General features: G+C 46.1%; 40 protein-coding genes (2 of these 40 only partly in view). 29 read left to right on the plus strand and 11 right to left on the minus strand.

Annotation, left to right across the window (positions count from 1 at the left end; genetic code table 11):
• Both J2Z66_RS10175 and J2Z66_RS10180 read right to left on the minus strand, forming a co-directional pair.
• Positions 1–79 carry the 5' portion of an ABC transporter substrate-binding protein gene (locus tag J2Z66_RS10175; protein ID WP_209971280.1) on the minus strand. Its footprint begins 1,580 nt before the window's first position, so the window shows 79 of its 1,659 coding nt (coding positions 1–79); the start codon lies at positions 77–79; the stop codon falls past the left edge of the window.
• A gap of 169 nt (positions 80–248) precedes the next feature.
• Positions 249–1,256 (minus strand): ABC transporter substrate-binding protein, encoded by a 1,008-nt coding sequence (locus J2Z66_RS10180; protein WP_209971281.1) that lies wholly within the window; start codon positions 1,254–1,256, stop codon positions 249–251.
• A 243-nt stretch (positions 1,257–1,499) separates the two neighbouring features.
• Here J2Z66_RS10180 and J2Z66_RS10185 point away from each other — a divergent pair, with 243 nt between their 5' ends.
• From J2Z66_RS10185 to J2Z66_RS10265, 17 genes are all read left to right on the plus strand, one after another.
• Entirely contained in the window at positions 1,500–2,330 is an 831-nt protein-coding gene (locus tag J2Z66_RS10185) for a polysaccharide deacetylase family protein (protein ID WP_209971282.1), read from the plus strand.
• Positions 2,331–2,350: 20 nt separating this feature from the next.
• Positions 2,351–3,184, plus strand: coding sequence for a class I SAM-dependent methyltransferase (locus tag J2Z66_RS10190; protein WP_209971283.1), 834 nt, complete (start codon positions 2,351–2,353; stop codon positions 3,182–3,184).
• 191 nt (positions 3,185–3,375) lie between these two features.
• Positions 3,376–5,610, plus strand: a complete 2,235-nt coding sequence (locus tag J2Z66_RS10195; protein ID WP_209971284.1) for an AraC family transcriptional regulator — start codon at positions 3,376–3,378, stop codon at positions 5,608–5,610.
• Between the two features lie 803 nt (positions 5,611–6,413).
• On the plus strand, positions 6,414–7,268 hold the full coding sequence (locus J2Z66_RS10200; RefSeq protein WP_209971427.1) for an ABC transporter permease: 855 nt from the start codon (positions 6,414–6,416) through the stop codon (positions 7,266–7,268).
• Positions 7,269–7,312: 44 nt separating this feature from the next.
• On the plus strand, positions 7,313–8,188 hold the full coding sequence (locus J2Z66_RS10205; RefSeq protein ID WP_209971285.1) for a carbohydrate ABC transporter permease: 876 nt from the start codon (positions 7,313–7,315) through the stop codon (positions 8,186–8,188).
• A gap of 86 nt (positions 8,189–8,274) precedes the next feature.
• The gene (locus J2Z66_RS10210; protein WP_209971286.1) at positions 8,275–9,960 is read left to right on the plus strand and encodes an extracellular solute-binding protein; all 1,686 of its coding nucleotides are present in this window, start codon (positions 8,275–8,277) and stop codon (positions 9,958–9,960) included.
• 97 nt (positions 9,961–10,057) lie between these two features.
• Complete coding sequence (locus J2Z66_RS44285) at positions 10,058–14,719, plus strand: S-layer homology domain-containing protein (RefSeq protein ID WP_209971287.1); 4,662 nt, start codon at positions 10,058–10,060, stop codon at positions 14,717–14,719.
• Positions 14,716–15,570, plus strand: a complete 855-nt coding sequence (locus J2Z66_RS10220; protein WP_209971288.1) for an amidohydrolase family protein — start codon at positions 14,716–14,718, stop codon at positions 15,568–15,570. Before J2Z66_RS44285 ends, J2Z66_RS10220 begins: the two co-directional genes overlap by 4 nt.
• A 44-nt stretch (positions 15,571–15,614) precedes the next feature.
• Entirely contained in the window at positions 15,615–16,547 is a 933-nt protein-coding gene (locus J2Z66_RS10225) for an alpha-L-fucosidase (RefSeq protein WP_209971289.1), read from the plus strand.
• Between the two features lie 59 nt (positions 16,548–16,606).
• Complete coding sequence (locus J2Z66_RS10230) at positions 16,607–17,941, plus strand: DegT/DnrJ/EryC1/StrS family aminotransferase (RefSeq protein ID WP_209971290.1); 1,335 nt, start codon at positions 16,607–16,609, stop codon at positions 17,939–17,941.
• 82 nt (positions 17,942–18,023) lie between these two features.
• Positions 18,024–19,052 carry a Gfo/Idh/MocA family protein gene (locus tag J2Z66_RS10235; protein WP_245375429.1) on the plus strand — a complete coding sequence of 343 codons (1,029 nt, stop codon included), beginning with the start codon at positions 18,024–18,026 and terminating at the stop codon, positions 19,050–19,052.
• 42 nt (positions 19,053–19,094) lie between these two features.
• Positions 19,095–19,289, plus strand: coding sequence for a hypothetical protein (locus J2Z66_RS10240; protein WP_209971291.1), 195 nt, complete (start codon positions 19,095–19,097; stop codon positions 19,287–19,289).
• A gap of 232 nt (positions 19,290–19,521) precedes the next feature.
• Positions 19,522–20,619, plus strand: a complete 1,098-nt coding sequence (locus J2Z66_RS10245; RefSeq protein ID WP_209971292.1) for an AbrB family protein — start codon at positions 19,522–19,524, stop codon at positions 20,617–20,619.
• A 478-nt stretch (positions 20,620–21,097) separates the two neighbouring features.
• Positions 21,098–24,643 carry an S-layer homology domain-containing protein gene (locus tag J2Z66_RS10250; RefSeq protein WP_209971293.1) on the plus strand — a complete coding sequence of 1,182 codons (3,546 nt, stop codon included), beginning with the start codon at positions 21,098–21,100 and terminating at the stop codon, positions 24,641–24,643.
• Positions 24,644–24,788: 145 nt separating this feature from the next.
• The gene (locus J2Z66_RS10255) at positions 24,789–25,622 is read left to right on the plus strand and encodes a DUF72 domain-containing protein (protein ID WP_209971429.1); all 834 of its coding nucleotides are present in this window, start codon (positions 24,789–24,791) and stop codon (positions 25,620–25,622) included.
• Positions 25,623–25,655: 33 nt separating this feature from the next.
• The gene (locus tag J2Z66_RS10260; RefSeq protein ID WP_209971294.1) at positions 25,656–26,171 is read left to right on the plus strand and encodes a hypothetical protein; all 516 of its coding nucleotides are present in this window, start codon (positions 25,656–25,658) and stop codon (positions 26,169–26,171) included.
• 229 nt (positions 26,172–26,400) lie between these two features.
• The gene (locus tag J2Z66_RS10265; RefSeq protein ID WP_209971295.1) at positions 26,401–26,928 is read left to right on the plus strand and encodes a hypothetical protein; all 528 of its coding nucleotides are present in this window, start codon (positions 26,401–26,403) and stop codon (positions 26,926–26,928) included.
• A 90-nt stretch (positions 26,929–27,018) separates the two neighbouring features.
• Here the strand turns inward: J2Z66_RS10265 and murC are convergent, their stop codons facing one another.
• Complete coding sequence (gene murC, locus J2Z66_RS10270; protein WP_209971296.1) at positions 27,019–28,311, minus strand: UDP-N-acetylmuramate--L-alanine ligase; 1,293 nt, start codon at positions 28,309–28,311, stop codon at positions 27,019–27,021.
• 92 nt (positions 28,312–28,403) lie between these two features.
• Positions 28,404–29,045, minus strand: a complete 642-nt coding sequence (locus J2Z66_RS10275; protein WP_209971297.1) for a TetR/AcrR family transcriptional regulator — start codon at positions 29,043–29,045, stop codon at positions 28,404–28,406.
• 209 nt (positions 29,046–29,254) lie between these two features.
• Between J2Z66_RS10275 and J2Z66_RS10280 the strand changes: the two genes are divergently transcribed.
• Both J2Z66_RS10280 and J2Z66_RS10285 read left to right on the plus strand, forming a co-directional pair.
• Entirely contained in the window at positions 29,255–30,007 is a 753-nt protein-coding gene (locus J2Z66_RS10280; protein ID WP_209971298.1) for an SDR family NAD(P)-dependent oxidoreductase, read from the plus strand.
• A gap of 253 nt (positions 30,008–30,260) precedes the next feature.
• On the plus strand, positions 30,261–31,823 hold the full coding sequence (locus J2Z66_RS10285; protein ID WP_209971299.1) for a response regulator transcription factor: 1,563 nt from the start codon (positions 30,261–30,263) through the stop codon (positions 31,821–31,823).
• A gap of 2 nt (positions 31,824–31,825) precedes the next feature.
• Here J2Z66_RS10285 and J2Z66_RS10290 read toward each other — a convergent pair whose 3' ends face one another.
• The 5 genes from J2Z66_RS10290 to J2Z66_RS10310 form a co-directional block, all read right to left on the minus strand.
• On the minus strand, positions 31,826–33,667 hold the full coding sequence (locus J2Z66_RS10290) for a sensor histidine kinase (protein WP_209971300.1): 1,842 nt from the start codon (positions 33,665–33,667) through the stop codon (positions 31,826–31,828).
• Between the two features lie 126 nt (positions 33,668–33,793).
• On the minus strand, positions 33,794–35,527 hold the full coding sequence (locus J2Z66_RS10295; protein WP_209971301.1) for an extracellular solute-binding protein: 1,734 nt from the start codon (positions 35,525–35,527) through the stop codon (positions 33,794–33,796).
• Positions 35,528–35,629: 102 nt separating this feature from the next.
• Complete coding sequence (locus tag J2Z66_RS10300; protein WP_209971302.1) at positions 35,630–36,523, minus strand: carbohydrate ABC transporter permease; 894 nt, start codon at positions 36,521–36,523, stop codon at positions 35,630–35,632.
• A gap of 24 nt (positions 36,524–36,547) precedes the next feature.
• Positions 36,548–37,243 (minus strand): ABC transporter permease subunit, encoded by a 696-nt coding sequence (locus J2Z66_RS10305; RefSeq protein ID WP_312894480.1) that lies wholly within the window; start codon positions 37,241–37,243, stop codon positions 36,548–36,550.
• Positions 37,244–37,730: 487 nt separating this feature from the next.
• Positions 37,731–39,095 (minus strand): extracellular solute-binding protein, encoded by a 1,365-nt coding sequence (locus J2Z66_RS10310; protein WP_209971304.1) that lies wholly within the window; start codon positions 39,093–39,095, stop codon positions 37,731–37,733.
• 526 nt (positions 39,096–39,621) lie between these two features.
• Between J2Z66_RS10310 and J2Z66_RS10315 the strand changes: the two genes are divergently transcribed.
• From J2Z66_RS10315 to J2Z66_RS10345, 7 genes are all read left to right on the plus strand, one after another.
• Entirely contained in the window at positions 39,622–45,378 is a 5,757-nt protein-coding gene (locus J2Z66_RS10315) for an S-layer homology domain-containing protein (RefSeq protein ID WP_209971305.1), read from the plus strand.
• Between the two features lie 138 nt (positions 45,379–45,516).
• Positions 45,517–46,755 carry a DegT/DnrJ/EryC1/StrS family aminotransferase gene (locus J2Z66_RS10320; RefSeq protein WP_209971306.1) on the plus strand — a complete coding sequence of 413 codons (1,239 nt, stop codon included), beginning with the start codon at positions 45,517–45,519 and terminating at the stop codon, positions 46,753–46,755.
• Positions 46,756–46,791: 36 nt separating this feature from the next.
• Entirely contained in the window at positions 46,792–48,483 is a 1,692-nt protein-coding gene (locus tag J2Z66_RS10325) for a polysaccharide deacetylase family protein (protein WP_209971307.1), read from the plus strand.
• 349 nt (positions 48,484–48,832) lie between these two features.
• Positions 48,833–50,302, plus strand: a complete 1,470-nt coding sequence (locus J2Z66_RS10330) for a sensor histidine kinase (protein ID WP_209971308.1) — start codon at positions 48,833–48,835, stop codon at positions 50,300–50,302.
• Entirely contained in the window at positions 50,299–50,991 is a 693-nt protein-coding gene (locus tag J2Z66_RS10335) for a response regulator transcription factor (RefSeq protein ID WP_209971309.1), read from the plus strand. Before J2Z66_RS10330 ends, J2Z66_RS10335 begins: the two co-directional genes overlap by 4 nt.
• Positions 50,992–51,071: 80 nt before the next feature.
• Positions 51,072–51,605 (plus strand): hypothetical protein, encoded by a 534-nt coding sequence (locus tag J2Z66_RS10340; RefSeq protein WP_312894481.1) that lies wholly within the window; start codon positions 51,072–51,074, stop codon positions 51,603–51,605.
• A 29-nt stretch (positions 51,606–51,634) separates the two neighbouring features.
• Positions 51,635–52,186 (plus strand): DUF6220 domain-containing protein, encoded by a 552-nt coding sequence (locus J2Z66_RS10345; RefSeq protein ID WP_209971310.1) that lies wholly within the window; start codon positions 51,635–51,637, stop codon positions 52,184–52,186.
• A gap of 54 nt (positions 52,187–52,240) precedes the next feature.
• Here the strand turns inward: J2Z66_RS10345 and J2Z66_RS10350 are convergent, their stop codons facing one another.
• Together J2Z66_RS10350 and J2Z66_RS10355 are read right to left on the minus strand one after the other, a co-directional pair.
• Entirely contained in the window at positions 52,241–53,035 is a 795-nt protein-coding gene (locus J2Z66_RS10350) for an AraC family transcriptional regulator (RefSeq protein WP_209971311.1), read from the minus strand.
• A gap of 201 nt (positions 53,036–53,236) precedes the next feature.
• Entirely contained in the window at positions 53,237–54,142 is a 906-nt protein-coding gene (locus J2Z66_RS10355) for a phytanoyl-CoA dioxygenase family protein (protein WP_209971312.1), read from the minus strand.
• 263 nt (positions 54,143–54,405) lie between these two features.
• Between J2Z66_RS10355 and J2Z66_RS10360 the strand changes: the two genes are divergently transcribed.
• From J2Z66_RS10360 to fdhD, 3 genes are all read left to right on the plus strand, one after another.
• Positions 54,406–54,768, plus strand: coding sequence for a Na-translocating system protein MpsC family protein (locus J2Z66_RS10360; protein ID WP_209971313.1), 363 nt, complete (start codon positions 54,406–54,408; stop codon positions 54,766–54,768).
• Positions 54,769–54,980: 212 nt separating this feature from the next.
• Positions 54,981–57,332, plus strand: coding sequence for an FdhF/YdeP family oxidoreductase (locus tag J2Z66_RS10365; protein ID WP_209971431.1), 2,352 nt, complete (start codon positions 54,981–54,983; stop codon positions 57,330–57,332).
• A 91-nt stretch (positions 57,333–57,423) separates the two neighbouring features.
• A protein-coding gene (gene fdhD, locus J2Z66_RS10370; RefSeq protein WP_209971314.1) for a formate dehydrogenase accessory sulfurtransferase FdhD crosses the window boundary here: on the plus strand, positions 57,424–57,671 show its start. 583 nt of this gene lie beyond the right edge of the window; the window shows 248 of its 831 coding nt (coding positions 1–248); it begins with the start codon at positions 57,424–57,426; its stop codon lies beyond the right edge, outside the window.

Here is a 57,671-nt window from a genome sequence, read left to right on the forward strand (position 1 = left end):
GACGGGCATGCAGTTCAACGTCCGATAAATGAAAAAGCAAAGAGCGAAGCGGGACTGAAGAAGGTGTGTCTTGAAGCATGCAGGCCAGCACCCTTTCATACATGAGAGTTTTGAGAATGATTATCACTGTCTTCTTATTATAATGAAAACAAAAAAGCTTTTCAACAATTAGTTGAAAAGCTTTATTTTCATAAGCATTAGTTGAAAAGCAATTTGTTGAGCAGCTTCTCGCGGCACCTGTTCATTGCTTATTTGTTGAGCACTTTCGGCAGCTCTTCCAACAGCCATTCTCTTGAGGTTGCATCACTGCCAGCTTTTAAAATCTCAAAGGTATACACTTTTCCTTCCTTGACTGCAGGGAGGTTAAGCCAAAGCTGACTTTTGACAAGCTCTGATTGCGATTGCTTAGCTTCTGGAGGTACTGGTTCCAGCAGGAAAATCCGGTCTCCGGCATATTCGGAAAGCACCTCTGTTGATATTTCCACAAATCCTTTTTTGTCCTTAATCATTTCCTCAATTTTTGGAGTTGGCTTGAAGCCATCAGCGGTATACAAAAATTGTGGCAGACCGGCTCCCGCCATTACAAATAAGCGATTGCCAGGATACATAGTGAATACAGAAGCAGTTTCACCTGGTTTCATTCCAGCTTCTTTAAGCTTCTTCCACATTTCTTGTGTTTTGAGTGTATGTGCTGCGATCCAGTCTTCGGCCTCTTTCTTTTTGTCAAAAAGGTCGCCAAGAATCCGCATCCGATCTTCTAATGGATCGAAGGTATTAAATGTAACTGTCGGTGCAACCTTGGAAATTTGCTCGTATTGCTTCTCATCCGAATTTCCAAAAATAATCAAATCCGGTTCAAGAGCCAAAGATTTCTCTGCACTAATTGGAAACCCAACGTCCTGCACTTCTTTCACTTTATCCTCATAGATGGTTCCTTGAATAGACTCCATGAATCCGCCGATAGGCATTACACCAAGCGCCAGCAGATCTCCCATTGTCTCCCCATGGTAGATGACACGCTGTGGATGAGTCGGCACTTCAACCTCATGCTTCGTCCAATCTGTAAACTTGCGGGTTGTGTTCTCTGTTGTCCCAGTGGCTGCTTCTGTTTGCTGTGGTGCAGGTGTCTCACTAGGTTTAACGGAACTGGTTGTTTCCTTGGGGCTGTCAGAGCCCTTCGAATTACACGCTATTACAAAAGCCCCCATCAATACGATCATGCATAAAACGGTCGTCATTTTTCTTGCTTGCTTCATCTTGTTCCTTCCTCCAATAAAATCTCTTTTGTAGATAATGATTCTCATTATCGATATTTGTAATGATAAAGCTTTTCATTTTCTTACTCAATGGACAAATAAAAAACTGCGCTTTTTTTTGTACAAAGAAGTAAAAGCATTTAATCCTGTTATCTTTAGCTCTATTGTTTATAATATACTAGACAGGCATAAACTGGAAGTCGATGAGGGCCTGGGAAAGTATATAAAAAAGGGGACAGTGTTTTGGGGCAATCCATCATTTTTACAGTAGATCTGGAAGACTGGTTTACTGACGGCAGACAAAATAGAATAAGCAGCTGGAACAATTATGAATTGAGGATAGAGGCAAATGTGCGTACCATTTTGACTTTGCTAGCCAAGTATAATGCTAAGGGTACCTTCTTCGTTTTAGGTTGGATTGCACTCAAGAAACCAGATCTGATCAGGGAAATCCATGCATTGGGGCATGAAATTGCTTCACATGGATTTGCTCATGAGCTAGTATATACATTGACCTTTGACCAGTTTAGAAATGATGTGAGGAAGTCTAAGGATATTTTGGAGGATATTGTGGGGACACGAGTGATTGGTTACCGGGCTCCTTGCTTTTCCATGATAAAATGGGGATTAGAGATCTTGAAGCAGGAAGGCTTTAAGTATGATTCGAGTATCATTCCTAACACCTTTCACGACCTGTACGCCAAGCTCTACTCAAGGCTGGATAAAGCATGTTTTGAAATCCAGGAGAACTTCTGGGAAGTATCGCTTCCAGTCCTGCAAATGGGGCCCGTTAACATCCCTTGGGGAGGTGGAGGGTATCTTCGTTTTTATCCGTACTCCTTATTCAAACAGGGAATCAACAAAATAGTAGAGTCTAAGGGGCTATATAATTTCTACATTCACCCTTACGACTTGGATAATAGTCAACCGAGACTTGCTGACCTTTCCTTACTAAATAAGCTGCGGCGGTATTATGGTTTGAAATTTACTGAAGGAAAGCTTGATAAACTGCTAAATGACTTCGAATGTAAATCAATTACAGCGTACTACCCGTTTTTAAGTACATTAAAATAATAGCAATGGGTGAAAAATAGATGGATATTTATTTAAAAATACTTTTCGATGAAGAGCTGTTAGCCTGCGTAACCTTCTTTTTTTGCCGGGATGCCGGCTTAAATAAAAGATATACCATGAACCAGCCTCAGACCGGTACAATGAATTACCTTGTTTCTGAAGGAGTCTTGCATATTCACACAAATCAGGTTATAGATCAGGAGTTCGGATATATATGTTTTGAATATTATAGACAAGGCAAATGCCTGGATATTTTCGATACCCTCTTATTAGAAGAAGCCCAGGGTCGGGAAAAGGTGCTGGATCTTTGCTGCGGGGCAGGTGCAACCGTGCATGCCTTGGCTACAAGCAACCCTGACATCATATATGCTATCGATAATAATCCTTCCTCATTGTCTTTTCTGCGAAATACGCTCGCTTCCATTCATGATGGGTTTAGCGGGGAGGTTGTAGTTAAGGCTGGAGATGCTCATGAAATTGATTTAGAAGATCATTTGCTGGATTTTGTCGTATGCAGAGCCGCGCTGCAATATCTGGATGTACCTGCTGTCTTAAAGGAAATGTTTCGAGTACTAAACGCAAACGGTAAACTATTTCTGTTAGTTCATGGATCCGGGTACATATTTGATTATATAGGTTCGAGGAAAAGGTTTTATCATAAAAAAACAATGTCCTTTTTGGCAAAGGGTATGAAGCGCGGCGGCTCTTTGTCAAAAGTGAAGTTCCTGAAGATAAGTGCTTTAGAGCGAAAATTAAGGAAGGCAGGGTTTAAAAATGTTCGGTGCATCAGAAGCGCTGGGTGGGATATATTTGGGAGGTTTCCTGTGTATTTTGGGGTTGTTGCAGAGAAATAATCAGCTGGTTAATAATTTACATATTATGTATTATTTGTAAAACAAAGCACATGAACAACATTTGTAAATCAAAATATCTGATCTTATATCTTTTCTGTTTATTCATGATAAACTATACGAAGAGAGCTGTCAAAATGGCACTTCCTTCCTGATCGAAGACGGGAAAGTGTTATCAAGTTGGGGGATCAGATATGAAAGCAATGAATAGACAGGGTTACTATCGATGGTTGTTATCCTATTTACCTGTATTTTTTGTCATTATTTCCGTGTTGATTTTGATTTTTTTCCTCTCTGTCAGCGGCTATTCGCGGAATCAGGCGTTGCGTGCCAATGAGGTGTTTGCTGGCCATGTCATGAAGACCATGGACTCTACGTTGAAGTTTACGGAAAAAATGATTATTAAGGAAATTGTCAGCAATGATAAGCTCCAGCACTTTTTTGATAAAAGTAAAGATTTATCCGCTTATGACACCTACGAAATTGCCCGGCGGATCAAAGATCTGGTGACAGCGTTTCAGCCAATCGATTCCATTTATCTGTACCGGGTATCCGACCAAATGGTGCTTACGCCCAATACGATGGTTTCGTTGCAGCAGTTCGGGGATCAGGACTTTGTGAATGCTGTACTTAAACAGCCTGTACCGCAGTATGCATGGACAGGTAAAAGAGACTTTAGGGAGTTTCCCGGGAATGATTATAATAAAAGCGTAGTTTCCCTTGTGCAGAAGGTGCCTCTTAACTCCGGAAATCAGGGTGTGGTTGTTGTAAATGTACGGACTGATGCCATTAGCGATATGTTTCGGGAGCTGGTGGAGTCGGACATTGGCACGATTCACCTGCAGGATGCCCATGGACGGCCTTTTTTTGAGAACCAACTTGCAGCCGACCAGCAAATGTCCGAGATTATATCTCCTTATACGGGCTGGATCGTGCAGACAAGCATGAAAAATAAGCAATTATTTAATTTTTTCTCCGCGCTTTCCAGAGTGTGGGTGGCTGCCGGGTTGGCAACCGTTGCAGCTGGTATAGGATGGCTGATCTTTCTGGTTCGCCGTAATTATAGACCCATTGAGGAGATTAAATTACGTATCGAGCAGTATGCTTCGCAAAAAAGTGCAGAGCTTGGATATAATCATGCAAACCTGGACGAATATGCTTTTATTAATGAAGCCATTGAGAATCTTGTAGAAAGCTCGAACAGCTATGAGAAGCAATATAGAGAAAATCTCGTTTTCAGAAAGAGATGGCTCTTTAACGAGTTAATGGAGGGGGAGCGGTATTTCACAGCGGAACAGTGGCAGGTGGAAGCGGACAATATGGGATTGATGCCGCATTTCAAAACGCTGACAGTGGCTGTTCTGGAGATGGATTATTATGCCGATTTCTGCCAAGCATACACGCAGGGGGATCAGCATCTGTTGAAATTCGCCATTACAAGTGTAGTAAAGGAGATGGCACAGAATCAATTGATACAAGCCTGGAGCGAGTGGATTGGTCATGACCGTGTCGGTATTTTATTCTTTCAGCAGGATGATGACGATAAGTTCCGCTTGTCTGTAAGCCATTATTGTGAGCATGTCCGCTCCTGGATTGCTGATCATCTTAAACTAACAGTGGCCTTTGGGATCGGCGGAGAGGTTATGCAGTTGAGTGACATCCCCCAAACCTTAGGGGAGGCTTTGGAGGCACTGGACTACAAGTCAGCCTTCGGCGGCAACAAGGTTATTGGCCATTGGGAAATTGAAGCGCTGCCGCAAAGCCAAATGACGCAATATGTACCGGGAATCCGCGCTCTGGCCCAGAGCTACCGGTTAGGAGAGGAGCAGTGGCAGGAGCATTATCACGGGTTGTTTACCAGCATTCAATCGGCAGTTATCCGCAGAGACGACCGGATCAGTCTGCTCCAAACGCTCGTTTCGACCATGCAGAAAGAAATGAGCTATTTACCTGTGGAAATGTCCAAGGTGTGGGAAGCAGACGTAATGGAGCCTCTCAACCGTTGGCTGCTGGATGTCGATCACCTTCACGATATTAACACTCGGCTGTATGCGGTCTTGGATGAGGCGGCAGGGAAAATCAGCCTGCTGCGTGATAACCGTGACAATTACAAGCTCGTTCGCCAGGTGAAAGCGTATATGGAAGAGCATTTCGCTAATCCTGATTTGTCGCTTACCCATTTAAGCGAGGAGTTTGGTTTGAACACCAAAACATTAAGCCGCATTTTTAAAGAGGAGTTTGGAGAAAAATTTGTGGATTACCTGACCAAAATCAGATTGGATCATGCCAAGCATCTGCTTCAGGAAAATCCTTCTGAACCAGTCCAGGATATCGCCCAGAAGGTCGGTTACCTTCATTCGATTACCTTTATCCGTGTTTTTAAGAAGTTAGTCGGGATGACGCCGAGTGATTTCCGCAAGGAACCTTAACATGAATTCTTTGACACCGCATATGCGGTGTTTTTTGTGTGGTTTTATTTGAAAGTAAAAGTTTGGGGTGATGCTTGCAGTGAAAAATTCTCGTTTACACAGTGCAGCTTTATAGTAAAAAGGTGGGAGGAAGAACGAGAGTTGTGGCCTAGTAGCGTCCTAGTAGCTGTCCGGCCTCCGCCGAAAAGATCGTGTGCTCCACTTAACGATGTTTTTCATCGTTAAAGTAAGTGTTCCAGGTCAATCCGGGTAGTTAATGATGATTTTCATCGTTAAGAGAGGACGAATGGCCTCTTCAAGGGGTTAAAAGGAATTTTAACGATGATTTTCATCGTTAAATCATCAGCTCCTCTCAGTTGAGCGGGCCTTCATCCCCAGTGCCTGCGTCCCACTAGGAAGTCTCCTCTAACAAAGAGAAAAGCACTTGCTGGCTGTCCGTTTGAGCTTGGTGTTCGTGCGATTGTAGCTAGAGAGAGGGAAGGGGTGCGGGCGGAAAAGCGGAAGCGCCCGCCTTTAAAGATTTGTTCCACCCCCCTCATCCATTCAAGGGAACAAATCTTTAACAGCGGCTGGAGCCCACATCCCTTCCCTCCGCAACGCTCCCACGTCACGAACATGCTCATCAAAAGACGCCGCAAGGCGTTTTTTTGTGCTTTCATGCGCTTGTCAGGGTGACAGGAATCCTATTTTCAGTGACAAGAATCTTGTATATTGCAGCCAAGTGCTCAGCGACCGTATAGTTTGACTTGAGGTGAAGGATATTGAACCAACGAAGACTTAGACAAAATGTTCCGTTGTTTATCATGTTTGTGCCTGTGCTGCTGTTTTACTTGATATTTAAGTATGTGCCGATGCTCGGGGCTGTGATCGCTTTTAAAGATTACAACTTTGTAGATGGCATCTTGAAGAGCCCGTGGGCGGGGATGAAGTATTTCGAATTGTTATTTAGCAATGCTCAAACCTTGAATATTATCCGTAATACACTGGTTCTGGGTCTGCTTACAGTGCTTGTCGGCTTTCCATTTCCGATTATCATTGCGATTCTTTTGAATGAAGTGCGTAAAATGTGGTTCAAGAAAACGGTGCAAACGCTCATTTATTTACCTCATTTCTTCTCCTGGGTCATTGTGGGCGGGATTGTGGTTACCTTGTTTGCCCAAGAATCCGGGGTCATCAATCATTGGCTGCAGCAGCTTACAGGAGATGTGTATCCGTTTCTTTACAAGCCCTTTTCATGGATAACCATTTTCCTTGGCTCAGGTGTGTGGAAGGAAGCCGGATTCGGCGCTATCATTTATCTCGCAGCCTTGGCGAATATCGATCCAAGCTTATATGAAGCTGCCAGTATAGATGGAGCCAACAAATGGAGGCAGATTCGCCACATCACATTGCCAGGACTAAGTGCCACGATTGTGCTGATGCTGATTCTCTCGACTGGAAGTGTGCTGGAGGTCGGGTTCGAGCAGGTATATGTATTAAAGAATGCCACGGTAAATGAAATCGCCGATGTGATCAGCACATTTATTTACCGCGTAGGCTTGCAAGGAGCACAATTCAGTTTGACTACGGCGTTAGGGCTGTTCGAATCCATTGTTGCCTTGATTCTAATCTTGGTCGCTAATGGAATCGCCAGAAGATATGGACAAGGGCTCTGGTAATGGCAGCTTTGTTTTGTAATTCTATCATGACGGAAGGTGAACAAGTGAAACATTCAATGGGAGAAAAGCTTTTTATACGGATTAATGCGGGCCTGCTTATTTTGATAGCTTTAAGCTGCTTGCTCCCGCTTCTGCATATAGCAGCTTTAAGCTTAAGCGATCAACAGTCTATTATGTCAGGGATTGTAACCCTATGGCCACTCGGCTGGTCCTTTGAATCTTATCGTTTGTTATTGGTAGGGACCAATGTCGTGCAGGCATTTCAGAATAGTATGGTGATTACAGTAGTTGGTGTCGCTCTAAGCTTGGTATTTACGGTTATGGCAGCGTATCCGTTATCCCGAAAGGGGATGTATGGAAGAAGGTTCTTTACGTTGGGTATTGTGTTTACGATGCTGTTCAGCGGAGGACTTATCCCCTCATATTTAGTTGTGAAGAGCTTGGGACTGATGAATCATTATGGGGCGCTTTGGCTGCCTGTGCTGGTTAATACCTTCAATATGCTCGTTATGCGCACTTTTTTTGAGAACATACCAGATGAACTGGAGGAGGCTGCACGCATGGATGGGAGCGGGGAATGGCGGTTTCTGCTGCGCATTGTTCTGCCGCTTTCGATGCCGGTTATGGCGACTATCGGTTTGTTCTATGCTGTGTCTTATTGGAATTCGTTTTTCAGTCTGCTTTTGTTTATTCAGAATACAGACAAATACAATTTGGCCGTCCTGGTGCAGCAGATGATTCAAAGTCAGAGTATTCTTCAGGAAATTAACAATATGCGGCCAGGCGATCAAATTCAGGCAACGCCTGAGGGCATCAAGTCTGCAGGCATCATGGTGATGATTATCCCTATGCTCGTTGTGTATCCATTTTTACAAAAATACTTTATTCAGGGCGTTATGATTGGAGCTATCAAAGGCTAGGTGACTAAGGAATGAAAGGGGTGATAAAACAAGGTTTTTCCGTTACTATCAGGATAGATGAATTGGTGAACTGGAGGAGAAAAGGAATGAACATGCAAATGGGGTTTGGCCGAAAAAGATGGTCCGTGCTTGTAATTCTTGTCTTGTCGCTGATGCTGCTGCTAGCAGCCTGCTCGAAGTCTGACGGCACAAAGGAGTCAGGGCAAGATCCTGCACAAACGGATGGTAAAAAGCCGGAAAGCACGAAGTCAGCAAAAAAAAGTGAAATCACAATATCTATTTATGATCGCGGCAATATCCCGCCGGAGGAGGGCAATGCAACCAAAAACCGCTGGGTAGACTGGATCAACGAGAACAGCCCGGTCAAGGTCAAGCTGGTGCCAGTGCCACGCTGGGAATCCAGGGAGAAGTTTAATGCCTTATTTGCTTCAGGAGAAGCGCCGGATCTTATTTTTGAATGGAGCACTATTTATCACGATCAGCTGTATGAGCAGAAGCAATTGCTGCCCCTTGATGATTGGATCGAGAAATACAGCACTGAATACAAAGCACTGTTGAATGAATACCCGCTGCTTCGGCAAATGGGGACCAAATCTGATGGAAAGCTCTACGGCATAGGAAAGATGTACGCCACACCGCTTGACACAAATCAGGCTTTGTATGTTCGTGCAGACTGGCTGGAGAAGCTGAAGCTGGATGTCCCGAAAACGACGGATGAGCTTTACGCGGTTATTAAGGCATTTGCAGAACAGGATCCGGATGGCAACAACAAGAAGGATACGTTCGGTGTTAATCTTAGCTTTGTAGGCGGATACATTTTGGATAATGTATTCGGTGCAGGTCCTCCGGGATGGATCATACAGGACGGACAATATGTGAAGAATTGGGAGCGGGAAACTGCCGCCGCCTCCTTTAAAAAGCGTCTCTACGATGATAGATTCGTGGATAAGGATTTCCTGACCGATCAAAACGGTGAAAAGGCGCAGCAGGATTTCGTTAACGGCAAGCTGGGCATATTCGGCGTCAATTTCGGCTCGGGTGAACTGGGCTTCACTGTCTTCGAGGCTCTAAAGAAAAATAATCCGGATGCAAGGGTCATTGCAATTCCTCTGCCGAAGAGCGAGTTCGGACAGTTCAGTCCTTCGATTACAGGGCCGATGTCTATTACAGCTGTTGTGAATGCAAAAGCGAAGGATCCGGAAGCAGTGGTTCACTTTATCGATTTTATGGCTAAGGAATCGACAAGCAAGACGCTGAAATACGGACTTGAAGGGGTTCATTATCAGGATGGCCCTAACGGGTGCACACAAGCTATCGACCCTGAAAAATACCAGAAGGAGGTTTCCTATGCCTTGGATTTGCGCATGATTTCATCTGAAATCTTTGAGGGTACATGCGGCCAATACATCTCCCAGCTGAATCCGGAGAAGCCACTGGAGAAGGAATTTACCGAAGTTCTTAAGCAAGCGCAGCAAGCCTATCTGACTCCGGAACGTCCGGTTTTCTTCGATATTACTAACGAATCGATGCCTGTTCTGGATCAAAGCTTGCAGTTGTCCTTTACTAATGGATTGGAAACGATCGGCGGAATCTGGTCGAAGGCGATTGTGGGCGGAACGGGTTACCCGATTGACAAGGCAGCTGAAGATGCCAAAGCAGCTTGGCAGAAGGCGGGAGGCAAGGCTCTCGACGATTTCTACGGGAAATGGTTTGCGGAAAACAAAGATAAAATTGTCTACAGCAAGGATTGGTATAAAGTGGGCAGTAAATAGGGCAGCAAATAGGAAACTGGAATTTTTCGGGGCAGCACATTCTTTATGCAGAGCATAAAGAATGTGCCTTCTTACACAAATATGTGGAGGTGTACCAATGAGAAAGCTGTTTACTTTCTTTATTCTATTCCTGATTGCTTTTGGATCTGTGATTCCGGCAAAAGCCGAGGTTTTTGCAGAAGAGACTCCTGCTTTACCGATCCTGATTGAAGATCAATTCGAGGTGAATGGAACGACACGCACTGCTGGTGATCCACTGGTAGGGACTCTAACGGAAAGTGGCCAGCTCTTATGGGATGGCAGCACGACGCTTGTGTTCGCAGGCAGCGGAGAAGCCGGATATGTGACCGCAGCGAACAATGCCAATCAGCTTGCGGCTGTGCCCTTTTCACCTGAACCAGGCGGGGTTGCTGTTATTGAAGCAGATGTGAAGCCTGCCGGTTCAGACTGGGTGGCGATTGGATTTAGTAAAGGGACGGATGGGTATTGGACCGATGGCCAATTCTGGATTCGGATCTTACCAAGCGGGCATTACTCTGTTATGGCGAAAACAAATGTTGAGCTGCTTTCCGGGGAAGCTCCATCTTTTGATCCAAATGGTTATACGAGGTTGAAATTGCAATACAATGCAGCAGAGCAAACGGTATCTGCCTGGATCAATGGGATAAATGTTGCAGATGAACATGACTGGAGTGAAATTACAGGCTTTACGCCGGACATCCGCTTCGCAGGCTTTATGATTTCATCCGCTACAGCCAATCAACAGGCAATTGGTCATCTAATTGTTAGAGGCACAGCTGCGGTTGAACCGGAATTGCCGGTAACGATATCGGACAGCTTGTCCACTCAAGATGGCGCGCGAGCCGTTGGCAGCCGGTTGGTTGGGCAGCAAACAGAAATCGGTGGACGTGAATGGGAAGGAAGCACAACGCTGGTTTTCGGAGAGAATGGCGGAGACAGCTTCGTTACGACCTCGAATAATGCTAACCAGCTTGCAGGAGTACCCTATATCCCTGCTGGAGAAAAGACTATCATCGAAGCAGATGTAAGGCCTGCCGGGTCAGACTGGACCGCTGTCGGTTTTAGTAAAGGAACAGACGGTTATTGGGCCGATGGCCAGTTATGGATATTGCTGCAGCCTAATGGTCATTATGCAATTAAAGTAAAAACAAGTCATCAATTGGCTGCCGGTGAAGCGCCCTTGTATGATTCTGACGGGTTTACGAAGTTGAAAATACAATATAACACTGTGGCCAAGGAAGTGTCTGTCTGGGTCAACGGTGTGGAAGTTCTTCATCAATACGATGCAAGCGGAATTGAAGGGTTTGTGCCCAAGATTGAATATGCCGGTTTTATGATGGCTTCTGCAACAGCGAATACCCAAGCCGTCAAAAACTTCAGAGTACTCGGTATAGCGGGTACTGAGCCACCTGAATACCCCGATGAGGTCATCACCTATCCAGACGATCTCGTTAAGCCAGAGGAAAGTGACTTTCCTGTGGGCGTGTTTGAAGAAGCTAATCTATACAACGGGAATAGACAATTATTTAAAGAGACTATCTCTGAGTTATATTCGCTAGGCTTTGATTCTGTCATGCTTTCGAATGGCAATGCTGTTCGCGATCGTAAGATGTTTGATGTAACGGACAGATACGGGTTCAATGTGTACTATAATGCCGGGCATAACATTTCGGAATGGATGAATATCCCGGATGAGCCGGCAACGCCTGAAATTGCTGGTAATATTGCTCGTGCCATTATCGATCAAGTGAAGGATCATCCAAGTGTTAAATCGATTAATTTGTCCGATGAGCCTACATTAAGAACGCTGGAGAAGCACGTACTGCTCACTGAAGCGTTTCACCAACAAGCTCCGAATTTAAAAATTACAACTCCACTTATCGGTCTTGATAACGTAGGTTCCATGTTTACATCTGCTAATCTGGATGCTTTGCTAGTTGATATTTATCCTATGGCTTGGTCGAATTCGATTGGAAACTTCTCCAATCTGAATTCAATCGGTTATTCCACATGGGATTTTGTTGGTTACTTGCGCGAGATATCGAAGCAAAAACCTGATGACAAGCCCTTGTGGGTAATATTGCAAGCCTTTCAATACGAAGCGGCAGGAAAATCCCGTTTCTCACTACGTGTTCCTACACCCGCAGAAGTGCGGGCTCAAAACTGGTTGTCGATCGGCGAAGGAGCAACGGGTATCTTCTGGTTTCTTTACAACTCGCTGGAATCATTGCTTGGATTGAAGGACATTCCTGCCGTGCGGGATGAAGCTGTTGATCTTGCGAGCAGGGTTAAACCGCTTAGACCCGTATTACTTGCGGCAAAAAAAGATAAGGACAGATTTACAGCGACAACTCCGGCAACACCAGCAACAGCGGCAAATTCGAAGCCTTATGTAAGCACGCTCGTGAGCAAGGATGGAACGAAAACCTTTGTAGTCGCCGTTAATATGGACTGTGTCGAGTCGCAAAATCTGACTATTCATTCTGCCTATGCGGAAGGTCATCTTAAGGATTTGGAAACCGGATTGCTTTATGATATCGGTACCTCTCCGATCCCGTTTGAAGCTGGAGACGGCAGGCTGTTTGAGGTGATCCCCACACAAGTAAATGAGGGTCCGGCTGTTGAAATGATATCACCGATCCATGCTAGTGTGCTGGATGCTGCCAATCTTGGATCAGGAATCACCTTGGAAGCTAGCGCAACAAGTGCTGCAAGCATCGGACAGGTTGAGTTTTACGCAAATGGTAAAAAAATCGGTACAGCAGCCAGTGCGCCATATCGTTTTCAGTGGCTCGGTGCGAAGGCCGGGAGCTACTCGATTACGGCGGTTGCCAAAGATGTATTAGGCGCGGAAACGACTTCTCAGCCAGTTGATCTAATGGTGAAAGGAACGGACAACGTGCTGGCTAACCCTTCCTTTGAAACTGCAGACGGGAACGGCAAGGCTGCTCATTGGAGTTATCCCGCAGGAGTCGAGCTTGACTCAAATGTTTCCCACACCGGAGCAAGCTCCCTACGCATTAGCGGACCCTTGGTGGAAGGAGTAATCTCTCAAGATGTGAGCGGGTTAGAACCGAATACGGAATACGAATTGAGTGGTTGGGTGAAGACGAGTGGAATTCAGGGTGCGGGTATTTATATCCGGTATCAGCAGAAGCTTCCATTTACTATTTATAATGAAGCGGAGCATGCATACGGTACGAGCGACTGGACACGTATTGCCATAAAATTCACAACACCTGCATTTGCCCAAAGCGGCAGCGTAGATATTCATGCCTATATTTCCTTTGCCGGGGGATCAGCCTGGCTGGATGACTTCAGTCTTGTCCCTACCGGGAAAAAGGAGCTGAGCGAAGGTCTACAGATGCATTTAACCTTCGACGAGGCGAATGGTTTGAAAGCCAAGGATTTTTCCGGAAATGGGCGTGATGGTGATTTTGTAAAAATTGTGGGCGGTGAGCCTTCTGCGAACATGATGCGGACTCCGGTTTACTTGGCAGGTAAGATTGGCAGTAATACGCTATACATGGAAGGTGGAAATGAGTACCTCAAGGTCGGTCCCGGGTTTGAACTTGACGGGGGGAACGGATTCACAGTCAGCACCTGGATTAAACCTTATGATGCGCTGGAAAGACACACCCTATATGCAGATGACGGCGGGCTTAGCATTGAAATTGAAAACAGTAAGCTTAAAGTCAGCATGCCATCGAAAACTTCAGGACAGGAGATTGTCACTGGCGGAACCCTCTCGTCTGACAGGTGGTATCACACAGCAGTGACTTTCGATGAAACCGGCGGAATGAAAATGTTCATCGACGGGGTTCAAGTGGGCAGCTTAGCCAATATGAAGTACGTTGCTGGCACGGTAGGCAATCATTATATCGGACAATCGCCGAATAGTCCTGAGACCACGTTTTGGGGATACATCGACGATGTCAGGATCTACAGCCGTGTGCTGCCGGCAAGTGAATTGATGAGGCTTGTCCAGCAGTTGGGAGCGGCTGAGCCGAATCAAGAAGAAGAGCACCCTTCGGGAGGTGGTCATAATGGCGAGTCTCCGGTGACTAGCCCAGGCGGGAGCACAACAGCATTAGTGCCAGATGATTCCGGACAGAAGGGAAATGGCGGCGAGCCGCCAACGAAGCCGGATCAGGCAGCGGTTATTTCTTTTAAAGATATTCAAGGTCATTGGGCCTCGGAACTTATTAAAGAAGCTGTTGTACAAGGTTTGGCCGATGGGTTCCCTGACGGGACATTCGGACCTGAGCTCCAAGTGACGCGGGCGCAATTTATGGTCCTTATGGCCCGGGCGATGAAATCATGGGTGCCTGAGGCTTCCGCATCCCGGAGTGTCGTATTTGCAGATTTGGAACAAATCCCGGAATGGGCGAGGGAAGAGGTCGCCTTGGCCGTCAACACGGGCTTGGTCGAAGGATATGATGACGCTACCTTCCGCCCCTATCAACCGATCAGCCGCGCGGAGATGGCTATTATAGTCGCAAGGGCGCTTCAGCTGAATCTGGATTCACAGGTTCCGTCCTCTTTTAAAGACGCTGTCAACTTCCCGCAATGGGCTAAAGGCGGAATTACAGAGGTCGAACGTGTAGGCATTATGCAGGGAAAGAACGGCAATCGATTTGCTCCGTTTGATCCGGCTACTAGAGCGGAAGCGGTTGTTGTTATGCTGCGGATGATGAAGACGATGAAAGCACAAGTGAGTGGGAGTGGAGCGAATTGATTATTGATGCACATAATCATCCCTATTTTCTGGGCTACAATGCTGAGAAAACGCTGATGAATATGGAACAGAACGGAATCGGACAGATGTGGCTGCTATCCCTGGAAACTCCGGCTATCGAATTTCCACATGATTACTATCGGTCAGCGAAGCCGGATGCTTTCGGGGCTATCCCCTTCTCCAGCTGCCTTGAATATGCTAATCAGCACCCTGATAAGTTTATTCTGGGGTATGCGCCTGATCCCAGGCTTCCAGATTCGATCTATCGGCTGGAGGCTGCAATTGAGCTGCATAACGTAAAAGTTTGCGGCGAAATTATGCTGCGGATGATGATCGATAACCCTGACGCTTTGCGGATGTTCAGGTTTTGCGGGGAGAAAGGACTTCCTGTCATTATTGAGCTGAACTATGGAGTGGAGAAGGGAGATCAGTATCCGTGGCCTGGATACTGGTATGGCGGAGGCATCGACGCGTTGGAACGTGCGGTTCGTGCGTGTCCCGACACGAAATTTCTGGGTCACGGCCCAGGCTTCTGGGCTCATATTTCAGGGGATCAGCTGTATGAGCAGGTTAGCTATCCACAGGGAAAGCTGACGCCAGGCGGCAAGCTGACGGAAATGATACGAAACTACCCGAATTTGTACTGCGATTTGTCAGCAAGCTCAGGGCTGACTGCACTGCGGCGTGATCTGGGTTTCACAGTAGAGTTCCTGCTGGAGTTTCAGGATCGTGCTTTGTTCGGCCGGGATATTTTCCACAATGAGCTGCAACAATTTCTGGAAGGCCTCGGGTTACCCGAGGCTGTGCTGCAAAACATATATGCAGGGAATGCATTAAGCCTGGTTGGCTGATGAGGCGTGAACTGAACTAGATAAAGGACAAGAGGTGTCTGGCAATGAACGATCGGACGGATTGGTTTGCTGAAGCGAAATACGGATTATTCATCCACTATTTATATGATATGCAGAATGATGCCAGCTGGAAGACAAGTTACGGGAAGTCGACGTCCTGGGATGAGGCTGTGCTTGAGTTTGATGCCGGAAGGTTCGCACGGGACGCGGCACAAACAGGCGCAAAGTATGTGATTTTTACGATGATGCAGGTATTGAAGTACATGATTGCCCCGAATGAAACCTATGAACGTTATACCGGCTATCAGCCAGGTGAATCTACCTCCTCACGGGATTTGGTAGAGGATCTCTACACGGAATTGCATAAGTATGGCATAGAGCTGATGCTGTATTGGACCGGAGATGGACCTAGACAAGATGAACAGGCGAGTGTAGGACTTGGGCTGGATAAGGCCATGAGCGGCGAAGAGATGAAAATCAATCCGCTATTCATGCAGCGTTGGACGGAGGTCGCAAGGGAGTACGGATGGAGGTATGGAGACCGGGTAGCGGGCTGGTGGGTTGACGGGTGCTACGATTGGAGCGGATATGACCAGGAAAGCTTGGGATTGCTGGCTGAAGCGCTTCGTGAGGGCAATGCAAACCGGATCATTGCCTTCAATCCTGGAATTTATAGTCCCGTTATCGGGTATTCGTCTCATGAGGATTATACGGCGGGAGAAGTCAATCATTTCGAAGATGTTCCGTCTTCCAGATGGATCGGAGGGGAGCAATGGCATATTGCCTCTCATCTGGGCAACCATTGGGGCGGATTGGGTACGAAGTATCCAACCGAAGATTTGCTTGAATATGTGCGCAGCGTCAACGCGAAATCCGGGGTTGTTTCTCTTGATGTGGCTGTATATCGGGACGGGAAGATTGCAGAGGAGCAGGTAGAGCAATTAGGTCATTTAAAGAGGATGACGTGGGGGGAGTAGGGTAGACAAAATAGGGATTTATTCCTAATCAACCAGTAAATCAGAAGGAGTCTATAATCATGATCAGTACGGAAAAGTTGGCTTTGTTTGGTGGAGCAAAAGCGGTAGAGCAGGTGGAAGCGGACTTATTTGCATGGCCGGTTATTACCGAGGAGGACGAATCCGCCGCATTGGAGGTGCTTCGTCACGGAGCAATGTCGGGTACGGATATAACGCAGCAGTTTGAGCTGGAATTCGCGCAATGGCTTAACATCGAGTATGCACTCGGCTTCAATAATGGAACGGCGGCCATTCATACCGCGATGTTCGGCTGCGGGGTTGGCGTCGGGGATGAGATCATTTGCCCAAGTGTAACGTACTGGGCATCCGCGCTGCAGGCTTTTTCCCTCGGGGCTACGGTCGTATTTGCAGATATTCACCCCACAACGCTTTGCCTGGATCCGGCAGATATCGAGCATCGCATAACGGAAAAGACAAAAGCGATTGTTGTCGTGCATTATTTGAGTCATCCCGCAGATATGGATCCTATCATCGAAATCGCAAGGAGATACAATCTCAAAGTTATAGAGGACGTGTCCCACGCGCAGGGAGGGTTGTATAAAGGTAGGCAATTGGGCACGATTGGCCATGTGGGAGCGATGTCCCTGATGACCGGTAAATCATTTGCAATCGGCGAAGCCGGGATGCTGGTTACGAAGGATAGGGACATCTACGATCGTGCAATCGCATTCGGTCATTATGAGAGATTCAACGATTCGATTGAAAATGAGGAATTGAAGTCATTCATAGGGCTCCCGCTCGGAGGATATAAGTATCGTATGCACCAGGTGAGCTCCGCTGTTGGGAGGGTTCAACTGAAATATTATGAACAAAGAATAGCAGAGATCGACAAGGCGATGAATTATTTTTGGAAGCAGCTTGAGGGGGTCCCTGGAATTCAGCCGCATAGACCAGTCCATCAGCCAGGGAGCACCAATGCAGGCTGGTATGCTGCACGGGGGTTATATCATGCTGAGCAGCTGGGAGGATTGTCTGTTACCCGGTTTTGTGAAGCGCTGGTGGCCGAGGGCATTTCGTGTGAGTCTGGCTGCAACCGGCCCCTTCATCTTCATCCCGTCTTTCATACAGCGGATATTTATGGACACGGTACACCAACCCGGTTGGCTAACACCGAGAGGGATCTTCTTCAGCCAGCGGGAAGCTTGCCGGTGGCAGAGCATATTTCGGAGCGCGTATTTTCCATTCCCTGGTTCAAGCAATTCCGGCCAGAAAGCATCGATAAGTATGTGCTTGCAATCCGCAAGGTGGTTGCTTGTCATAAGGAATTGCTGGAGAAGGATCCCGGTAATTCCCCTCAGCTGGGAGGTTGGCATTTTTTCAGTCATAAAGCTTGAACTTGAACAACCAAACAAGGCGCAGGCTAGGCTAATTAAGACTATTGAATATAAACAAAGTTACGCAAAGGGGGGGATTACGATGTCTAAGGGGAAATTTGCAGTCGTTGGCTGTCAACATTCACACATCACGATGTTTATTGAGGAAATGCAAGCGCTAGGCTATGAATGCGCAGGCATATATGAAAGGGATCCGATGCCGGTAGCTGCCGCTCTTGCTAAGACATACGGACTTCCCTTGTATACGCCTAGCGACTATGCCCAGCTTGAAATATGGCAGGACAAGACGGTGGGAATCGTGGGGAGTACGGCGATCAATAGTGAGAAAATCAACATCGTTGAGTTATGCGCCGTACACGGTAAGTCTATTATGCTGGATAAACCTGCAGCGATCGATCGTGATGGTTATAACAGACTGGCTGCTGTCATCGACAGCGGCAGCATCCAGGTGGGGATGCTGTTCACAGAAAGGGTGAATCCGGCTTTATATACACTGCAACGGCTTAACGCAGAGGGGCGGTTTGGACATATTGTTCATATGGCTTTTCGTAAACCGCATCGTTTGGCGGAGCTTCATCGTCCGGGCTGGTTTTTTGACAAGGCGTTAAACGGCGGTTTAGTCACGGATCTGCTGATCCACGATTTTGATACATTACGTTGGGTATTGGGACAGGAAATTAAATCGTCTAGTGGATATTTGGGCAAAAGCATTTTGCCGGAGCAAGCGACCTTCTATGATACGGTGAACCTTCAAACGGTTATGGAAGGCGGGATGGTGGCTCAGCTTTATGCGGATTGGCATACGCCGGATGCTTGCTGGGCCTGGGGCGACATGAGAATATTTATTACAGGGACAGAAGCTTCCGCCGAATTGAGGCTGTCAGGAGATCCGTTGATTTCCGACAAGGCGCTGCTCTTTCTCATCACGAATGAGGAGCCCTGGTCCGAGGTCCCCCTTGATGAAGTCCCTTATACCATTTGTGCTGATTTCATAGCACGTATCGACGGCCATGCCGGCCATAAAGCGGTAATTACGCATCAGGATATACTGGCTGCTACGAAAGCCGCTATTGATGCAGATGAAGCTGTCACAAGGATCAGGGGCTTCTGATGAGGAGCTTTTGATCAGGAGCAACGAATAGAGATTCGTAAAGTGGATGATGCATTTATGCTGGCTGGCGATAAGAACAGGCTTTTGAGCGCTGTATTCGAAGTGAAGAGTGGCCTTGATGCTTGGGAAAAGTTGCAAAAACCAGTTACTGTGACTTTCAAGCTCGATGTCTCCCTTTTGGGCAAAAAATCAGCGGGGGTTGTGGTTCTGCTGCTGCGTATACTTGAATCGCAATAAGTAGATATAGAACAGCTATGGAGGGAATAGCATAGGATCAGCAACTGGTGAGCGGTTGGAACCCTATAGCTGTTCCCTCTATTTGCGCCGGCAAAAAGTTCGGGTGCTTTACAGCGGTTAAGCGTAAGATTTTCTTGTGAATTTCATATTGTTCACTGGGTTGCAATCCTTGGATAACTGTCATATGCTTGAACGGTTGATATGATGAAGGAGTGCAGAGTATGATGCATTTATGAAAAATATAGGTCGTTTTTTAATGACACTCATTGCCGCTGTCGGCGGCATGCTTCTTTTTAAATGGCTTCACCTGCCGCTGCCCTGGCTTCTTGGCCCCATGTTCGCCAGTCTGCTCGGCTCGAACCTGTTGAAGGTCAGGTTTGTATGGCCCAGCGGTCTGCGCAATGCTGGTCTGCTCGTTGTTGGCTATACCATTGGCGCAGCGCTGACTGCAGATGAGCTGGGGAAAATGGCTGAGCAATTTCCATCCATGCTGCTTATGACACTGCTGCTAATGCTGCTATGCGCAGGAATTGCTTGGCTCATGGCCAAGCTGCTCGATATGGACTACCGTACAGCATTGCTCGCCTGCATTCCGGGAGGATTGTCGCAGGTATTGAAGATGGCAGAGGAGACGCAGGGTGTTAATTTGACAATGGTCACGCTCAATCAAGTCGTAAGGCTGATCATGATTTTTGCGCTTGTTCCGATGCTAGTGTTCAGCCCGCTCGTGGGTCAGGCGCAGCATGCAGTGGGAGAAGCATTATGGTTTCAGGTAGAGGCAGCCCATGGTGTTAGTCTAGGGCTTGACTGGTCTGCCTTGTTGATTTTTGCCGGAACCTGCATTGCGTGCGCCGTAGTAGGGGGAATCATACGGATGCCTACTCCGTATTTGCTTGGACCAGCTCTGGGTACGGCATTGCTGCAGCTTGCTGGTCTTGAAGGTCCGGTGCTGCCGGGCATAGTCATTAACGTCGCCCAATTGGCGATTGGCATTTATGTTGGTATGCTTTTGAAGCCGGAGCAATTGAAGCATGGCTGGCGTACTCTAGCTGTTGCTATTGGAAGCGGCCTGCTGCTTATTCTTGGCTCGCTTGGCCTTAGCTTGCTGCTCATCAGTACTCACCCAGTCGCACTTTCGACTGCCTTGCTGTGTCTCGCTCCTGGCGGGCTTGATCAGATGGGAATTATCGCTCAGGAAATCGATGCGGATATTTCAATGGTGGCCAGCTATCAGTTGTTTCGTATTCTGTTTATCCTGTTTATAGTCAGTCCTATTTTACAGAGGATAATTCGGCTCCCTAGGCGTTCCGTACCTTCTGATATAGAATGAAGAAAATAAAATTATTTTTGAATACTCTCTTCTATGGACGCTGAAAGGCGTCTTTTTTAATGATGTTACTGGAAAGTATATGGTTTGGTGGAAGCCTGGAGTAATGTTTTTGATTAATATAGTGCGGTTTTAAAGCAGTAAAGAGTTATAGTCTTAAAGCGTTAAATCGTTGGAGTTTTTGATTTATTAGATCTCTGAGGTGTTTCAATTGCTCATTATAGTCACTATCCCTTTGGCTCAGGGACATACGTCTGGTGGTTTTCTCTGTGAGATTTGCTTGCTCTGTGCTCTGCATCCTCTGATTTGAAAAAAAAGAATACTATTAAAACATATCCAAAATATCCCTATTTATTTTCCTGAATACCTAGTATAATGGTAGCGTTGTCTATGATCGCTAGGTACATAGTTGCATAGATAACAAGAAAGGTAGTTCGATAACTAGACTGCCTAATAATCAATTTTGGAGGAAAACTGGCGCATGAAGGTTGCAAAAAGGAATTTTTTGATTACGGTCATTGTTGTTCTGGCTCTGCTGTTAAATGTGGTCTCGCCAAGTATGACCGTGGATGCGGCAAATGTTGAGTTTAAGGATGTATCGAACTCCTATGCCAAGCAAGAGATTTATGATTTAGTAAAAGAAGGCATCGTATCCGGATATGAGGACGGTACATTTCAACCGGAGAAAGCGATGAGTCGGGCTGAGTTAGCTAAAATTATTGTTTTGTCTATGGGGCTTGAAGAGAACCCGGCTAAGGCAGCGGCTTTCTCCGATGTGAGTCCATCGAGCTGGTATCGCGGATATGTAGGCGCTCTGGTAGAATCGGGGATCACGCAAGGGACTTCCGGGAGCACTTTTGCTCCGGATGCGAAGGTGACGCGTGAGGAATTGGTTGTTTTCTTTATCCGCGCACTCGGCTTGGAGGCATTAGCAGGTAGGTTGGAAGTAGATAGTAAGCTTGCTGATATCCATACTGTGGCAGATTGGGCGCGGCAGCAAGTATCGCTTGCTTTTCAGATTGGTTTTGTGAATGGAATTGAGGATAAGGATGGAACGCTCAAGTTCAGTCCTAAGGAAAATGCCCAACGGCAGGCTTTGGCCAGGCTGGCCTATGAATTTAAGAAGAATCAGTCTAGTTATGTAGCTAAGGCTGAGGAGATTTCGGCTGATCCAGCAGGACCAGCTTCCACTAATGATGAAATTGTCTCGCTTAGTGCTGTAGATAATTCCACATTTGAAGTTGTATTTGCAAAAGATATTGCTGAAGTAAACAAGGAAGATTTCAAGTTTGATAACGGGCTGATTGTTAAAGCTGCAGCTTTAAAATCAGGCAGCAAGACGATTGTTGTGCTCCAGACAAGCGCTCAAACTTCAGGTGCGAAATACTCGCTTACATACAAAGGCAAGTCAAGCGGTAAAACAGTCAACGGTGCAGCTGCCATGTTTGGAGGCGGCGGTGGCGGTGGTGGTTGGGGCGGTACTGCTCCCGTCAATACCGTGCAGCAGCAGCTTGCCAGCGGGAATCCGCAAACGAGCGTTACGATTACTGCAGCAGGGACCTATGGACCTGCAAATGGTAAGATAACAGCGGTCGAGAAGTTGATTGTTGATTTGGGTAAATCGGGCGAGGTTACACTTCAGAACATCAACGCCGACTACCTTGAAGTTCGCTCTGATGAAGGTATTGTAATTAAATTGTTGAAGACTTTCATTACAGAATTAAAAGTAGATGCTAGTAACAAGGCACCCAATGTCAGAATAAATGCTGATGGCGCAAGCTGGACAGAAATGTTGCACATTTCGCGGCCGAATACGATTCTACATATAACTGGCAGTGGAAGAATCAACTTAATCAAGGTTGAAGAAGTGGCAGGAAACGCGAATGTTACAGTTGATAATTCAGGCAATGTTGGCTTTCTTGAAACGGATGCACATGTAAATTTGTATGGCGATGCGAGCTCTCTTGCAGGTATTCTGATTGTAGGCAACGGGACATTTCAGATGGATGAGGGCTTACAACAAATAGTGAAAGCGAAGGCAATTGAAAAGGCGAACCAAGCTGTTCAAACGGCGTTTGCTTCAGGCAATGGTGGTCCTGGTGGTGGTCCTATAATTACTGGGGAACCAGGAATCGTGATGAGTGTGGAGGGGAATGTCTATAGCGGAAAGGTTATGGAAGGTCCAGGAGAAGCTCCCAAGGATGTTGGAAAGGGAAGCAGTACTTCTATACCTTTAGTTCCTGATGAGGTAAACTCAGCTGTGATACCATCAGTAATGTTTGAAGAGATAGGCATTCCTGTAAAAGCAGCAGCCATTCTTGAAGCGGCTGGGGATGTAAAAAAAGAGAGCAGCTCGGAACAATTAATAGGCAGTAATTGGGTTGAAGGTGTTGTCAATGATGCTTTTGCCGATATTTATTTTAAGTTTGTGAATGCTGATATAGCAATGCATATTGCTTTTCAGTATGGAGCGGCGGAAAGTGACTTCAACTTTCTTTACTCATTTGAGTTATCCAAGGCGTACGTCTATGAATTAGCGGAAGATCTCGACAATGTAGGTCTGGAATTGCAGGAAGGTGATTCAGCAGCTTCAGTTACGAAACCAGTTAGGGTATGGTCGGGAAATCTTGGGATAGGATGGTATTCTACTCAACCGCGTTTTCTTTCTCAATTTACACCTTTTGATCGACCTGCCTTAGGTGAAGGGGATGTTGAGGCAGAGGTTATCGTAACGCTTTTCAAACACTCATACCAGGCAATAAAGAAGATGGCGATAACACTGAAGGAGTGGGACTCCAAGGTCGCCTATGTGGACAGCTTGCGTTCCGATCTTGTGCTTGTAGAGTTTGATCATCCGGTTGCCGCGCGAACCTTGAGTGAGTTTGGCTTCGATCATGGACTAGAAGTGAAGAAAATAACCCAATATCCTCAATTTCCTAAATTGGTGCTTTTAACGGTGGAAGGTCAGGAACCGGGAGTTGAATATCGTGCAGCTTTCAAAAATATGCCGACTGACATCACCTTTATTGGCAGAGAAGCAAATGCTTCAGCGTGTGACGAATCCACCTGCTCGATACCGCGTTGGGGGAAGATTCCGATACCCGGTGTGCCAGTACCTGGTTCTGTGAGTGGGAGGGTTGTAGATTCGTTTTACAAACCTCTTGCTGGTGCAACGGTGACTCTAACTGGAACAAATATTCAAAAGACTGTAGTGACTGACTACAAGGGTGACTTTGAGATTGCAGACGTATTACCAGAGATTAGCTACACAATAACGGCAACTAGTCAGGGATATTCCACACATGCCATACAGGACATTAAGATAGCTCCGGGTCAGCCCTTTGGCTTTATGATGTTAACGATCTATACAACGCCGAATCCAGTAAAAAACCTTCATGCTTTTCACAATAATGAATTTACACTCAATCTAATTTGGAACTATGAGTGGAATGGGGTTCCAAATAAGTATAGTGTAACTATGAACGGTGAGAAGATTAATGAAGTAGAAGCATCTGCTATAAATATTGATTCTTTACAACCAGGAAAAACTTACACGTTCTCTGTGGCAGCATGTAACGATCTGGGCTGTTCTGAACCTGTAGAGCTTACTTATACAATGCCTTTAGTGCTTCAAATTCATAGTATCACTCCTTTTAATTCAGCAACAGAACAGACTTATGAAGAGTTGAAACAGATAGAGAAAGGGACATACGTATGGCCTGCATCCTTGGAAGCCGCCGATGCTTTGTTAATTAAATTTAAAGATAATGACTATGTTTCCGGTTCCGTAAGTCCTCTATTAGCAGGTATATTAGACTATTCTCAGAAAAATATTCTGCTGCTTATTCAAGGAGTGCCAACTGACCCGATTATCATGCAGGATAAGGAGAATAATCTAATCATTAAGTTGGACAAGAAAACGAATGAAGCCAGTGTTTATTATTACATCATTGGTGGTTTGAAATATCAAATTGATTCCAAGCAATTTGATATATTAACGACTTCCTTCCAAATTTCAAAGGAATAGGCGAAAGAAATGAACACGGAGGCTTTCCCTGACCAGCTGCAAGGCTGGTGGGAAAGCTTCTATTTGTTTGATGGGACATAAAGTTGATCTGGGGCGGGGACGCAGTTACAATGAAGACAAATATAGCGCATGCGGGGTGAAAGCTATGATCTACATTGGACTAACCGGGTGGGGCGATCATGACTTGGGTGAAGCAGGCAGAGGCAAGCTCCCGGTATATGGCGCACATTTTCCTATTGTTGAGCTGGATAGCTCTTTTTATGCGGTTCAGCCGACCAAAAATTATGTAAAATGGAATGAGGAGACGCCGAGTGTTTTCGGTTTTGTGGTGAAGGCTTATCAGGGTATGACCGGGCATTTGCGGGGGGAGAATCCTTTTGATAATGAGGATCAGATGTTTGATGCTTTCAAGGGGTCGATTCGTCCGCTGCAGGAGGCTGGTAAGTTGAGAGCAGTTCTGTTTCAGTACCCGCCTTGGTTCGAATGCAGCAAGGAAAATGTGAATACGCTGAAGGTGGCGAAGGCAAGAATGAAGGATATTCCGCTTGCGCTGGAGTTTCGTCATCAGAGCTGGTTTGTTCCGGAAATGCGGGAGCGGACGCTGGCTTTTATGGAGAGCGAGGGATGGATTCACAGCATTTGTGATGAGCCGCAGGCTGGTGTCGGATCGGTGCCGATTGTGCTGCAGCAGACGCATCCGGAGCTGACGATAGTCCGTTTTCACGGGCGGAATGTGAGTGGCTGGAATCAGGGCGGGGCGGATAATTGGCGCGAGGTCCGTTATTTGTATCATTACAATAAAGAAGAGCTGCTGGAGTGGAAGGAGCGGCTTGAGCTGCTGCACAGTCAGGTGAAGGATATTTATGTAATATTCAACAACAACTCTGGTGGACATGCTGCAGGCAACGCTAAGGATTTAATGGAGATGCTGGGCCTAGATTATGAGGGGCTGGCGCCAAGGCAGCTGGATTTATTTTAAAAGGATAGCTGAAGATTGGAAGGAAAATACACCATGATAACGCATTGCAAACGCTGTATTAGTGATGAAGATTTTGCCAAAGTCAGCTTATTTGTTATGGTTAACAAACATGATCTGCACCTTTCATTTACCACTCTGGATATGCTTTCCCTGCTGTATACGTATGTGACACAGGGGCATTTGGTTCAGGCTACGGATGCTGATGAGCGGGTGATAGGTGCAGCGGCTTATTTTCATGGAACACAGGAACATGATTTTAAGGATAAAGAAATTGCTATTGTGGATATGGTCATTATTGACAAGGCTTATAGGGGGACGAGTCTTTTTGTGAAAGGATTCGGTCTTTTGGTTGATCAGATCATCGAGGCGCACCCAGAGGTGGAGGAGATAAGGTTTGTGGCCTTGTCGGAAAATACTTATGTAAGCAATTTATATGCAAAAATGGCTGAGTCCAGCTACACACGTGAAGGAAAAAGAGGAGAAGAAACCGTGTATTGTGGTAAAGTTCACAGTTTAAGGGGTTTCCTAGAAAGGCTCAAGAAGGTATAATTTTACTATAGGTAAAAAGACATACCAGCTTAGGAAGGATGTATGATCCAGATGGTTCCACAGCAACCAAACATACAAAAATCTTCCAATCAGGGTGGCTTTGGTAACTTAATATAGAAGAGGAGGTGTCTCTAATGATTCCACCAAAACCAGAGATCAAAAGGCCGGATAAAGGCGGATTGGGACAGTTTGTTATCGTTAATGATGCTTTAAGAGCACAAGCGAAATAATGTCCTTCGAATTTCGTCCTTGTACATTGGAAATGGACTATGAAGCGTACATTCAGTTTTTGCTCCGGCATCACAATGAGCTGAATTTGCCTTATTCATTTGCTATGAAGCTAGGCTTTATTGGCAGTCCATTGATTTTTGGAAAAGCTATGCTGGTTTTCAGTGAAGAACCCTACGAGATTGTAGGAGTGGTAGGCTTTGTATATGGCACTGGCGTTAACAGCTATGAGGATCGGCATATATGTCAAGTAGAGGTGGCCTTTATTCAGAAGGCTTACCAACGGACATCCTTGTTTATCCAAGGATTGAAGGCTCTCGTTGACTTGATTAAGGCCGATAATCCGAATGTTACGCAGGTACAGTTCTGGACCCCAGGGAGGGACGGCTATTTGGACAGGCTCTTTGCCAGGTTCAATACGCTGCCCGGTTCGTCGAGAACCATCGTGAACACATTGGCGCTACATAAGGTTGCGTTTATGGAATTGGAGTCGTATTGTCATCGTTGTATGGCGGCATGGCGGGAATAGAGGAGACGAAGCCAGTGTCTGTTGACCAAATCAAATAAGACTGCCCGAGAAATTTTCGGCAGTCTTATTTGATTTGCCTGGTACGTCAAATTAGGCTTCAAACAGGATATCTTGATATTTCTGAATATCTCCAGCACCCATAAACACTAGGACTGAATCTTCATATGATGACAGATCAGAAGTGACATTGTCTGAAATGAGGCGGGCATTTGGAATAAGTGCCTTTAGGCTTTCTATAGAAACACTTCCATTGTTTTCGCGTGGAGAGCCAAATATTTCGCAGAGAAATATTTCGTCGGCTTCTTTCAGGGAGAGGGCAAAGTCCTCTAATAGTTTTTCTAATCTACTGTAGGTATGAGGCTGAAAGATCCCGATTACCTTTTTTTGCGGAAATTTGCATCGTACTGCTTCAAGTGTTGCTCTTATTTCGGAGGGGTGATGCGCGTAATCATCTATCAACACATTGGAACGCCATTTTTTTTCGGTAAAACGCCGCTGTACACCTGCAAATGTAGCCATTTGCGCTTTTATTTGATCCATATTGTGGTCCAAGGCTAAAGCTACGCCAATAACAGCTAATGCATTTAAAACGTTATGCTTACCAAATGAGGGGATGCTAAAGCGGCTGATTAGCGTATTTTTATAATGCACATCAAAAGACAAGCCACTATTCTCAACATGCAGGTTAGAGGCCCGAAGCTCATTTTCCAATCCGAAGCCGTAATGTAAAGTTTCTATATGTGTCTGGAGCAGGCGTATTTGCGGATCATCCCCACATACCACCAGCAGCTTGCCCGTTAAAGAAGCCATTTCTTCGAAAGCGCGTCTAACATCATGAATATCAGAGAAATAATCAGGATGGTCAAAGTCAATATTCGTAATAACAGCTATATCAGGCTGATACGCAAGGAAATGCCGTCGATACTCACAGCTTTCAAACACAAATAATCGGGCATCCGGGTGACCGCTTCCAGTCCCATCTCCAATGAGGCTGCATGTAGGCTCAATCGCCTGAAGTGCATGAACCATCATGCCCGTTGTTGTAGTTTTTCCATGTGAACCTGTAATAGCAATGCTTGTATACCCTTTTAACGATTCCCCTAAAAAATGATGATACCGCCGAACAGGGATATTGAGCCGCTTACATTGGAGAATGGAAGGATGTTCATCGGAAAAGGCATTAGAAGCAATAACCGTCATCGCTGGTGACAGGGGCGCATTTCCAAACGAATACAAAGGAATGTTCCGGGAATCTAACGACTTCTGGGTAAAAAGAAAAGCTTCAACGTCCTCCCCCTGCACACTATGCCCCATGTCATGCAGATATTGAGCCACTGCACTCATGCCACTACCCTTAATCCCAATAAAATGATAACTATCCATAGCTACCTCCAGATGAAGTATTCTAAATATTATATGTCAGGTAAGTCATTGTGCTCATGCCTATATGATGATTATACGGAAATATATGTCCACTAGGCTTTTAGGTAATCAATAAGTATTTTCTTTAGGATTGCGAGCTGGTGGTCGGATTCTAAATCGGATTCAAGTAGCAAAATATTTTTTTGCAGTGACAGCTTTTTGGAAAAGAGGCCAAATGTGTTGACGATAGTCGTTAAGGTCTCCCTGATCGGTAGATCAGAACGAATGGACCCGTCCTCGATGCCATTTTGAATGATTTTGGAATATTCATTTGAAATCTTGCGGTTCAATGTATTGAAAATTGAAATATCCTCCAATGGATCCATGGAATGGGAGGTATAGCTTTCGAAATCCACCATAAATTTTATGCTTGGATTAGTATGATCTTCAATAAAGAAATCGAATAATTTTTCGAGCTTTTCCAGGCAAGTTAGGGGGAGTTCGGCGACACATTGAAAACGATGAAGCATCGGTTCGAGCAGCTGGGAGGCGATCGCAACGATCAGCTTTTCTTTTTTTGGGAAATAGCGAAATAGGGTAGCAATGCCGATGTTTGCTTCACTGGCCACATCCTGCATGGTACTTTTTTCGATTCCTTTTAGCGTAAACACTCTTTCCGCCGCTTCGAGAATCGTGAGCAGCCGAAGCTGCTTGCCGTCAGACCGTTCTTTCTCGTATCTTGTTTTCGGATCCATAGAGGCTGACCTTTCATCTTTTTGATTAGGTTTCCAATTTATTATATAGAGCGGTTAGTGCTAAAGCAAGAAGGGTTGAGTTCATCAAATCGTCGTGATATAATTTATATCGTAGTGATAGTTAAACTATCATATGAATATTTAGGTATACTCTTGGTTAACCTTCATGGATTAAGGAACTATCATATGATAACAAAGGAGGCAGGGATATGACTCGTCTTACTAATAAAGTGGCGATTATTACCGGAGCTGGAAGTGGTATGGGGCGTGAAGAAGCGCTTTTGTTCGCGAAAGAGGGCGCCAAGGTTGTGGCCACAGATATCAATGAAGCCGCGGTGCAAGCTATTGTGGAGGAAATTGAAGCTATAGGTGGTCAGGCTTCAGCCTATGCACACAATGTCGCTTCAGAGGAAGATTGGATTAAGGTTGTGGAGGATACAATTAAGACTTATGGCAAAGTGGATGTCTTGGTCAACAATGCCGGTATTTCTCTTGCAGCAGGACTGGTCGATACGACGATTGAACAATGGAATAAAGTAATAAATATTAACTTGACCAGCACCTTCCTCGGAATGAAGCATGTCATTCCCCATATGCAGGCAAACAATGGCGGCTCAATCGTCAATATTTCATCGATCGCGGGTCTGACCGGCAGCAGTGGAGCAGGCGCCTATACGGCTTCCAAAGGTGGTGTCCGTATGCTAAGCAAAGCGGCTGCAGTCGATTATGGCAAAGACCATATTCGTGTTAATTCGGTGCACCCAGGCTTTATAGAAACGCCGATGAGCTCGGAATTTGTAAATAATAAACAGATGCTGCAATGGTTTCTATCTCAGACGGCATTGCCGAGAGTCGGACGTGCATCGGAAGTGGCTGAAGCCGTCCTTTTCCTGGCTTCTGATGAATCTGCGTATATCACGGGGATCGAATTGCCTGTGGATGGTGGCGTTACAGCTAAATAAGGTCGGAACTGCGTGGTCGCCGCGGTGCCGTTCTTGATGATCGGTATAAGGAGTAGAGATCCCTTGGCAAGCCGAGAGGATCTTATTTGCCGTACACTAGGTTTCGATAGCGACAATCCCTCTGTTTCCTAGATCGGAACGACTAGTAATTAGTGCTAATATTCATAGTTTTTATCATATAAGTTACGATATAATATTTGTATAGTTAATAGGAGCGGGTACAACATGCACTTCCGGGGGAAGAGGGATAAAGATGTATAAAGTATTGATTGCGGATGATGAACCGTTAGTGATTCATGGCTTGAGTAAACAAATAGATTGGGAATCATTGAACATGGAAATAACGGGTACGGCGACAAACGGTCAGGATATACTTTCTATGCTTGCTCATAATCCAGCACATCTTCTCATAACCGATATCTGTATGCCGCGTATGGATGGACTTACATTAATCTCCAGAGCAAAGCTCATTAACCCCTCTTTGCGCTGCATCATCATTAGTGCTTTTAACGAATTTGAATATGTTAAAAAGGCTCTGCAAATGGGTGTAGAGAACTATTTGTTAAAGCCTATTAATCAAAGCGAACTTTTCGATACGTTATCAAAAACCTTGGAAAATCTGGTACATGATCAAATGGTGGTTTCCGTAGAATCCTTAGATATATTGGCTTTTCGTACTAACATTTTGGACCGTTGGGTAAATGGTACCATTCAGGATTTCGAATTGTTTGAAAGGGCAGATTTGCTCCAAATCAACCTCTCCGCCCCAGACTATACGGTTTGTGTGCTAGATGTGATTCATCTGAAGCAAATGGAATTGAAATACAAATTTTCGTCTTTATTATTTGAAATTTGCCGTGACATTCTATGCCCATCCTTTAGTGGAGAATGTTTTATTGATGCTAGCTCCAGAGTTGTGATTATTTGGCATGGAGAATCCCGTGGGTTGATTCAAGATGAACTCGGTTCTTACCTGTTTAAAATATTTGAAGAAGCTAATAGTAAGGGGATAAAGGTTTTCTCTGCTGTCAGCCCCATAATAAATACTTTCGCAAGCGTTAGTTCCGGCTACGCATCTGCGATAGCGTTCCTTGATTACCATTTTGTTGATCCTGCTGCTACCACCGTTTTTTGCAAAGATTTCCTCGATCCTCAGTGTGTGTCGCTCGCTGAAACTCATACGATACTCATGCAGTTCACTGAGGCTTTGAAAGAAGGAAAACTTCAACAGGCGCAGTTAATTGCCGAAAAATATTTCCTGATTTATTCTGGTTACCCCTTTCCGGAGATGCGAAGCGGCATTCTGCCATTGGTGCTATCTCTTATTCGAGCAATGATTGAATCGGGGCGATTATCTGATCCGCTTTCCGCTGAAGTCACAAAACAGCTTTCGAACTTTGCGAGAATAGACTCAACGGATAGTCTGGAAAAATGGTTATCACGAACCATTGATGATTCAATCCATGTGATTCGTGAGCGGAAGGGGGCATTACATATATTGGTTCATCTCACGTTAGAGCTGGTGAACAATAAGTACGATACGGAGCTTTCCCTGAAAACACTCGCTACTAGTTTTAATGTGAGTTCGGCTTACCTTGGGCAGCTTTTTAAAGAAGAAACGGATAAGTACTTCAATGATTATCTCATGCAGGTACGCTTGCAGGCATCGAGGGTCTTGCTATTGGAATCGAACCTCAAAATAGGTGAGATCGTACGCCGGATCGGGATCCCTAACCAAAGTTATTTCAATCGCGTGTTTAAGAAAATGTATGGCATTTCGCCCATGGAGTTTCGTCGGCAAGACCTGAACAAGTAGTCCTATAAATCGCCATGATTTTTGATCGTGCTGAGATTGCGATCCAGCTCTTCGCAAGTCATGGCTTTGATCCGGACAATGACCCGCGTCTCGCAGTTTTCCTCACTCTCAAGCCAAAGACCGTAGGGATTGCCATATACAAGGTAAATCCGCTCATGCACATTAGATAATCCATAACTGGATTCGGTCTTGGAATCAACAGCTTTAAGAAGGTTCTGTATGTGTTCGAGACGGCTTTTATTCATTCCCAACCCGTTGTCTTCAAAGATAAAACAAATATCACCGTCCTGCAGGAAGCCACGGATTATAAATCGGTTGCTCTCATTGTTATCGCGGATTCCATGGACAAAATAGTTTTCTATAATCGGCTGAAGCAGATTTTTTGGGATACCATATTCCATCATCTGTGGTTCAATATTGATTTCATACTCTAAATTGCTGGCATAACGCAGAGAAAGTATGCTTAAGTACATGCCGCACATGTTTATTTCCTTGCGAATGGTAATGAATGTATGATCTCTGACTATGCTGCGGTACAGGTGTGCTAGAAGCATAATCATCTCTGCTACATCGTTGTTACCATCATCAATAGCTTTTATGCGAATGGCCTCCAATGTGTTATACAAAAAATGCGGATTGATGCCGGCCTGCAGGGCATTCAGCTCGGCATTTTTTTTTCTGATTTCATTGATATATTCTCGGTTTATGGTTGCCTGAAGCTCATCGCACATCGAATTAAATCGCGCTACAATTTCAGTAAATTCATCATTTCCAACATATATCGGAATCCGATAAGATAAATTATTGGAACTTACGCGCTTCATTCCTAAGATCACCGCATTCACACGTCGGGAAACGAAGGTTCCGGCTATAGAATAAAGTATGGCGCAGACGAATGCCATAGCAGTGAAGACTCCATAAATCAGGAATCGGATACTAGCATTTTTTTGATCAATCTCCGCTTTTGGAACGAGGTTAGCGGCAATATAATTTCGATTCTCATTTGCAATAGTTTGGATATAATACGGTTTATCATTGATGGATGCCGAATGAACACCCGATTGCAATAATTTTAACAGGGGGAATGTTACACGCCCATATTGCGAGTTGGAATCTAGAATGATTTCACCGTTATTTGTCACGATAACAAACCGTCCCTGTGTTTTTCCGTTGTACTCCTGAAGTATAGCTTCCAATGCCTGAGTGTTATAGGTAACAAGGAGCTGTCCTGCATTGCGGTTAATTTCTTTGGTTCCTAGTGTTCCCGATATCCCATAAACTTTCTGTGATAGAGAACCACTTTCGATGTTTTGCGTTCCGAATATGTATCGGCCTGCAGTCTTCTGCTTTAGTTGATTGAAAAAAGGAAAATCTTCGCCTACCCGATCAATAAACTTATTGTTGCTATTATACACATACTGAATGTCGGTCAAGGTTTTATAGATCAGAATCAAAGAAATATCTCTATCTTGAACAGCAATATCCTGCATGACTTTCACGATTTTCTGTTTGGTAAATGGATCATTCTCATATTTATCATCGGATGTCGATTCCAACATCATACTGAGGGCATTATGTGTTTCTGCTGAATCATATAGCGTATAAACAAGATTGGAAAAATTGTCATGCTTTCTATTATAGAAACTGAATACGGCACTCAGCGCATCCCTGCTCTGCTGAAGTTGTTTCACTGTGTCCAGCTCTGATGCATAACGGCTCGCTAAAAATGCCAATAAATAAGCAACCAGCAAAAAAATCAACGTATTGTACAGCATAAGACGATTATAAAAACGAAGACGGAACAAATTGCGTAAATTGTAGGGGATATCTCTTAATAATTTCATCTTGACTCATCCTTTTGATCTGAATCAGTAAGTAAAACATATTCATTTTCTGTACAGATAAACTAATACAGGTTAAAGCAGGCTGCGCAAATGCGAACCTGCTTCTTAGGAACTTTAAACATATATTTATTTGGTGTAATTCTTCTCAAGCTCCCGGGCAATTTTCCAGTTCTCGTTGGTAGCATCAATTATTTTCTGGAGACCTATCTCATTTGACTTTTTCACCATATCATCAATATACTCTTGAAATTCTGCATCGTTTTTAGCAAAGATAGCGAGCCATGAATTGGTCTTAACGACATCGCCGATTCTGGTTTTCAAAGCTTCCAGATCATTAGTGAGAGGCGGAACCAATTTCTCCGCAGGATTCACTGTCACGAATAAGTCCTCGGCTTTCACCATTTCGACTGCTGACTTATAACCGGTTATGGACTGCCAATCTTTCAATAGATTGCTCGGTTGACGATTCAGGGTTGTATCCCAGTACTGATAGCTAATGGTCTGATGGGTTGAAGGATCGATAACAGCGCCTGTAAGTGCAGCGCTATTGAATAATGAGGAGGCATCCGATAGTTTTCCACCACCCGGCATATCTTTTTTGTTGTCAATAATGTCCCAGCCTGCGTCTGTTATAGCAGCTTGACCCTCAGCGTCAACATCCCATAAGACACCTTTGGGTCCATTATATAAAAGCTGATTACCTTCTAAGGAATAAATGAAATCTAGAAATTTCAATGCTGCTTCGAGATTTTTGGTCGATTTGCTTATCCCATACGGATAGGGATCGCCAAGTGAATTATCAGTCGTGATCCGTATTTTGTTTTCCTTAGTGAATACAGGTTGTAAACCTATTGGGGGATTTGCATTGGCATGTTCAGGAGTATTGAAATTAGCTGCCCACCAAGCCCAAGGTGAGAATAACACCCTGCCATTTTTAAGCTTCTCTGTTGCATTAGCGAAGTTCTGAGTCAATGAGTCTGGATCTAAAAGTCCCATTTGATTAGCCGTATAATAAAATTTCAAAAAACGAAGATATTCACTGCCTGGCGCAAAAATACTCGTAAGCTCACCTGTAGCTATATTCTCCCCTACAAATGGTAATATAGCAGGATCACCTGTATTAATGCCATTAACTGAATAATTAGCTAATCGCATCGAGGTTGTGTCCCAGTCCTTCCATAAACTGAAGCCGTACACCTTTTGTCCGTCCTTGTTCTTAGGCTCTAAGTCCTGCATTTTTTTCAGTAAGGGCAGGTAGTCTTCGAATTTTTCCAAGACGGGCATACCAAGCTGCTTGTAAAGATCCCAACGAATGTAGGGTGAATTGTTTAAGTCATTACCTAGAGGATAGGGACCTATAAAGGATGGAACAAGATAGGCATTCCCGGTACCGTTGCTGAAGGCATCACGATAATATTTGAGTCCTGCTTGAGCGTATTTTGCAACGTTGGGCAACTTATCCATATGCTCATCAAGGTTCACCAGCAAGCCTGCATCAACTGCATCTACAAATTGTTTTTGACTAAAAAAACGAACGATATCTGGCAATTCTCCGCCGGCCATAAGTGCTTGTAGCTTTAGCCCCGCTTGGTCGCCTGTTGGAATCATTTCAAATTGTACGCCTACCTTTTCCTTGAGAATATCAGCCCACCAGCCTTGAAACGTCCCTGAAAATTGGCCTCCATCCGCGAACCCCTGTAAAGTCACAACTTCCGCGTGGGTAGGTGCAGTTGTTCCATTTGTTGCAGGGCTCGATGTGGTTGTTGCTGATTTTGAGCAGCTGCTGAAAACGACCGCCATGGTCAACACCATCGCGACAATGGAGAATTTGTGGAATTTGCCAATTGTTCTTTTTTTCATTGTTTCTTTCCTCCCTAGGTTTCGTTATATATTTGTAATTAGCGTCAGAAATCTGCCGTAATAATTACCGAACCCATTGAAATTGTTCAAATCATAAGAATGTCACCCTTTTACGGCACCGAGTAAGATACCTTTAATGAAAAATCGCTGCAGGAACGGATATACTAACATAATGGGCAGAACTACAACGATGGAAATAGTCATTCGAATGGAGATTGGGGTTAATTCAAATGGATTGACGCTAGGATGTGTCGATGTTTTTAATGCTTCTGCTATGACATTGACTTGATTCAGATATTGATATAACAAAAATTGGAGTGTAAAGAGCTTGGATGATCTTATAAGGAACAGGGTATCCATAAAGGAATTCCACTGTGCTACGCTTGCAAACACAGCAATTGTAGCCAATATCGGTGCTGATAATGGCAAAATAATTTTACTAAAGCGAACCATATAACCTGCACCATCAATCTGAGCCGATTCTTCTAAGGAGGCGGGGAGTGACTCTACGTAGGTCTTGAATAGGATCACGTAGAAACCAGATACAACGGTTGGAAGGATATACGCCCAAAAGTTGTTGATCATGCCTAAGTTTTTCATCATAATGAACCATGGAATGATGCCTGCATTAAAGTACAAGCTTATGATAACAAACCGATACCAAAACTTGCGCATCCAATATTCTTTTCTGGAATATGCATATCCAAGAAAAGCAGAACCGATCAATGTCAGAAGTGTTCCAATGATGGTACGGGAAATAGAGATAAACGCCGCTTGACCTAGTCCTGGAAGACTGAAAATCTCAGCATAATTTTTCAGATGAATGCCTTTAGGAATGAGTAATATTTTACCTGTAGCTGCCAAATAATTATCACTGATAGTGTTAATAAACATATAATAGAATGGGAATATACAGATTAATGTAAATAATATGAAAAATCCAATGTTTATGATATTAAAGATAGTACTGCCAACGGTTCTTTTTTCGCGAATCATGGTAGCTGCCACATCCTATATAATTTAGATAATCGATTCTTTACGTATAATCTTGGACATTCCATTCGCAAATAACAACAATGCCACACTAACCACTGTTTTCAGAATACTTACCACGGTAGCATATGAAATTCCGTTCCCAACAATCCCCTGATTAAAGACGTAGAGATCTAGCACCTCGATATTCTCTTTATTTAATGGATTTTGGAATACAAAATATTGATCAAACCCATTGTTTATAAAATTGGCAATTTGCAACAGAAGAAGCACAAAATATGTAGGTAATAAACCAGGAACCGTGATATGCCAGATCTTGTGGAACCTTCCAGCGCCGTCTACCGTAGCAGCTTCATACATCTCAGGATCTATGGAAGCGATTGCAGCCAAATAAATAATAGCGCCCCATCCTAGTCCTTTCCAAGTGGAATAAGCCAACATAGTTAACCAGACATGATCATTAGAGGCGAGAAAATTGATTTCGGTATCCATCACATGTGTTGCTACCAATAAACGATTAATAAATCCGTCTCCCACGGAGAACATCGCAAATGCCAATGAATATACCAGAACCCAGCTGATAAAATTAGGTAGAGTAGTTAATGTCTGTACAAGACCTTTTAAACGTTTCGCTTTAACCTCCATTAGAAATATCGCGAAGATCGCTGGTAGCGGGGATGTCAGTATTCCGAGAAAACTCATGGCAAATGTATTCTTCAACACACGAAAGATCTCTTCCAACAAGTAATGACTACTCACCAATTCGATAAAATGTTTAAAACCAACAAATGTCGTGTTTTGTAATTTCATTCCAGCACGATAATCGTAAAGTGAATAGATCCATCCATACAAGGGAAGATATGAAAACATGAACAATAATACCAAAAACGGTAAGGTTAGCAGAAAAAGACGAAAACCTTGTTTTTGTGAACTTGCTGTTAATTTAGCCTTTGCTGTTTGTGAAGTTATTGTTACCTTGGCTATAATAATCTACTCCTTTATAATAATGAAGAATGCGGTTACATATTTGTGTCTTCACTCCCCTTAACGTAAGTTTTTTAACTTGCAAGCTTATAATACAAAAATAGTATCAACAGGTATATAATAAAAATTTTGATTATTAATACTATTTATAAGTTGTTTTGAATTTGTAAAAAAAAGAATTCGATATGGCGATTAACCAAATAGAATCCTTTAATATCGTCTAGCTTTATAATAAATGTTCTAATTTCACACACATTTCATCTTCACTTTCCATTTTTGACAAAAGAAATTTTAGCTGCTGTCGAATCGTTACTATCGATTGGACGTTCAAATTCAAATCTTTATGATAGCGAAAGGTTGGAATAATCTCACGATACAGATTAAAGCGGGAGGGACGGTTCAAGTGATCTCCACTTTTTTGTTGAGCGATTTTTTTGAGGCTCGGAATATTTAATGTCTTATTTCTGATGATCGTTTGTGCTTTTTCAGAAGTGAGAAACTGCACTAATAAATTTGCCGCCTCTTTATTTTCAGAGTTTTTATTTAGGGCCATGCCAATGCATAACAATAATGTTAGTGGTTCGGAAAAGAAAGGCAAAGGGGCTATATCATAGTTCAAGGAGGAGTCTCTAAACAGATCCAAACCAAAATAAGAGGTTATGGTCATGGAGATTTTCCCTTGAAGGAAAAGCATATTAGCATCTGAATTATTTTCCGAAAAGAAAGGGGGAATTAAAGAAGAGTTAAGGATTAAATCACGATAAAATGCGAAGCTCTCCATAATCTTCGTACCGTATATCTTATACGTACCTGAAGGCTCCCGCTCAAATTTAATCCCGCTTTGAATCTGAAATATCGGCCAGCGGTTTTCGGATAACGCATGAAAATATAAGCCATATCGTTCATTGTCCTTGGATAACAAAGAAGCGTAATGCATTAAATCTTTCCAAGTCCAGTCGCTATCCGGCTCTGGCAGACCCGCTTCTGTAAAGTGATCTTTGTTATAACAAAGTATGATAGGTGAAAAGGTTAGTGGTTGCGCGTAACATGTATCACCCTCGATAAATGGTTCATAAAGGAAAGGGGATATATCCTGACGAACGGGAAGAGGTTCTAAAAAGTCCAACTCCTCAGTTTCGACGATTTTTTGAAAATCCAAATAATTCAACATGAAAGTATCTATTTTGTTGGATTTAATGTGTTTTTTGATGGAAGCATGGTCATAGGGTTCAAATGAAGTTGTATTTACCTCGATATGTGAATAAAGGCTGCTGAATTCTGCAATAAGCTCTTCAAGAACTATATTATGATCGGGACTATACCCTAAAGTAATTGTTACTTTTTTTTGGCTGTCTACCTCTTTTACCATACTGCCAACTCTGTGAATTTTAATAATAAGTCCTTCCTCTTGAAGCATATCCAATCCTTTAGCTACCGACTTGCTGCTCAGACTGTATTGTTCAACCAGTGCATTTTCCGAAGGCAGGTAAGTGCCAGGGGGGTACTTGTTGGCAATAATATCATCCTTCAATGATTTAACCATTTCCTCTAGACGATTCCTGAACGTTGTGCGGCTTGGTTTGTTACTCATATGAAATCTCCTTAACATAGTAATCCAATCAAAACATGTTGATGAGCGAGACTATCAATGTCCACCAACAACGATATTAATTCTACCGTATATCTTATGTGATTTCAAGCAGGAATGTAGAATCCTTATTATGTCATAGCCTTACTAAGCTCGTATACCAAGTATAAGAGTGTGTTTATTTATTGGATTCACATCGAAACCTTATATTGACAATAGCTGTAGTGTATCTTAATATGTACTGTAGATAGGATGTAGTAACTCGAAAAGGGACTGGTTGTTGCATGGTTTGTGCAGCGCGATGATCTTTTTTATATGTCAATATACTGTAGTAAATCGCTATTACAGTACGAGAAAATTAATATCGCGATATTGAAAGCGGATTCATTTTGTTTTCAGGTAAATTAGCCAGTTGGATGACGAAATGAAGAAAGCAGTGTATGAGAGGAGGGATTCATATGTGACGCCAGAGCCGGCAGTCAAGGCATAAAGCAATGTATGATCAATGGAAGTAAAGGAGATGAATAATTTGAATTTTGTTAAAAGTAAAAGTTTATTAGTCCGTTTCCTCATCTTGCTGCTCTTTTTTTCTACGTTGTATGGCTTTCCTCCGCAAAAAGCGGCTGCTAATGGAGCCGGACCTACGGGTCCGGAGCTTCTTCCTAATGGGGGCTTCGAGCTGCAAACGAACGGACATCCGGATGAATGGTCACAGTACGATAGCAGTCTATCGGTAATGGTATCGGACGAAGAGGTATACGAGGGCAACTACAGTATCAAGCTAGTGGATCCTTCACCATCAGCCCAGCCCGGCTTGCGAAGCTCCAGTGTTCCGGTTACACCTGGAAGCGCTTATCAGGCCTCTATCTTCGCTTATGTGAACGCTGTAGCTGCTATGCCTGATATGTATCTCGAATTCTGGGATAGCTCCGGCGCACGAATCCAAGTTGAAATTAAAGCAGCTGAAGCCTTAGATGCGTGGCATGAGCTTGTGATACAACAGGTGGCTCCGGCCAATGCGGCTTACGCAACTATTCTGCTTTACGGCAGCTCGGTATATGAAGGCACTACTTATTTGGATCACGCTTCTTTGACGCAAATCCCACAAGTTCTTCTTCCTAATGGCGGATTCGAGCTGCAAACGAGTGGGGTTCCGAATCAATGGGAGCAGCTTGATCCCAGTCTTCCGGTAGCTGTCACGAATGAAAAGGCATACGAGGGAAATTACAGCCTCAAAATAGTGGATCCTTCGCCGTCAGCCCAACTCGGCTTGCGCAGCTCCAGAGTACCGGTTACGCCTGGAGATGCGTATCGGGCCTCCATATTTGCTCATGTGACCTCGGTAACCGGAATGCCTGATGTTTACTTGGAGTTCTGGGATGTTAACGGCGCAAGGATCGGAATTGAAACCAAAACAGCGGAAGCGACAGAAGAGTGGCATGAACTTGTCATTCAGCAAGAGGCTCCGGCGAATGCGGCGTATGCAACTGTTTTGCTTTACGGCAGCTCCGTGTATGAAGGTACCGCTTATTTTGATCAAGCTTCTTTGACTCAAATCCCGCTTACAGAACTGCAACAAATGTCAAATGGCGATTTCGAGAAGGTCAGTGGCGGAACTCCTTCCGGCTGGACGCAGCTGACTCCGTCGGTGCCTGCAGTATCGGTAACGGATATCGTCTACGAAGGTCAGCGCAGCGTGAAGCTGGCGAATCCGACCCATCATGCAATGGGATTGCGCAGTCCTAAAGTTCCGGTCACACCTGGAACGAATTATAAGAGCTCTGTCCAAACCTACATTGTCAACGGAGTTAATGAGATATATGTAGAATTTTGGAACACTGAAGGGAAAAGAATCGCTAATTATATCCAGTCCGGCCCATTGCGCAATCAATGGCAGGAACTGAGTGTGGAAACGGAAGCGCCTGCTGGTGCTGTTTATGTGACCTTGCTGCTGCTTAGCAATGATGCCGGCACTTCTTATTTCGATGCGGCCTCGATTGATCCGATCCCACCGGAACCGGTTCGAACCTTTCCAATAGGAGTAACAAGTCATCCAAGACTGTATTTTACCAGCGCTGATATTCCAGCTTTAAGAGACAACGCTCAGGACACGACCGCCAATCCTTTCGGCCAAACCGGGCAGCAGCTATGGAATGAGGTGAAGCAGAAGGCGGACCTGTATCTCGCCGAAACCGATCATTTTACGATTAACTTTGGCGGTGGAAGTATAGTAACGATTACCCTGCCTCCTACCCAGCCAGGTCCTCTCACCCCGCCGGAGGGATATGCAAGCTATCCTTTCTGGACACAGATATCCAGAGACATTCAGAACCGGCTTGAAACACTGAGCCTCGCTTACGTTATCACCCAAGATAACGCCTATGCGGACAAGGCTAAATCCTATGTCCTGTCCATGACGAATTGGGATACCTGGACGGATCCCGCAGATGAATGTGGTGGGAGCTGCCTGGACACGGTTCACATCACAATGGGCGTGAGCACGGCTTACGATATGCTGTATGATTTGTTCACGCCAGCAGAACGCAGTCAAATTGAAACAGCGCTGGAAAACAAAGCATTAGCCACGCTATTTATTAACACACTGGCGAAGCTCGATAATAATGGACAGATTGTGAAAGCAGCTGCGTTGGCTGCGGGGGCATCCGTACTGCATGGCAGCAATCCGAACACGAATAAATATTTAACGAGAGCCTTCAATTTCATGAAATGGTACTTGGACCAACGGATGCAGTCGGGTCAGAGTGAAGGGTTCTTGTACACCGATTATTCCATTGAAGCACTGGTAAAGGCTGTCGACCAAGTCACTCGCACAACGGGACAAAGTGATCTTATGAATCACCCTTTCTTTAACGATTTTGTTATCCGCTGGGCCAATTACTTTCTTGCTCCGGGTGGAACGGGGACGGCTGCTTTCTCGGATTCCTTGTACAATAATTATTTCCACAACACCATGAATGTGCTAAAGCATTCGTTGAATAATGATTTAGCCGGATGGTACCTGTCCCAAGCTAAACCAGCTTCACTGGAAATCATAAGTAATTTTCTTTACTTCAATGCGGATGGGAATGTGGTGGCCCCGAGCGGCATGCCCACGTCTGCCGTTTTGCCGGAAATCGGCTGGGCGGCTTTAAGATCCGGTTGGGAGAAGGAAGATGTGCTTTTGGCCTTTCAGAGCAACAATTTTTCCGCTGGACATAACCATTTCGACCAGAATAGTTTCCAGATTGCTACTAATGGTTCTTGGATCGCCAGAGACCCTGGTTATCAGGATTTCAGACGGCCCAGCGATCTCAATGACTTTACGGTCCAGATGGGGCACAGCACCATTCAGGTAGACGGGCAGGGACAAAGCTCGCTTGGCGGCGGTACTTTGACACAGGGGATGTTAACGCCAACCTATGACTATGTGAAAGGATCTGCGGCTAAAGCCTATGCGAATCCGAAGCTGGAAAAATATGATCGGCACATCGTCTACATAAAGCCTAATTATTATGTCATGCTGGATGATTTGCAGGCCGATGTTCCCCGGGATTTCGACTGGGTTATGTTTAATGGCCAACTGTTTGATTATCAGATTGACGGGACCACAGCCGTGCCTGGCCAGACCCAATACGGCAATGATCTCTTTGTGCAAAATGGCAGCGCTCAAATCACCGCCAAATTTCTTAGCCCGGATCCATTGCCTATGACATTCTATAAATTCAACGGAGCTGAGAATTATGGCTATTCGGTCAAGGTTGGCAGCGGCGATGAGAAATTAACCGATCACCGTTTCTTGACGGTCATGAAGGCGGGGCCGTTCGTTAGCAGTTATTATCAGGCCGAGGAAATGCTGCCGGCTATGACCACATCGGCATCCAGTTATCCGATCCTTACGGAAGTAGGGACGCGGTTCATACGGTTTAACATGAGTCAGGTTGGCGATTACACGGAATATCAAGTTAACGTGGATGAAGAAGGGGATTATCAATTTTCTACTACGTTTATAGACAATCCAAACTTTGGGAATGTTCAAGTGTTCGTGGACGGCCAGCCGATCGGCAGCTCGGTCAATGCCGGCAGCTTTGGATATTTGCCGAAGCTATACAATCATGGCACCTTGCATTTTACTGCAGGTCAACATACACTGCGCTACGAGGTAATAGGTAAAAACACGGATGAAGCCAGCTATAATTTTGCCATTGACGCCTTCCAGCTCTTGCCTGCCGGAGACGGGGCCATCGATTCGGAGATGCAGATCGATGCCGAACTCCTTCAGGGTACAAATGTGATTGGCGCTCAGATCGAGAGAGGCGATGACAGTACAATATCCGATACAGTCCTGTTCAAGACCGGTGGTTCGAACTATACAGTCGAAGGCATTGCAAGTGATGCGGATCAAGCTGTGATCAGCCAAATGGCTGGCGGGGACTATGCGGCCTATGATATGACAAGGGGAAAGACATTAACGGATAACGGCACCTTGCTGCTGCAAGGATCATCCGCGTTCAACGCAGCTATGTATAAGGATGCAAACACTTCAGCGCTCCAGGGGACTCTTGAATTGAATGCTCCGATGTCAGTAACGCTTCACGCTGCTTCTCTTTCTCAGGTTAGCGTGGACGATAACGTGCTTCTTGCAAATGAATATACGTACGATCTTGTGAACAAGCTTTTGACAGTTACGTTAGCTGCAGGCACACATACGATTGAAGTCAAGCCCCAAAATGTTGATTTGAGCAGCTTGATTGTAAGCAGCGGAGCGTTGAATGAAGCATTTTCAGGATCAAAGACGAGCTACACACAGAGTGTTGCAAACAGTATCACAAGCCTAACGGTGTTGCCTGAGGCAGCGGATGAAACGGCAGCAGTAACTGTAAATGGGACATCTGTTGCAAGTGGGCAGCAGAGCGCAGCCATTGCGCTGAATGTAGGGACCAATGTCATCACGGTGGTTGTAACGGCGGCGGATGAGTCGGCGGCGAAAACCTACACCATTACGGTGACGCGGGCCGGAGCCCCGAACGGTGGTGATCATGGAAGTACTAACAGTTATACACAAACGGGCACAACGTCAACGAGTACAAAAACAACAGCGGTGACAGTCAAGCTCAATGGTATGGATATCGAAGTCAAAGAGGCGAAAGAAACTTCTGACCAAGGGACCGTTACGAAATTATCTGTGGGGGCGGACCTAGTGACCAAAGCCTTCTCTAATTCTTCGGTGATTACCCTTGATATCAACAATACGGATCCTGTGGTGAAAGTCGAGCTTCCGGCATCAGCCCTCTTAGATGCGGCAAGCCGGCAGCCAGGTGCTACCGTACAAATCATAGTGGATGGAGCTTCCTACAGTCTCCCTGTCCGTGTGTTACAAGATATGCCTACGGATGCGGTCATCACTGTAACGATAACCAGAGTATCCGGGAAAATAAATGATGCTGTAAATGCCGAAGCCCATAAGCTAGGCTCGCAGCAGCTGCTGGAGCATCCCTTCAATTTCCGTGTGGATATAAACGGCCGGGAATTGACGGATTTTAAAGGGGTATACGTGGCGCGTACGCTGACCTTGAAATCCGCTGTAGATGCTGCGAGAGGAACGGCCGTATGGGTCGATACGAACAATAACCTGCATTTTGTACCATCCGTATTTACAAACAAGGGCAGCGGGTCCGAAGCGACGATCTATTCCCCGCATAACAGCGTGTACACCGTCATCCAGTCCGATAAAACCTTTGCCGACCTGAACGGTCACTGGGCCATGGCAGATGTGGAAATGCTCGCTAACAAGCTTATTGTCAATGGTGTAACTGACAACACGTTCGCGCCGGATAACCGGATTACACGTGCTGAATTTGCGGCACTACTGGTTCGTTCGCTTGGACTTGTTGAAGTAAATGAGGAGACTTCCTATACGGATGTGGCGGCGGGCGATTGGTATGCCGGAGCTGTAAGCACAGCGCAAAAAGCGGGATTGATTAGCGGCTATGAAGATGGAACCTTCCGTCCGAATGCGGGTATTACGCGTGAACAGATGGTGACGATGATCGTACGGGCGCTGAAGCTTGGCGGAAAAGAAGTGCAAGCAGACGTATCGGCACTAGGTAAGTTCAGCGACCGGGACGCTATCGCCGATTGGGCGCAGGACGCAGTGGCTCAAGCTGTTGCAGCCGGTATCATCGAAGGGATCGCTGGCGCGACATTTGCCCCCCAGGAGAATGCGACACGCGCTCAAGGCGCTTCCATGTTGAAGCGGATGCTGCAATATGTACAGTATATCAATTAAGTATTTGTGCAAACGTTACAACGATCTATCTTGAGCAGGGAAATATGAAAGAGTTGTCCATTAGAATTAGGGCGGGAAGCCGTTGTCTTGAATAACGGCTTTCCCTTTCCATAATCGGAAAATAAGGGAGTACGTGCAATGAGCATAGAGAAGCTGGCCATTTTTGGTGGCTCCCCCGTAAAAACAATGCCATTTGGCACTGGAAAACGTTTTGGCGAGGAGGAAGCCAAGGAAGTATTGGAAGCACTTGAACAGAATACACTGTTCTATCATTTTGGCAGCAAGGTCAAACAATTTTTGGCTGATTTTAACGCGATTTACAATTTGCAATACAGTGTCGCAACCTCATCCGGTACAGCAGCCATTCATGTAGCGTTAGGAGCTGCGGGGATAACCGTAGGCGATGAAGTGATTACGAGTCCGGTTACAGACCAGGGTACCTTGATCGGAATTTTATATCAAAATGCAATACCGGTGTTTGCAGATCTGGATCCGCATACCTACAATATGGACCCGATATCGATTGAGTCCAGGATTGCCGGACGCACCAAGGCGATCCTTGTCGTTCATCTCGCCGGAAATCCGGCCGATATGGACAGGATTATGGACATTGCAAGAAGGTATAAGCTGAAAGTTATTGAGGATTGCGCCCAAAGCTATTTAACGGCTTATAAAGGCAGATATGTGGGGACCTTTGGAGATTACGGGTGCTTCAGCACCAACGATTTTAAACATATTTCTACCGGGGATGGCGGGATTGTAACCGTAAATTCCGGTGAGCAGGCTGATTATTATACGACACATGCGTTTGCAGATAAAAACTACCATCGCTTCGGCGGCATGGTATCGCGGGATATAAGCAGCTTGGCGCCAAATTATCGGATGACGGAGCTTCAAGGTGCTGTCGGTATCGCCCAATTGAAAAAGCTTCATTGGATTTGCGGGCAAAGAGAGCGGTATGGAGAGACGATAACGGCAGGCATACAAGGACTTCCGGGGATTGCTGCGCCGAAAATAACGGAAGGCGGTAAAAGCACCTATTGGTTCTACTTAATGCTTATCAAAGAGGAGGAGCTCACCTGTACGAGGGATGCATTCAGCCAGGCGCTGGAGAAAGAAGGCATTCCGAATGCGCCGGGCTATATTGCGGAAGCCGTTTATATGAACCGGTTGTTCCAGCATCGAACCGCCTATTCCGGAAGCCACTTCCCGTTTGATATTACGGGAATTACTTATAGTGAAGGCCTGTGTCCGGTTGCGGAAGAGATTTTGCGGACTTCTATTTATTTGAACATCAGCGAATTTTACACAGAGCAGGATATCAGCGAGATGATTGCCGGGATCCGGAAGGTGGCTTTGTATTACCAGAACATATAAAAGAGAGCTTTCGAGTCTGGAGAGGAAGTATACAGCATGCAAATAGCAAGAGTTGCTGTCTTATTTGATGAAAGGTATGCCGGGCGATATTGGCTTTATGGCCTGAATACTTTTGAAGCCTATATCGCTGAAATTTTATCTCATGCCGGTATACCGTACGATCAGCTGGATGATGTGAATCAGCTTGAACGGAGCCGGTTCGATGTAGTGATCGTTGCCTTCGTAGAGGAGACGGAGCATACGGCGAGCCTGCTTTGGCGATTCGCGGAGCATGGCGGTATCGTCATTTCATACGCCGGATTAAGCCATATGAGAAAGCGGCTGGGCTGCAGCGAGAAAACACAGCTCACTTATGGCTATGCCAGCTTGCCGGCGAATGCGGAGCCAGCGGATTCGAAGCCGCTGCGTTTCCTGCAGGCAAGGCCATGGCTGATTACCGGGGAGCAAGCTATGGAGGTGGCGGAAGTCGGCGTCCTGCACAAGGATCGGCCGGATGGCGGTCAGATCGGAGCCCCCTTGCTGCAGTTCAAAGTCGGAAGCGGCTGGATTGACCGTTGGTCTGTCAATATTCCTTATACAGTTGTAGGTTTTCAGCAGGGAACAAAGCCGGTTTTTGCCGATGGAATCCCCGCGCCGGATCGAACTGGTGATATTGATGAAGGGATTCTGAAAGCAGATGATGGCTGCGAGATGGATTGGGAGCTGGATCGCCTGTTCACGGAAACCGGGATGCCTTATTATGCTTACCCGTATGCCGATTTATGGCGGGAGGCGGCGATTAGCCATCTGCTGCAGCGGGTGGTTGGCGCAGGTTTGACTCTTCCTTTTGTTGACTATTGGCCTGAAGGCATTCACGCCGTGGCGCTAATTTCCCATGATAGCGACGGCAACGAGGAGGCGCAGGCGGAAAAGCTGCTGGAACTGTTAAAGGAGTGCCAAATCCACACCACCTGGTGCATGCTGGAGCCGGGTTATCGTGACGAGATCTACACGAGAGTGAACGCGGAAGGGCATGAGCTTGCTTTTCACTACAATGCGCTTGACTTGGACAACGGCTTTTGGGATGAGGCGGAGTTTAACCGCCAGTTAAACGGGCTGAAAGAGTCGGCCCCAATCACCGAAGTTTGCTCCAATAAAAATCATTACACCCGTTTCGAGGCTTGGGGCGACCTGTTTGCGTGGTGTGAGCGGGCCGGTATAGCCTGCGATCAGACCCGGGGACCAAGCAAAAAAGGCAATGTCGGTTTTTTGTTCGGCACCTGTCATCCCTATTTTCCGATAACCTGGGGCAGCGATCAGAATCGGCTGTATGATGTGCTGGAATTGGGCTTTCTGACACAGGATCTTGAGCTTCCTTATCTCGCTGACTCTAGCGTCGTCAAGCCGTTCCTGGATCAGGCGTACCGCGTGCAAGGAGTAGCCCACTTTTTGTTTCATCAGCAATATATGGGTGAGCCTAAAGTAACCGCCGCTCTGCGTAATCTCGTGACAGAAGCGAGGAAACAAGGGTTTGTATTCTGGACGAGCAAGCAGATTAACGACTGGGAAAGAGCCAGAAGAACAGTGAAGATGGATGGTATAAACGATCAGGGTGAGGTGAAGCTTTCGGGTGACCCTGCGGCTCAAGGAGCCGTTGTTTGGATTCCTGTTGTACATATGGATGGCAGCAATGTGCAAAGCCAGAGCAAATTCGGTGTTAACTGTGTGAAACAGCTATTTGGAGAATGAACAAAATGACACAGTTGGTGTTCATCTTTTAAAGCGCGAGATAATTCTTTTACGCAGTAATACCCTGCTGAGCTCTGTTGAAAGTGCATAGTTGTAAAAAGATAGAATAGGCCCTAGGCCCATGCGTGAGCTGCGTGGGTCTATTTTGTCGTGTAAGGGAAGCATAACGCGGTTTCTCCCTACTTATTTATACTTTTTTTAGAATTGATTTAGAGAAGGTTTAGACTTGGGAGTTATGATGAAAAAGAAGAGGCTTCGGCCAGTTTTGTTTTGGAGGTGAAGGTATCAAGGATTTTGCGGCCGATTAGCTATCAGAGGTGTATAAGGATTGCCCTGAGGAGAAATGTCTATGTCCATAAAGACGAGATTGCTGTTATCCTATATGGCCATGACCATCATACCTGCCATCTTATGCGTGTTGACCGCAGTCGCGCTTTTCCCGGTATTGATGAAGGATAAAGCCGATGACGGGGGCCGGAAGGGGGTGCCAGTCTTCTGGGCTGCGTCTTCAGAACGGGAAGAACTGATAGCCGGAATAAAGTTTATGGCACGGGAAGATCCCACACGGTTCACGGACATCCATTTTTTGCAGAAAACGGATAAGCAATTAAATGATCTCAAAGCAGGACTCGTTGTTAGACTCGATAACCGGATCACTTTCGCCTCTTCTTATGTGAATAGTTCCGATCTTGATACCCAGCTTGAAAGGAAAACGGCGGATCAAGGGCAGAACCATTGGGGAGGCGTTAAAATCAACGATCGTTTCTCAGTGGTCCAGTATGATATTTCCATTAGCGGTCAACACACAGGTAAGGTGTATGTGCTTTCGGATGCGAGTCTGTTCAAAAGCGCAAGAATTTTTTTTCCGCTCATCCTTTTGTCACTGCTGGCTGCCGTTGGGCTCACCAATGGAATTCTGACTTATTTGGTTTCCCGTAATCTGATTAAACCTCTGTATGCTCTGAAGCATGCCGCAGAGCAAATCAAAGCCGGGGATCTGGAGCATAAGGTGAATCTGAATCGTAAAGACGAGATCGGGGATCTGGGTGCTGCATTTGAGGGGATGCGTGTCAGGCTGAACGAGTCGATCCATCTCCAGCTTCAGTATGAGGAGAACCGCAAGGAACTGATATCCAACATTTCCCATGACCTGAAAACACCGATTACCGGTATTAAAGCATGTGTAGAGGGCATTCAGGACGGCATTGCGCCTATAGGTCCGAAGCGGGATAAATATATGGCCATGATTGCCAAAAAAACAGAAGAAATGGATCGCTTAATCGAGGAGCTGTTCTTATTTTCCAAGCTCGATTTGAAACGGCTGCCCTTTAACTTGGAACCAACGGATCTTGCTGCTTATTTACATGATTGTGTTGAAGAACTGCGGCTTGATCCCCGAATAACGGGGATACCGCTGACGTTCTCTTATTCCGGAGCCGGACCGCTTCCCGTTACAGCCGACCGCGAAAAGCTGCATAGAGTGATTATGAATATAATCAATAACAGTTTGAACTATATGGATAAGGCACAGAAGGAAATCAGAATCGAATTAATCGACAGCCATGCTGCGGCAACCGTCATCATCCGGGACAACGGGGCGGGCATTGAAGGAGCGGCGCTTCCTTATATTTTCGACCGTTTCTACAGGGCCGAGCCCTCGAGAAGTAAAGCTACGGGAGGCAGCGGACTGGGCCTTGCGATTGTCAAACAAATCATCGAAGGGCAGGGTGGGCATGTGTGGGCTGAAAGTCAAGTAGGAGAAGGCACGGGCATTTATTTTACATTGAGAAAAATAGGTAATGGCGGTGGGTCTTCATGAAGCGGATACTGATCATTGAGGATGAGCAGGTCATCATGGAAGTGGAAAAGGATTATTTGGAATCTGGCGGCTTTATCGTGGACACTGCGGCCAGCGGTGACATTGGCCTTGAGAAAGCAATCGGGGAGGAGTACGACCTGATTATTCTGGATCTCATGCTGCCACACACGGACGGATTCGAGATCTGCAAGCAGGTTCGTAGGGTAAAGAATATTCCGATCCTGATGGTTTCCGCCAGAAAGGAGGATATCGATAAAATACGGGGTCTGGGACTGGGTGCAGACGATTATATGACCAAGCCGTTCAGTGTGGGCGAGCTTGTTGCCAGGGTGAAAGCGCATCTTGCCCGTTACGACCGCTTAATCAACGATAATCAGTTGAAGCATAGGGACGAAATCAGATTGCGCGGCATATGCATCGATAAACGGTCAAGGAGGGTGCTCGTGAACGAAATGGAGGTAGCGCTCACGTCGAAGGAGTACGATCTGCTGCTTTTCCTGGCGCTGAATCCGAATCGGGTGTTCAGCAAAGATGAACTATTTGCGAAAATTTGGGGGATGGACGCTAATGGCGACACCGCTACCGTGACCGTATATATCAGCAAATTGCGGGAAAAGGTAGAAGCTTATCCTTCCAATCCGCAGTATATAGAGACCATCTGGGGCGTGGGATACCGCTTTAATCTATAAATCTTATAACTCATAACCCATATAACCCATAACTTGTGGCCCAATCGTAAATAAGGGCTCTTAAGTCTACAGGCCGGGAGGTGAAGGAGATAGGTAAACAGAAGCTGAATGCAACCCAAAGGAAGTGGCTGCTGCTCGCTCATCTGTTGTTCTCCGCGATTATGTTCGGGGGAGCGGTTTTTTTTCTAATTTTGAGCATAACAGCGGCCACTACAAGCGATGAAGGCATACTTAAAGCATGTTATACGGGTATGCACGTATTGGCCAAGACTTCTGTCCGGGCTTCGGCGATCGGTGCGCTTATTACCGGGATATTGCTTTCCATGCTGACCTCATGGGGGTTATTTAAATATTACTGGATTATGGCCAAAGAAGGCTTAATGATCATCTCGATCCTGCTGGGGCCAATCAGCATGGAAACTTTGACGCTGAAAGCGGTCACTTTGACATCGGAAGCAGGATTGAGCTCTCTTCATGATCCGGCATTTGCCCTAAACAGCGGGCTGCTTTGGAGTGGAATTATTTTACAAATTGTATCTATAGGGAGTATGTTCGTTATTTCGGTATTTAAGCCGTGGGGTCCGCGCAGACCCAAATCCCGGTCACAAGCTTAGCCAAGCATAGGAGGGAGGGGGTGTAAAGAATGGATAATGAAAAAGGAAGCAGCAGCAATGCCAACAGGAAGGGTGTTGATAGGATGAGTGCAGATGGGGAAAATACGGAAAGGATGAATACGGATAAGATGAATGCTGATAGAAATAATGCCGATGCCAAGGCAAGTGAGCGAAATAATGGATCGGCACGCATCCGCTCGGTACGTTTTGTGTACGGGCTACTGGCTGTAGGTTATCTGATATGTGTAATTGTTCAGGTGTTTTTCGCCGGATTGGGGCTTTTTGTAGAAAATGGGAATTTAGAGCTGCATCGTGTATTTGCAAATTATTTCGAGTTTGGATCGGTTATCATGTTTATCTTGTCATTTTTCGGTCAAATCCGCGGCGGACTTCGCTGGCTGCCTCTCGGTTTATTTGCGCTTACCGCTTTGCAGCATATGACCATTCAGAGCTTTACCGGACTTCTCCCGGCGCTTCATACGGTGGATGCTTTGTTATTGTTTTGGATTTCGCTGCATCTGACGAAACGCTCCTGGTTATGGCTGCTTCTGCGGCAGGACAGGCGAGCAATCAATTTATGACGGAGGGATTAACGGCAGGAGCCGAAGCTGCAGTCGTCCTTTGGCGGCAGACACTCACATATGGTATAGCCGCTGTGACTTCCTCCACTCTGATGGAGCGGTGCCCTCCTGTTTTTTAAACCAGTTGGAGAACGAATGTAGCTGCGAGAAGCCAATGGCTTCAGCGATAGCCTGCATGTCCTTATCTGTGGAGCTAAGCAGCCACTTGGCTTCGGCTAACCGGCAAGCATGCTGAAATTGCTTGGGAGTCATTTGATATACTTTGTGAAAACGCTTGCGCAGCCCTTCTTCGGAGAGCCCGGCCATTACGGCCAAGTCGGAAATAAGAATGCCGTGCTGCAGATGCTTTCGCAGGTAGTCGGCAATATGCGTGATGGAAAGGGCCTGTTCCGTCTTTTGGGAATGCTCGGTGAAAAATAAGAGCAGCACCTGCACCCAGGCCAAATAGGTTTTAACCGGTTTTTTTAAAGACGAGGACATAACCCGGAGCCACTGACGGAATAAGGATTCGTATTGTTCTTTATCCATCTGGGATAAGGTGATAATCTCCGGGCAGTTCTTGCCCTCCAGCAGAGAATTGAATAAGGAGAGATACTCGGCAGGCAGATTGCTGAGCAGCAATACGCCGAAGCGGATCGGAGCGGAAGCATGGAAGGAATGGGGGACATGAGGCGGAATGACCACGGTCTGACCGGCTTCTATGGTGTGCACCTCCCGGTTCCAGCGGAATAAGCCGCGTCCTTCCAGTACGGTAGCCAGTTCAAGGCTTTTGTGCTGAAAAAAACGCGGATCCTCCCAGTCCTTATCATGAGTCCCTATAAAGCTTCTGACTTGAAATGTATCTGCCATGGCGCATCTCCCCGCTTTAGCATCCCATATACGTACTTATATCTTATTACAACTGATTGGGATAGGGAAGTGTGGCCTTTTGGAAAAAAACCGTCTATTCCGCGCCCCACGCCGTTCCCGGAGCACGGGCGCAGCGCTATATGGCAGTGGTCAGCCTGCAGAGCACTGGTACCTTCCATAAGGGGTTGGCTGGTGAGCTTCTTACACGCCCCATTCCTTGCGGGCCTCTTCCATTGATTTCTCCGGTGTTTTGCCCCAGGCATAATGCCCCTTAGGCTTGGCGCCGATCCATCTTTCATCCACAGGCTCAGAGGCAAGCTGATATCTCGTATCCGAACTGATTCTATAGAAGTCGGTCGTATTGTTCAAAGAACTATGCATCATATACATGCCGAAAAGAATGGCGTCGCCTGCGCGGAAGGGTGTTGTCGCCCATTGGCCATGGAATTTGTCCACGATTTCCACCGGGTCCTCACTGAACCAGCCCTTGGCTACGTTATCCCGGTCCACATCAAGCTCCCCGTAGGTTTGTCTGACCTTGTCAAAATCCTGGGAGCCGAGGCACATGGCCAGCGTACCTTTTTCCAGCGAAATATCATCGAAGGGTGTCCATAAGGTATACACGTTTTTGGTGCCGCGTCCCATATACACGACATCATAATGGGCGCCTGTATTGCCGCCTCTGGCGATAGCCCGGGGCCATTTGTAATCGTAAGTGAGACAGGGGCCGCCCAGCAGCTTCTCAAAAAAACTCATAACCCGCGGCCCGTTCACAACTTCAAGAAATTGCGGGAAGTCCTCTTTTAACTCGTCAACGCCTTTTCCCCATATGGCTGATTTATTATCCGCATGAATACGGCCAAGCTCTAGAGGGGAGCCTTCTTCCAGGCGGCCCATGGATTGCAGCTTCCGCAGAAATTCGTTCCTTGCAGCAAGCACCTGCTCGCGGTTATGGAAATCCCGGATCAGCAGGTAGCCGTCCTTCTTAAGTCTAGCCCGCAGCGCTTCCACATTATCCATAATATCGTTGGAGCTGCGCAGCTCCGTTAAATACTTGCTGCCCATCTCTAAAGTTCTTTCACCAATTTGATAGCTTTGTCCATTCATCCTTGTAAAACTCCTTTCATTTGTCATTCGAGTCTGTGTTTCACACCGAGGATTCAAGAGCGATAAATCCGACACCTCAAGCATATAAGAAAGGGGAGGCCCTTGTATTTAGTGAAAATCCAGCGACATTTATTCAAAACCGTACTTACAGGCCAGCAAAACTTGTGAAAACAGAAGAAATAAAGAGCATGCTTATTGTTTTGGCCGCGCTTTCTTGTTAAGATAAAAGTATTCCATCCATGCGTGATGAAGGTGGCCTGCAGGTGAATAAAATAGAAGCTGAATTCAGCAACCTGGTAAAAGCTTACCGCAAACGGCATATGGGTAAAGGACCGGAAAGAGTCCGGACGACCTTTTGCAAGCAGTGGGCAATCTGTGAGATGGAGGGCAATTTATCCCCCATAGAGAAGTTTATCGCGAAGGCCGACGATGGCAGGCAAATGCTCCGTACGGCTCGCACCCAAATGGTCAAGGAAATATACCGGGATCATCCGCCGGCGGAGATGGAAGCGCTGCTTGGAGCGAAGTTCCTGCAGCTGTTTGTCGATATTGATATTGAGCAGGATAGCGGCATTTCCATTTTTGTTTTTGATCAGGATTTAGAGAAAAAGTTTGGCAGCGGGTGACTGCTGGTTTAAATAGTAGTTAACGAGATGCACGTAATACAAAAAAAAAAAAGTGCTGTTGGCACTTGGTAGCGAACCTGCTGGAGACTAACCGCCGTGAAATTTACCCTTATCGGGTCCTTAGGGAACCGTGGGGTGGATTTGCGGTGGTTTTTTTATTGGCTGTAAGTCCGTCAGGAGATATACCCGAATGGAAAAGGGAGATGAATGAAATGGGAGCAACGAAGCACACGGGACCCGTAAAGCTGCCCGGCAAGCCTGATCCGAAGCTGTGGGTGAGCGCTATGCCTTTTGGACTGGGTAAAATCAAGCCTCATCATATTAGGGAGACCGCGAAGATTGTTTGGCAGAATCGCGATAATTTGCCTTACGCATACCGCATTCTGACTCAAGGGGTGTGTGATGGCTGTGCGCTGGGCGTTTCTGGTTTGTATGATCAGACGCTGGCCGGTCCGCATTTATGTACTACCCGTCTGAATGTGCTGCGGCTAAACACAATGCCGGCAATTGAAGAGAAGTTGCTGCATGCAGATATAGAGGAGCTGCGGCGCATGGACAGCACAGAGCTGAGGAAGCTGGGACGGATTCCGTATCCGCTGATCCGCAGGAAGGGAGAGACGCGCTTCAGCCGCATTTCATGGGATGAAGCGCTGGATTATACAGCTCGTAAGATCCAGGCGATTGATCCGAAGCAGCTTGCTTTCTATTTAACAGCGCGCGGCATTACGAATGAATCGTATTATGCTGCTGCCAAGGTGGCCCGCTTTCTGGGGACGAATAACATTGATAATGCATCCCGCATCTGCCACTCTCCGTCGAAGACGGCGCTGAAGCGCTCCATAGGAGTGGGCGCCTCGACCTGCAATTACAAGGACTGGATCGGTACCGATGTGCTTGTGTTCTGGGGCAGTGTGGCGGCGAATAATCAGCCGGTATCGACCAAATATATGTACGCGGCGAAGCGCAAGGGGACGAAAATCATTGTCATCAATCCGTACTCCGAGCCATCGATGGAACAGTACTGGATTCCTTCCATCGCCGAATCGGCGCTATTCGGCACAAAGCTTGCTGACGATGTGTACCAGGTGAACATCGGTGGCGATATTGCCTTCATGAACGGCGTCATGAAGCATTGGTTTGCCATGGAGGAGCAGATTCCCGGCTCCGCCATCGACCACGCGTTCGTGCAGGCGCACACGAACGGCTTCGAGACGCTGCGTGCCCACGTCACGCAGCAGGAATGGACGACGCTGGAGCAGTCGTCCGGGCTCACACGCGAACGCATGCGCGAGTTCGCGGAGCTGCTGGCGGTTGCCGGCAGCGCGGTGTTCGTGTGGAGCATGGGGCTCACACAGCACCGCCACGGCACGGACAACATCTCGCAGGTGGCGAATCTCGCCCTCCTGCGGGGCTTTCTCGGCCGCGAGCACTGCGGGCTGATGCCCATCCGCGGCCATAGCGGGGTGCAGGGCTCCGGCGAAATGGGCGCCGATCCCTTCAGCCTGCCCGGCGGCGAGTTCTACGGCGCCGACATCGAGCGCGTGCAGCAGCTCTGGGGCTTCGAGCTGCCGCGCTGGCAGGGTGACATTGTTGGTGTCACCCTGGAGAATGCTCTCCTGCCGGAGGAGCAGGAGCGCAAGCTCCGCCTGTTCTACACCTCCGGCGGCAACTTCCTCGAGACGATGCCGGACCCGGAATTCGTCCGGCGCTGCCTGGAGAGCATAGATGTCCGGGTGCACCAGGACATCATCCTGAACACGTCCACCTTGGCGGATGCGCAGGAGGCCGTAATTGTGCTGCCGGCGATGACGCGCTACGAGCAGCCGGGGGGCGGCACCTCCACCTCCACGGAGCGGATGGTGTATTTCTCGCCGGAAATCGACGGCCCGCGCATTGGCGAAGCCCGTGCGGAGTGGGAGATTTACGCCGATCTGGCGCGGCGCGTGAAGCCGCAGGCGGCGCAGCTGGTAGGGCTGGGCAGCTCGCAGGAGGTGCGCGGCGAAATCGCCAGGCTGGCCCCGAATTATGAGGGCGTCCAGCACCTGAAGGACCGCGGCGATGTGTTCCAGTGGGGCGGCGCGTGGCTGTGCGAGGGCGGTCATTGTCCGACGCCAACCGGCCAGGGCTCGCTGATTCCGATAGAGCTGCCCGAGCTGCGCAAGCCGGAGGGTCATTTCTATGTCACCACCCGCCGGGGCAAACAGTTCAATTCGATGATCTATAGTGAGACAGATCCCTTTAATGAAGCGGACCGCTATGATGCACTGTTGAACGAAGCTGATGCCCGTGCCCTTGCTTTATCCGAGGGTGAAGCAATTGTTATCTATAACAGCTACGGCAGCTTTCATGCACGCGTGAAGCTAGCACCTTTGAAGGAAGGGAATATCGAAGTCCACTGGCCGGAAGGCAATGTGCTTATTCCCAAAGGGGTATACGAGAAATATGCGGGAATTCCCGAGTACAATACAAGCGTTATTGTTGAGAAGGCGGACACTTACCATGCCCTCAAGGATACAAGATATGTAGAGAAAAGAATCCAGGAGCTGGAGACGGAAGTGGAATGAAGGATGAAAGATGAAGGATGATGAAGCTTTCAGTTCGGACACAGATGAACATTTAGATGAATATATGTAAAACAACCGGAGGTGAGAGAGGATGAAATGGGAGGGGGAAGAAGCTGAAATTACCGCTCCATGGAGCGTGTTTAAATATGATGGGCAGCAGCTTGGTGCCAGCGAGGAGGAAATTGCCTGCGAGTATCCCCTTACTTTGAAAGTGGATGGCGAAGAGCTGGCTACCATTGTTTGTACACCAAGCGATTTGGAGGACATGGTCATTGGCTTTCTGGCGTCTGAAGGAGTGATCCGCTCCGCCGCTCAGGTTGAATCGCTTGCCTTTGATAA

The organism is Paenibacillus eucommiae (assembly GCF_017874215.1).
Taxonomy (GTDB): Bacteria; Bacillota; Bacilli; order Paenibacillales; family NBRC-103111; genus Paenibacillus_AI; species Paenibacillus_AI eucommiae.

What these genes read in the sequence shown, in the direction of transcription:
- J2Z66_RS10180 (WP_209971281.1), bottom strand. Translation starts at nt 1,256, where the DNA reads ATGAAGCAAGCAAGAAAAATGACGACCGTTTTATGCATGATCGTATTG.
- J2Z66_RS10190 (WP_209971283.1), top strand. Translation starts at nt 2,351, where the DNA reads ATGGATATTTATTTAAAAATACTTTTCGATGAAGAGCTGTTAGCCTGC.
- J2Z66_RS10195 (WP_209971284.1), top strand. Translation starts at nt 3,376, where the DNA reads ATGAAAGCAATGAATAGACAGGGTTACTATCGATGGTTGTTATCCTAT.
- J2Z66_RS10200 (WP_209971427.1), top strand. Translation starts at nt 6,414, where the DNA reads ATGTTTGTGCCTGTGCTGCTGTTTTACTTGATATTTAAGTATGTGCCG.
- J2Z66_RS10210 (WP_209971286.1), top strand. Translation starts at nt 8,275, where the DNA reads ATGAACATGCAAATGGGGTTTGGCCGAAAAAGATGGTCCGTGCTTGTA.
- J2Z66_RS44285 (WP_209971287.1), top strand. Translation starts at nt 10,058, where the DNA reads ATGAGAAAGCTGTTTACTTTCTTTATTCTATTCCTGATTGCTTTTGGA.
- J2Z66_RS10225 (WP_209971289.1), top strand. Translation starts at nt 15,615, where the DNA reads ATGAACGATCGGACGGATTGGTTTGCTGAAGCGAAATACGGATTATTC.
- J2Z66_RS10230 (WP_209971290.1), top strand. Translation starts at nt 16,607, where the DNA reads ATGATCAGTACGGAAAAGTTGGCTTTGTTTGGTGGAGCAAAAGCGGTA.
- J2Z66_RS10235 (WP_245375429.1), top strand. Translation starts at nt 18,024, where the DNA reads ATGTCTAAGGGGAAATTTGCAGTCGTTGGCTGTCAACATTCACACATC.
- J2Z66_RS10245 (WP_209971292.1), top strand. Translation starts at nt 19,522, where the DNA reads ATGAAAAATATAGGTCGTTTTTTAATGACACTCATTGCCGCTGTCGGC.
- J2Z66_RS10250 (WP_209971293.1), top strand. Translation starts at nt 21,098, where the DNA reads ATGAAGGTTGCAAAAAGGAATTTTTTGATTACGGTCATTGTTGTTCTG.
- J2Z66_RS10255 (WP_209971429.1), top strand. Translation starts at nt 24,789, where the DNA reads ATGATCTACATTGGACTAACCGGGTGGGGCGATCATGACTTGGGTGAA.
- J2Z66_RS10260 (WP_209971294.1), top strand. Translation starts at nt 25,656, where the DNA reads ATGATAACGCATTGCAAACGCTGTATTAGTGATGAAGATTTTGCCAAA.
- J2Z66_RS10265 (WP_209971295.1), top strand. Translation starts at nt 26,401, where the DNA reads ATGTCCTTCGAATTTCGTCCTTGTACATTGGAAATGGACTATGAAGCG.
- murC (WP_209971296.1), bottom strand. Translation starts at nt 28,311, where the DNA reads ATGGATAGTTATCATTTTATTGGGATTAAGGGTAGTGGCATGAGTGCA.
- J2Z66_RS10275 (WP_209971297.1), bottom strand. Translation starts at nt 29,045, where the DNA reads ATGGATCCGAAAACAAGATACGAGAAAGAACGGTCTGACGGCAAGCAG.
- J2Z66_RS10280 (WP_209971298.1), top strand. Translation starts at nt 29,255, where the DNA reads ATGACTCGTCTTACTAATAAAGTGGCGATTATTACCGGAGCTGGAAGT.
- J2Z66_RS10285 (WP_209971299.1), top strand. Translation starts at nt 30,261, where the DNA reads ATGTATAAAGTATTGATTGCGGATGATGAACCGTTAGTGATTCATGGC.
- J2Z66_RS10290 (WP_209971300.1), bottom strand. Translation starts at nt 33,667, where the DNA reads ATGAAATTATTAAGAGATATCCCCTACAATTTACGCAATTTGTTCCGT.
- J2Z66_RS10295 (WP_209971301.1), bottom strand. Translation starts at nt 35,527, where the DNA reads ATGAAAAAAAGAACAATTGGCAAATTCCACAAATTCTCCATTGTCGCG.
- J2Z66_RS10300 (WP_209971302.1), bottom strand. Translation starts at nt 36,523, where the DNA reads ATGATTCGCGAAAAAAGAACCGTTGGCAGTACTATCTTTAATATCATA.
- J2Z66_RS10310 (WP_209971304.1), bottom strand. Translation starts at nt 39,095, where the DNA reads ATGAGTAACAAACCAAGCCGCACAACGTTCAGGAATCGTCTAGAGGAA.
- J2Z66_RS10320 (WP_209971306.1), top strand. Translation starts at nt 45,517, where the DNA reads ATGAGCATAGAGAAGCTGGCCATTTTTGGTGGCTCCCCCGTAAAAACA.
- J2Z66_RS10325 (WP_209971307.1), top strand. Translation starts at nt 46,792, where the DNA reads ATGCAAATAGCAAGAGTTGCTGTCTTATTTGATGAAAGGTATGCCGGG.
- J2Z66_RS10330 (WP_209971308.1), top strand. Translation starts at nt 48,833, where the DNA reads ATGTCCATAAAGACGAGATTGCTGTTATCCTATATGGCCATGACCATC.
- J2Z66_RS10335 (WP_209971309.1), top strand. Translation starts at nt 50,299, where the DNA reads ATGAAGCGGATACTGATCATTGAGGATGAGCAGGTCATCATGGAAGTG.
- J2Z66_RS10345 (WP_209971310.1), top strand. Translation starts at nt 51,635, where the DNA reads ATGGATAATGAAAAAGGAAGCAGCAGCAATGCCAACAGGAAGGGTGTT.
- J2Z66_RS10350 (WP_209971311.1), bottom strand. Translation starts at nt 53,035, where the DNA reads ATGGCAGATACATTTCAAGTCAGAAGCTTTATAGGGACTCATGATAAG.
- J2Z66_RS10355 (WP_209971312.1), bottom strand. Translation starts at nt 54,142, where the DNA reads ATGAATGGACAAAGCTATCAAATTGGTGAAAGAACTTTAGAGATGGGC.
- J2Z66_RS10365 (WP_209971431.1), top strand. Translation starts at nt 54,981, where the DNA reads ATGGGAGCAACGAAGCACACGGGACCCGTAAAGCTGCCCGGCAAGCCT.